General features: G+C 64.1%; 36 protein-coding genes, 1 CRISPR repeat array and 1 riboswitch. Of the genes, 23 read left to right on the top strand and 13 right to left on the bottom strand.

Annotated elements, in window-relative coordinates; translation table 11 throughout:
• The 3 genes from A39O_RS41735 to A39O_RS0113410 form a co-directional block, all read right to left on the bottom strand.
• Window positions 1-268: hypothetical protein (locus A39O_RS41735; RefSeq protein ID WP_040527811.1), on the bottom strand; the 268-nt coding region annotated here is incomplete at its 3' end.
• A gap of 337 nt (window positions 269-605) precedes the next feature.
• Complete coding sequence (locus A39O_RS0113405) at window positions 606-2,975, bottom strand: Tex family protein (protein ID WP_020505173.1); 2,370 nt, start codon at window positions 2,973-2,975, stop codon at window positions 606-608.
• Between the two features lie 343 nt (window positions 2,976-3,318).
• A complete protein-coding gene (locus A39O_RS0113410) occupies window positions 3,319-3,564 on the bottom strand; it encodes a hypothetical protein (protein WP_245561891.1) in 246 nt (81 codons plus the stop codon).
• 295 nt (window positions 3,565-3,859) lie between these two features.
• Here A39O_RS0113410 and A39O_RS0113415 point away from each other — a divergent pair, with 295 nt between their 5' ends.
• Window positions 3,860-4,606: a 4'-phosphopantetheinyl transferase family protein gene (locus A39O_RS0113415; RefSeq protein ID WP_020505175.1), complete on the top strand. Its 747-nt coding sequence runs from the start codon at window positions 3,860-3,862 to the stop codon at window positions 4,604-4,606.
• A gap of 15 nt (window positions 4,607-4,621) precedes the next feature.
• Here A39O_RS0113415 and A39O_RS0113420 read toward each other — a convergent pair whose 3' ends face one another.
• Window positions 4,622-6,307 (bottom strand): asparagine synthetase B family protein, encoded by a 1,686-nt coding sequence (locus A39O_RS0113420; protein ID WP_020505176.1) that lies wholly within the window; start codon window positions 6,305-6,307, stop codon window positions 4,622-4,624.
• Window positions 6,308-6,560: 253 nt separating this feature from the next.
• Here A39O_RS0113420 and A39O_RS0113425 point away from each other — a divergent pair, with 253 nt between their 5' ends.
• The 7 genes from A39O_RS0113425 (at window position 6,561) to A39O_RS0113445 (ending at window position 17,309) form a co-directional block, all read left to right on the top strand.
• Window positions 6,561-9,893, top strand: a complete 3,333-nt coding sequence (locus tag A39O_RS0113425) for a hypothetical protein (RefSeq protein ID WP_020505177.1) — start codon at window positions 6,561-6,563, stop codon at window positions 9,891-9,893.
• A gap of 223 nt (window positions 9,894-10,116) precedes the next feature.
• Window positions 10,117-10,195, top strand: a riboswitch (cyclic di-GMP riboswitch).
• 377 nt (window positions 10,196-10,572) lie between these two features.
• Window positions 10,573-12,870 (top strand): FHA domain-containing protein, encoded by a 2,298-nt coding sequence (locus A39O_RS0113430; RefSeq protein WP_026199388.1) that lies wholly within the window; start codon window positions 10,573-10,575, stop codon window positions 12,868-12,870.
• 19 nt (window positions 12,871-12,889) lie between these two features.
• Window positions 12,890-14,710, top strand: coding sequence for a serine/threonine-protein kinase (locus tag A39O_RS36595; RefSeq protein ID WP_020505179.1), 1,821 nt, complete (start codon window positions 12,890-12,892; stop codon window positions 14,708-14,710).
• 409 nt (window positions 14,711-15,119) lie between these two features.
• Window positions 15,120-15,536: a hypothetical protein gene (locus A39O_RS40775; RefSeq protein WP_157640060.1), complete on the top strand. Its 417-nt coding sequence runs from the start codon at window positions 15,120-15,122 to the stop codon at window positions 15,534-15,536.
• A 241-nt stretch (window positions 15,537-15,777) separates the two neighbouring features.
• The gene (locus A39O_RS40780) at window positions 15,778-16,362 is read left to right on the top strand and encodes an SH3 domain-containing protein (RefSeq protein ID WP_157640062.1); all 585 of its coding nucleotides are present in this window, start codon (window positions 15,778-15,780) and stop codon (window positions 16,360-16,362) included.
• A gap of 243 nt (window positions 16,363-16,605) precedes the next feature.
• A complete protein-coding gene (locus A39O_RS0113440) occupies window positions 16,606-16,860 on the top strand; it encodes a hypothetical protein (protein ID WP_157640064.1) in 255 nt (84 codons plus the stop codon).
• A 74-nt stretch (window positions 16,861-16,934) separates the two neighbouring features.
• A complete protein-coding gene (locus tag A39O_RS0113445; RefSeq protein ID WP_020505181.1) occupies window positions 16,935-17,309 on the top strand; it encodes a hypothetical protein in 375 nt (124 codons plus the stop codon).
• 28 nt (window positions 17,310-17,337) lie between these two features.
• Here the strand turns inward: A39O_RS0113445 and rimI are convergent, their stop codons facing one another.
• The 4 genes from rimI to A39O_RS0113465 all read right to left on the bottom strand — a co-directional run bounded on the left by rimI (window position 17,338) and on the right by A39O_RS0113465 (window position 22,481).
• Entirely contained in the window at window positions 17,338-17,802 is a 465-nt protein-coding gene (gene rimI / locus A39O_RS0113450) for a ribosomal protein S18-alanine N-acetyltransferase (RefSeq protein WP_020505182.1), read from the bottom strand.
• A 5-nt stretch (window positions 17,803-17,807) separates the two neighbouring features.
• The gene (locus tag A39O_RS0113455; RefSeq protein ID WP_020505183.1) at window positions 17,808-19,094 is read right to left on the bottom strand and encodes an MFS transporter; all 1,287 of its coding nucleotides are present in this window, start codon (window positions 19,092-19,094) and stop codon (window positions 17,808-17,810) included.
• A gap of 223 nt (window positions 19,095-19,317) precedes the next feature.
• Window positions 19,318-19,935 (bottom strand): response regulator transcription factor, encoded by a 618-nt coding sequence (locus tag A39O_RS0113460; protein ID WP_020505184.1) that lies wholly within the window; start codon window positions 19,933-19,935, stop codon window positions 19,318-19,320.
• Window positions 19,932-22,481: an ATP-binding protein gene (locus A39O_RS0113465; protein WP_051088814.1), complete on the bottom strand. Its 2,550-nt coding sequence runs from the start codon at window positions 22,479-22,481 to the stop codon at window positions 19,932-19,934. Before A39O_RS0113465 ends, A39O_RS0113460 begins: the two co-directional genes overlap by 4 nt.
• 487 nt (window positions 22,482-22,968) lie before the next feature.
• On the opposite strand from A39O_RS0113465, the gene A39O_RS0113470 reads away from it, so the two are divergent.
• From A39O_RS0113470 to A39O_RS36600, 4 genes are all read left to right on the top strand, one after another.
• Window positions 22,969-23,436, top strand: coding sequence for an Hsp20 family protein (locus tag A39O_RS0113470; protein WP_040527823.1), 468 nt, complete (start codon window positions 22,969-22,971; stop codon window positions 23,434-23,436).
• 152 nt (window positions 23,437-23,588) lie between these two features.
• Window positions 23,589-24,950, top strand: coding sequence for a DegQ family serine endoprotease (locus A39O_RS0113475; RefSeq protein ID WP_020505187.1), 1,362 nt, complete (start codon window positions 23,589-23,591; stop codon window positions 24,948-24,950).
• 72 nt (window positions 24,951-25,022) lie between these two features.
• Complete coding sequence (locus A39O_RS0113480; RefSeq protein WP_020505188.1) at window positions 25,023-26,696, top strand: glutamine--tRNA ligase/YqeY domain fusion protein; 1,674 nt, start codon at window positions 25,023-25,025, stop codon at window positions 26,694-26,696.
• A gap of 70 nt (window positions 26,697-26,766) precedes the next feature.
• Window positions 26,767-28,479 (top strand): OpgC family protein, encoded by a 1,713-nt coding sequence (locus tag A39O_RS36600; protein ID WP_020505189.1) that lies wholly within the window; start codon window positions 26,767-26,769, stop codon window positions 28,477-28,479.
• Window positions 28,480-28,490: 11 nt separating this feature from the next.
• Here A39O_RS36600 and otsB read toward each other — a convergent pair whose 3' ends face one another.
• Window positions 28,491-29,249: a trehalose-phosphatase gene (gene otsB / locus A39O_RS33405; protein WP_020505190.1), complete on the bottom strand. Its 759-nt coding sequence runs from the start codon at window positions 29,247-29,249 to the stop codon at window positions 28,491-28,493.
• Window positions 29,249-31,498, bottom strand: coding sequence for an alpha,alpha-trehalose-phosphate synthase (UDP-forming) (locus A39O_RS0113495; protein ID WP_020505191.1), 2,250 nt, complete (start codon window positions 31,496-31,498; stop codon window positions 29,249-29,251). The genes otsB and A39O_RS0113495 overlap by 1 nt, the downstream gene beginning before the upstream one ends.
• A gap of 515 nt (window positions 31,499-32,013) precedes the next feature.
• Here A39O_RS0113495 and A39O_RS0113500 point away from each other — a divergent pair.
• Window positions 32,014-32,208 carry a hypothetical protein gene (locus tag A39O_RS0113500; protein WP_020505192.1) on the top strand — a complete coding sequence of 65 codons (195 nt, stop codon included), beginning with the start codon at window positions 32,014-32,016 and terminating at the stop codon, window positions 32,206-32,208.
• A gap of 246 nt (window positions 32,209-32,454) precedes the next feature.
• Window positions 32,455-33,273, top strand: a complete 819-nt coding sequence (locus tag A39O_RS0113505) for a PD-(D/E)XK nuclease family protein (RefSeq protein WP_020505193.1) — start codon at window positions 32,455-32,457, stop codon at window positions 33,271-33,273.
• Between the two features lie 206 nt (window positions 33,274-33,479).
• Here the strand turns inward: A39O_RS0113505 and A39O_RS0113510 are convergent, their stop codons facing one another.
• Both A39O_RS0113510 and A39O_RS40785 read right to left on the bottom strand, forming a co-directional pair.
• Window positions 33,480-34,199: a pirin family protein gene (locus A39O_RS0113510; protein ID WP_020505194.1), complete on the bottom strand. Its 720-nt coding sequence runs from the start codon at window positions 34,197-34,199 to the stop codon at window positions 33,480-33,482.
• A gap of 85 nt (window positions 34,200-34,284) precedes the next feature.
• The gene (locus tag A39O_RS40785) at window positions 34,285-34,692 is read right to left on the bottom strand and encodes a hypothetical protein (protein ID WP_157640066.1); all 408 of its coding nucleotides are present in this window, start codon (window positions 34,690-34,692) and stop codon (window positions 34,285-34,287) included.
• Between A39O_RS40785 and A39O_RS0113515 the strand changes: the two genes are divergently transcribed.
• Window positions 34,691-35,434: a PD-(D/E)XK nuclease family protein gene (locus A39O_RS0113515; protein WP_020505195.1), complete on the top strand. Its 744-nt coding sequence runs from the start codon at window positions 34,691-34,693 to the stop codon at window positions 35,432-35,434. The genes A39O_RS40785 and A39O_RS0113515 overlap by 2 nt on opposite strands.
• 75 nt (window positions 35,435-35,509) lie before the next feature.
• Here the strand turns inward: A39O_RS0113515 and A39O_RS0113520 are convergent, their stop codons facing one another.
• Complete coding sequence (locus tag A39O_RS0113520; RefSeq protein WP_020505196.1) at window positions 35,510-36,325, bottom strand: WYL domain-containing protein; 816 nt, start codon at window positions 36,323-36,325, stop codon at window positions 35,510-35,512.
• Window positions 36,326-36,397: 72 nt separating this feature from the next.
• Between A39O_RS0113520 and A39O_RS0113525 the strand changes: the two genes are divergently transcribed.
• The 8 genes from A39O_RS0113525 to cas2 are packed head-to-tail and all read left to right on the top strand — an operon-like array spanning window position 36,398 to window position 45,325.
• A complete protein-coding gene (locus tag A39O_RS0113525) occupies window positions 36,398-37,126 on the top strand; it encodes a CRISPR-associated endoribonuclease Cas6 (protein WP_026199389.1) in 729 nt (242 codons plus the stop codon).
• Window positions 37,123-39,948 (top strand): hypothetical protein, encoded by a 2,826-nt coding sequence (locus A39O_RS0113530; protein WP_026199390.1) that lies wholly within the window; start codon window positions 37,123-37,125, stop codon window positions 39,946-39,948. The genes A39O_RS0113525 and A39O_RS0113530 overlap by 4 nt, the downstream gene beginning before the upstream one ends.
• A 13-nt stretch (window positions 39,949-39,961) precedes the next feature.
• Window positions 39,962-40,945: a CRISPR-associated protein Csc2 gene (locus A39O_RS0113535; protein ID WP_020505200.1), complete on the top strand. Its 984-nt coding sequence runs from the start codon at window positions 39,962-39,964 to the stop codon at window positions 40,943-40,945.
• The gene (locus A39O_RS0113540) at window positions 40,942-41,571 is read left to right on the top strand and encodes a hypothetical protein (protein WP_020505201.1); all 630 of its coding nucleotides are present in this window, start codon (window positions 40,942-40,944) and stop codon (window positions 41,569-41,571) included. The genes A39O_RS0113535 and A39O_RS0113540 overlap by 4 nt, the downstream gene beginning before the upstream one ends.
• Entirely contained in the window at window positions 41,562-43,547 is a 1,986-nt protein-coding gene (locus A39O_RS0113545; RefSeq protein ID WP_083924670.1) for a DEAD/DEAH box helicase, read from the top strand. Before A39O_RS0113540 ends, A39O_RS0113545 begins: the two co-directional genes overlap by 10 nt.
• Entirely contained in the window at window positions 43,504-44,052 is a 549-nt protein-coding gene (locus A39O_RS0113550; protein ID WP_020505203.1) for a CRISPR-associated protein Cas4, read from the top strand. The genes A39O_RS0113545 and A39O_RS0113550 overlap by 44 nt, the downstream gene beginning before the upstream one ends.
• Window positions 44,052-45,020 (top strand): CRISPR-associated endonuclease Cas1, encoded by a 969-nt coding sequence (gene cas1, locus A39O_RS0113555; protein ID WP_020505204.1) that lies wholly within the window; start codon window positions 44,052-44,054, stop codon window positions 45,018-45,020. The genes A39O_RS0113550 and cas1 overlap by 1 nt, the downstream gene beginning before the upstream one ends.
• Before the next feature lie 2 nt (window positions 45,021-45,022).
• A complete protein-coding gene (cas2, locus tag A39O_RS0113560) occupies window positions 45,023-45,325 on the top strand; it encodes a CRISPR-associated endonuclease Cas2 (RefSeq protein WP_020505205.1) in 303 nt (100 codons plus the stop codon).
• Between the two features lie 125 nt (window positions 45,326-45,450).
• Window positions 45,451-47,269: a CRISPR direct-repeat array (repeat unit 28 nt; unit sequence GTTCCGAATCCCCATGAGGGGTTATGAG).
• Window positions 47,270-47,549 lie beyond the last annotated feature (280 nt).

Consider the following 47,549-nt stretch of genomic DNA (forward strand, 5'->3'; position numbering starts at 1 on the left):
CGGCATCAGCCTGGCCGCCGTTGGCCTCGAAGGTGTAGGGCAACTTGCCGTAGTCGGCCTGAATCCGCGCCTGGGCCGGGGCGGCTGGAGCGGTCACCGCGCTGGCCGGCGGTGCGGCCGGTTGGATCAGCGGCACCGCGAGAGCGGTGATGCCCGCCCCGCCGCCAGCAGGCGCAATGGGGTCGGGTGCGGCAGCGGCGGCCAGCAGGCCGCTGCCAAGCGCCAGCACGGCGGGGAACAGGCGCCGTCGTCGAGGGATCTTGGACATACCGAGGCTCCTTGGGTAAACAGTCTGCATGGCGTTGCCGATGCGTGCAAAACTGTGATCAGCGTCACACTTTGAGAGAGCGGACGATAACATTCCAGCCAAAGGCGGGGAAATCCCCGTTGGTCGCGCATCAACCACCGTCCGGCGGAAGTATTCAGCCGGCCGTCCGCTGGCCCGTCGGCTCAACCGCCGGCTCAACCGCCGGATGCGGAAAACCGCATGCCCTGCGCTGCGCTATAGCTTTCGGACGTGATAACCGAACGATCGGGTCGGGTTCTAAACCCGGCCCTACACCAAGGGTCTGTCTGGATATCAGGTACGAAGGCTACATTGCCCCCTACCCCTTGCGCGCCTTCTCGAAGGCCGCGGCCAGCGCACCGCCCGCGGGAACCGGCTGCTCCGCGGGCTGGCGCTGGGGCGCCGGCCGGCGGTCGCCGCCCGCGCGTCGGGACTGGTCTTGCTGCCGCGGCGGCTGGCCGCGCGGGGCACCGCGCTCCCGGCGTTCGGTGCGTTCGCGACCGGGCTCGCCTGCCCGCGGCTGCGCCGGTTCACCCAGTCGCATGGTCAGGGCGATGCGCTTGCGCGGCAGATCCACTTCCAGCACCTTGACCTTCACCAGGTCACCGGACTTGACCACCTGATGGGGGTCCTTGACGAAATGGTCGGCGAGCATGGAGATGTGGACCAGACCATCCTGGTGCACGCCGATATCGACAAAGGCGCCGAAGTTGGTGACGTTGGTGACCGTGCCCTCCAGGATCATCTCGGGTTGCAGGTCTTTCAGCGTCTCGACCCCCTCCCGGAACACCGCCGCCTTGAACTCGGGACGCGGATCGCGTCCGGGCTTCTGCAGTTCGCTCAGGATGTCCTGTACCGTCGGCAGGCCGAAACGCTCGTCCGTGAATTCCCCGGCATCCAGCCGACGCAAGGTCGCGGTGTCGCCGATCAACTCGCGGATGCCCTTGCCTGCCCGCTCGCAGATGCGCCGCACCACCGGATAGGCCTCGGGATGAACAGCGGAGGCATCCAGCGGCTCGTCGCTGTCCGGCACGCGCAGGAAGCCGGCGCTCTGCTGGAAGGCTTTGTCGCCGAAGCGCGGCACGGCCATCAATTTCCTCCGGTTGGGAAAGGCGCCGTTGGCCTCGCGGAAGGCGACGATGTGCTCGGCCAGGCCCTTGTTGAGCCCGGAGACCTGTGCCAGCAGGGGGACCGAGGCGGTGTTGAGATCCACGCCAACCGCGTTCACGCAGTCCTCCACCACCGACTCCAGGGCGCGCGCCAGGCGGGGCTGATTGACGTCGTGCTGGTATTGGCCGACGCCAATGGCCTTGGGGTCGATCTTGACCAACTCGGCCAAGGGGTCCTGCAGACGCCGCGCGATGGAGACGGCACCGCGCAGCGACACGTCCATCCCCGGCAACTCCTTGGAGGCGAACTCCGAGGCCGAGTAGACCGAGGCACCGGCCTCGCTCACCACCAGCGAGCGTAGGCCCAGCTCGGGGTGCGCCTTGATCAGTTCGCGGGTGAGCTTGTCGGTCTCGCGCGAGGCGGTGCCGTTGCCGATGCTGATCAGTTTGACCTGATGCGCCCGGCACAGTGTGGCCAAGGTGGCGATCGAGGCATCCCACTGATTGCGGGGCTGATGTGGGTAAATGGTATCGGTGGCGGCAACCCGCCCGGTCCCATCGACGATGGCCACCTTGACCCCGGTCCGCAGCCCCGGGTCCAGGCCCAGGGTCGGCAGGCGCCCGGCCGGCGCGGCGAGCAGCAGGGCCTTGAGATTCAAGCCGAAGACGCGGATCGCCTCCTCCTCGGCGGCCTCCAGTACCCGGCCTTTGAGGTCCAGGTCGAGCCGGGTCAGCAGCTTGATGCGCCAGGTCTTGCGCACCGTCTCGACGAGCCAGTCGTCCGCCGCCCGGCCCTGGGAGCAAATGCCGAAGCGAGCGGCGACCATGGCACGGAAGTGGGCGTCCGGGTCCTCGTCCTCGCCGGGCACCAGATCGAGATTCAGCACCCCTTGATTGCGGCCGCGGAACAGGGCGAGCGCCCGGTGGGACGGGACCTTGGCGATGGCTTCCCGGTAATCGAAATAGTCGGAGAACTTGTTGCCCTCCTGCTCCTTGCCGACGACCACCTTCGACACCAGCACGCCCTCCTCCCAGAGGCGATCCCGCAGGCGACCGGTCAACTCGGGGTCCTCGGCGAAGCGCTCCATCAGGATCTGCCGCGCCCCTTCGAGTGCCGCGGCGCCATCGGCCACCCCTTTGCCGGCGTCTACATAGTGCTCGGCCTGCGTCGCCGGCTCCTGGGTGGGATCCGCCAGCAGGCCATCGGCCAACGGTTCCAGCCCCGCTTCACGGGCGATCTGGGCCTTGGTGCGGCGCTTGGGCTTATAGGGCAAGTAGAGGTCTTCCAGACGCTGCTTGGTGTCCGCGGCCTCGATATCGGCGCGTAGGGCGGCGGTAAGCTTGCCCTGCTCCTCGATACTGGCGATGATCGCGGCCCGCCGGTCGTTGAGCTCCCGCAGATAGCCCAGCCGTTCTTCCAGGTGACGGAGCTGCGTATCATCGAGACCGTCAGTGGCCTCCTTGCGGTAACGGGCAATGAAGGGCACGGTTGCACCCTCGTCCAGCAGCCGAATGGCCGCCTCCACCTGGGAAGCGCGGGCGTTGAGCTCTTGGCTGATGGTCTCGGTGATAGTCTGCATCGGTGAAGCGGTCCTGCTTGAGTGGGTATCGCGGGCTGTGGCGAGGGCGAAAAAGGGCGGGTTTCAGTTTATGTTAAACACGAACAAAATCGTTGTCGTTGTCGTAATCGGATAAGCGATTCAAGTCAGCCATGAGCAGCCAGCCGTCTGTCGGATTTCGATTCGCTACACAGTCTGACCGTACGAGGCCGCCAAGGGTTTGAAAGGCTTCGGTCGCCACGCATGGGACTAACGCATCCTCGCGGGGATCATCAACTCGATTACGACAACGACAACGACCGAGACGCCAGAGGCGTTTCCTAGTGAACTTGTTCAGCCTATTCGTGAACGGTTCCTGACCCAATCAATCGATCCGGCAAGTCTCACCGTAAACGGCCATGATCGCGCGCAATTCAGCGAGGACCTCCAGTCGCGCGGCGGCCGTCAGACCGCGGGTCTCGGGTACATCCTCGCCCTGTTCCAAACGCGCCATGCTCAAGCGGACCTGACGGCAGCCCTGGCGGCACAGGGCTTCGATGACCGCATCCAACGGGCCTTCGCCGCGCGTTGCCGCGCGCGTCTCGACTGAGGGTAACTCGACTCTCTGCACCGGCGTCTCTCCCGAGCAGTACCGAACGCCCCGGCGCCCGGTCTGGTGTTGGGCCTTGATTGTCAACGCACCGGTCCGCGGCGGGCCGACGCGTTGCGACTGACCATTCTACCGAAATCGTCGGGTTGACTCCGCGCTGTTCGTGCATGATGACGTAAACTATAAGTGTATTCCACGCGCCAAACAGGGGGCAGAGCAAGCCACACTGTTGACATTCAAACAGAAATCCTGATCGTAGCGCGTAACAAGCACCCGAGCCGGCAAAGGGCCCGGCAGGCGACCCGAGGCGATGGGGATGAATACGCTTAACCTCACTGACAGCAACCTGATCCAGTGGCAGTCGACCAACAGCGCCCCCGCGCTCGCCCCCGGCGGGCTGCACCTGTGGCATATCCGGACGGACTCCGGCGGCGACCGCGTCGCCACCTGCCTCGATGACCTGGGAGAACACCAGCGCAGCCGGGCCCACGGCATGCATCATGCGGGCTATCGGGAGCGTTACATCCGCGCCCAATCCGGTTTGCGCCGCATCCTCGGGCTGTATCTCGGCGTTCCTCCGCGCACCATCGACTTCGCCCACGGGCCGGCCGGCAAGCCGATGCTTGAGCGCAACCCGACTGGACTGGCCTTCAACCTGACCACCACCGCGGATCTGGCCCTGGTGGCGATCTCCGCCGCGCAGGAGGTGGGCATCGACTGCGAGCGGCTGCGCCCGCGCCGTGATCTCGATGCCATCGCCCGCCGGATGTTCAGCAGGGAACAGACGCAATTGCTCCTGGACACCCCGGCTGAAGAGCGCCTGGAGTGCTTCTACCGCGCCTGGACCGCCCTGGAGGCGGACGCCAAAGCGGACGGCCGCGGTCTGTTCCGCCCACGCGCACCCGGTGCGCACCCGCCCCAGGTCATGCATTGCATCCCGGCACCGGGGCATGTCGCCGCGGTGGCGCGGGCGGCATTGCCGCCGGTGGGACTGTGGGTGACATTGGAGCTTCAGCCGACCCGAGGTGGCGGCGATGGGGTGTCGTCTGATGGGCTTATTTAACTAATGGTGCACCCTTCATGACCGCTGCAGCCACCGCGCAAAGGCTTCAGCCCGTTGCAGACTGTAAATCCCCTCGCGCACATGCGCCGCGGTCAAGGCCAGCGTGATGACGAAACCCGTCCGGCGAAGCACCCCGGGCGGCACCGGCCACTCGCGCGCCAACTGCCAGGCGTGGCGCAGGGTCGCACGCCGCCGCGGGTCCTGTGCGAACCAACGCATCCGGCCCTTGACAGGAGACGGGATGGGCAGCGGGCACGGCAGTTGACCGGGTGAACTGCGCCAGGGAGTCGCCATCACTTCCGGGTAATGGCGCTCGAGCAGCAGTCGAAAGACGGTCCCTTCACTCAGATCCTCGATGGACAGGGCGAGCGCCGCCCGCGCCACCTGGGGCGAACTCAAAGGAACCTGAAGCTCGATACGGTGCCGGTCGATGTCCTCGCGCTGCAGCACCTGGTGGCGCCGCTGATGCTGGAGCGACAGCAGCAGCATCAGTGAGCGCGCCTGGGATAGCCCAGGGAAGGCGCCGATGGCGGCGATCAGGTTGGCCCGGAGGTTCGCTTCCAGAATCTCATAGTTCACAATGATCCGCGGCGGCAGGTGGATGTCCGCCCGCTGCATCCAGCGGTCGACGAGCTTGGCCGCGTCGCCCCACCGCGCCAAATCCGCATCGGCCGGACTGAGGGCCATGGTGCCCGTGCCGACACTCCCGCCCTTGCCGGTCCAGACCAGGTGGGGCCGCGGAGTCGGCAGGTCCGGCGGCGCGGCGGACTGGTCCCAATGGAGTCCCAGGCGCTTCTCCAGGCTCATGAACCCAGCCGCTGAACTCACCTTGATGAGCGGGATCGCATTCGCCTCGGCAAAGACCGCCGCACAATCGCCGCTGCGCCCATCCCCAGCGTCGGCGGCCACCCCGAACACGCGGACCCCGCGCCGCCGCAGAGCCGCGGCGATCAGATTCGAGTTCAACGACCCACTCAAACTCACCACGGCCGTGCCGTCGTTCCCGACCAGTTCAGCGGTCAGTGCCGACTCACAGGCACCGTGGATTGCCGCAATCCCCTCATCCCGCGCCACGACCTCGTCCAGGTCCTGCCAAACCAGATAGTCCGTGCGCTTCAGACCGGTCCGATCAAAGGTCCAACACGCGGCCGGCGGGGCGCCCGTGACCTCGGCGTAGGAGGTATGGTCGAGCAGAAAATAGCCGAGGGTCGCCACCTCCGCGACCCCGTTGAGATCCAGAGCCAGGTCGATCGAGAGCGATTGGAGCACCCGCAGGCTGGTGCTGAAGAGCCACCGACCCGGCAGCGCGTAGACGAAGAAGGGGCGCAGGCCCAGGGGATCGGTCAGCAACCGCAGTTGTCCGGCGGCCCGATCGTAGAGCAACGCACAGAATGCGCCATGGCAATCGCCGACAATGCGCGGTCCCGGGTCCCGGCAGTTCAGGGTTTCCAGGTCCGACTGACGATCCGGACCCCCAAGCAGGGGCCGCCCGATGAGGGTGGCGAACTCGGCCGCGGTTTCATGCCAGGCGGGCTGTCCATAGGCGCCGATGTCCACCTTGCAGACAAACAGGGTGTCATCGAAGAAAACCTGGCGCACATCGGTCGCGGCGCGCGAAATTTGGATCCGGATCTCATCCGCCAGACCCTGGTCTTGCGCGCTCCAGCGGTCAGGCGAGAAAATCCCGGCGAGAATGGTCATTGGGGATACCTTGGTTGAGTCGATACGCTGGGCGTCCTCCCGTGCGCCGCGGCACCACGCTCAAAACGGGGCGGCGTCGGCGGGGCTGTTCGGCTTAAGTCCCATGCGCCAAACCCATCCGCAAATCGGGTCGAAAGTGTACTCGCTTCGCAGGGTTTTTGTTAAGGTCGCGCAATTATTCGGTTGGTTTCGACGGCCACGCTCACCCGCTTGACTCCGCCCGAACCAACCGCTGATCGAGGAGACTCCCACCATGCGCCCTGCCCTGCCGGCACTCACGCTCGTCCTGTTGTTCTTCCTGTGCACGGCCGCCGCGGTCACCGCCGACACATTGATCGCGAATGGTGATTTCGAGCAACCGGCGCAGTCCGCAGACGCCCCCTTCACCGGCTGGACCTTCTATCGCTGGAGCGGCAGCACGCAGGCCGCCCTGGATCACGAGGCCCGGCCGGGAGGCGGCGCCGCGGCCCACCTGCACGCGCCCATCGCGGGCAAAGCCGCGCTGCATCAGCGGATTCACCTGGCGCCCGGACGCTATCGACTCGCTGCCCTGACCGCCGCCGCGGATCTGCGGCCCGGCAAGGATAACCTGACCGCCCGGCTGCACCTGGAGCTGGGGAGCGGGCGCCAGGCGGTCGCGAACCTGGGCCAGGGGAATCGGGACTGGACCCCCGTGGATCTGGTGTTCCAGGTGGATCAGGCGCTGGATGCGACGCTCTACTGCTTTCTCTACGGCACCGGGGACCTGTGGCTCGACGCGCTGCGGCTCGAACGACTCGGCGCGGATGACGCCACGCCCTTGGGGATGCAACTCGGCCAGGTGATCGCACCCCTGCGGTTCGACCCGCCGATCACCCGGACTGACCTGCTGCTCACCGGCTACTGCGCCGCCCCGGACCAGGCGCAACGGCCCCATTGTCGGCGCTTGAGCAAGGCCGATCCGACCGGCATGGCTCCCACGCGGCCCTTGGAACCGCGATCCATCGCCGACTTCAGCCCGCCACGCTCGGTCGGTGACCGCCCAGGGCCACTGGATCTCAGTCCCCGCAACGGGCTGCCCACGGACTGGAGCGGCTATGATTATCTCGACATTCAGATCCACAACCCCGGCCGCGCCATCCTGGAGGGTCTGATCGAAATCCGCGATGCGCAATCGAAGAATTACTGGTCGCGGGTCAACTGGTATACCCATTTTCCGCCGGGCGATCAGCAATTGCGCATCCCGCTCGCGCTCTTCGTCGGCGAAAAATCCGTTATCCGCGAGCGCCGCCGCCTGGACACCACCGCCATCAGCCGCCTGTTCGTCAGCGTGGTCGGTGCCGGTGAGGTCGCGGTGTCGCGGGTGCGCCTCACCGCGGAGCCCCCTTACCGTCACGATTTCCCGCAACTGCTGAAGCTCGATGCCGGTACCGATGTCAGCCCGGTCATGGCCGGCTTCAGTCCACTCACCGCCGCCCTGGGCTATCGGCCCGACCGAGGCTACGGCTTCGACGCGGCCGTGCGCATCCCCAAGAGCGAGGATCGCCGCCACCCGGATAACTTACTGCGCGACTGGATCTCGATCGCCTCCGGCGGTCTGCGGTTCGACCTGCCCAATGGCGAATACGGCGTCTGGCTGATGCTCGAAGATCCCGGCTACTGGGAATACGTACAGAACTACGACCGGCGCGCCGTGCTGGCCGAGGGCACGCCGGTCTATTCCGAGCAGATGACCGCGGACGGGCTGTTGGCACGCATCTTCGCCCATCAGACGACCGAGGACCTGCCCGGCGACGACATCTGGGCACGCTATATCAAGACCCGTTACCGCCCGATCGAGTTTCAGGCTCAGGTCAACGACGGCCAACTCAACCTGGAATTTTCCGCGGGGTCCGCCAAGACCTTCGCCAACACCCTGTCCGCGTTGTTGATTTGGCCCCTGGCGGACGATCGGCAGGCGCGGGCCTTCATCGACGAGGTCTGGGAGCGTTTGCGCGAGCAATACCGGATCGAATACGCGGAGAACGTGATCGACACCGCCCCCCGGACCGCGGCCCCGCTGGCCCCGGCGCCGGGCCCGATCCCGGAACTGCACGTCTTTCGGCGCCATTGGGATCAGGACGTCCAACCCACGGAGCGACCGCGCGCGGATGAATTGAGCGGACCATTCACACTCGCACTCGCCCGCGGTGAACAGGAACCACTGACCCTGGAGCTCCACGCCGTCAGCGACCTGACACTCACCGCGGCGGAACTCAGGCTGCCGGGCTTGAGCGCCGATGCCTACAAGGTCCGCAGCAAACTGACCCGCGCAACGGACGATGGCGCCCGCTATGTCAACGCACCACGCTTGCTGGACCCCCTGGAACTCCCGCTGCGCCTTTCCGCCGGCCAGACCCGCCGACTCTGGTTCAGCGTCAGCCCGGACGCGGACACCCCGCCGGGTGCCTACGCGGGCGAAGCGCGCCTGACCATCGACGGCGGCCGACAGCTCAGCCTGCCGGTGCAGGCAACCGTCCGGCCCTTCGTCCTGCCCACCGCCAACCTGCCCTTCGGCTATCTGGGCAGCGTTCCGGTCTATACCGAGAGCGCCTTTCCGCAGGCGTTGGCAGCCAAGCGGCGGGCCGACATCGGGCCGGCGTTCGACCTGGTCCGCCGCCAGGGCATGACCCAGTTCAGCGGCGGCATCGGCGGGGTGCTGCCGACCCGCGGGGCAGCGGGCCTGAACATCGACTTCTCCAGCCTCGACACGGTCCTGGAGCAGGCCCGGCGCTTTCCCTTCCCGCCCCACAGCTACGGCGGCCTGGCCCCACGTGGACTCGGGTTCGAACGCTACCGGGTCACCGACACCCAACGCGGCTTCGGCGCCCCCTACGCCGAGGTGCTGGGCCGCGTCCTCGGCGCCACCCGCGCGCACCTGCAGGGACTCGGCTGGCCTGAACCCATCTATAGTGTGGGCGACGAACCCACCGGCGACGCCGCCGGATTCACCGCCGCCCTGGCTGACGCCGTGCGTGCCGCGGGCTCGCAAAGCTCGGTGTTCACCAGCCTCACCGATGAAAAATCGCCCGCGCTGGCCCTGGTCGGCCGCGTGGATCACCTCTTTCTCACCCTGCATAACGCCTGGGGATTCGAGCGCATCCTGCAGGCCGGGGGCCAGTGCGGCACCTACAATCTGAGCGGACGCTATGCCCGCGGTCTCTACCAGTACCGCCTGCGCCGCCTGGGCTGCCGTTCCGGTTACTTCCAGTTCGCCTTCAACGCCACCCATGTCGATCCCTATTATGCCCTCGACGGCCGCGAAGACGACTTCGCCGCCGCCCTGCCGACCCGCCAGCCCGGCGTCCTGATCCCCACGCTGGACCTGTTCCGCTTCGGCGAGGCGATCGACGACTACCGCTACCTGCTCGCCCTCGAGCGGGCCATCGCGGGCGCGGGTGAAACGCGCGCGGCACAGCGCGCCGCCCGCTGGCTGGACGATTTGATGGATGAGGTCAAAATCGACCACCGCGCCTTGATGCCCCCGCCGCTGGACGATCAGGCGTTGGACCAGGTCCGCGCTCAGGCTGCCGCCTTTATCGACGCGATCCAACAACCAGGGCACTGATTGACCTGATTGCGTGGTGACGCCGAACACACCATGAAAATTACGCATTGCGCGCTGGACACGGTTTATAGCCTTCGAACGTGATAACCGGCCGTAGGGGCGGGTTTCAAACCCGCCCCTACACGAAGGTCTGTCTGGATATCAGGTGCGAGCGCTATGGCACGGAAAACCTGACCGTGATGCTCCGTTGACAATCGGTAGTTCGAGTGCCAGCATCTTCCCGCACAAAAAAAGCTAAACCTATCGTAAGGTAGGGGCGGAAAGTCGCGGATCCTGGAATCCAGGACAGCCGGATTGCCAAGAGTGACCATCGTCATGGTCGCGTGCGGCGTCCGGCTTTTCAGTTTCTGGAGAGGGGGGAAGCGCGATGACATCTTCGGCCGCGGGGAGAGGCGGCGCCGGATCGTTCAGGTCCGCGCAGACACAAAAAGTTTTCTGGTACTGGCGGCTCGCGCCCGGGCGCACCATCCTCACCGATCTTCGATCCGCCGCCGCGCGGTCGGTCGAAGCCCTCGCCACCCTGGCGCGGATCCTCCATTCATTCGGGCAAATGGCCCGGTCTCATTCCAAGCTCCAACCATTCCGGATCCGGTCTTTTCTGGCTCGCGTCGCTCCCTGACGGAATACACGGTGTCTGCCTCGCCGTTCGCGAAGAATAGCTTGTATTTAGAGGTCCCCGTTGCCAGAGTCACAAGATCTCATCCTTAAGACCTTCAGGCAAGTCGCAGGGCGCCACCGGCTCGATGACGGTTCGGACTGCTCTGTCGGTAGTGACGCCGCGCAGCACATTTGTGTGAGCGGCAGTGACGTCGCCCCTTGCCACGCGCGCTTCTTTTCAGTTCGCGGGGTCATCTACGTCGAACCCATCGACGCGGCCCCAATCCTGCTGAACAGCCAGCCGATATCCAAACGGGCGAAAGTCGAGGACGGCGATTGGCTGGTTCTAGGCTCCACCTCCGTTCAGGTCCAGATCCCCCATGGGGCTGGGCCCGCGAGCGGGGCTAGCGCGGGGAAGTCACCTGGTCTGCACTCGGCCGCGCAGCCCAAACCGGTTGTGGTGGGCCGCGACCGGCAGTGCGATCTCGTCATCGACTCCCCCTTGATGTCGCGTGAGCACGCGAGGCTGCTATTCACCCCGGAGGGGCTCCGCCTTCAGGATCTGCGCAGCACCAACGGCACCTTCGTTAACGGACAACGCATCGTTGGTGAGGCCTTGCTGCATCCCGGCGACCGGGTGTCGTTCGCGACCTTCGTCTATCGGTTTACGGGAGCGGCCCTTGAGCCAGCGGAGTCCGGTGGGCGTGTCAGGATCGAAGCACGAAGCCTAACCAAGACCGTGATCGATCGGACCTCGAAGCAGCCCCGCAATCTGCTGGACGCGATCGATCTGGCGATCGAGCCCGGGGAGTTTGTTGTCATCTTTGGGACCAGCGGATCGGGCAAGTCGACGCTGATGGACTCGCTGAACGGTCGGCGCCCGGCCACCTCGGGTCGGGTCCTCTATAACGGTGTAGACCTGTACGAGGGCTTCGCCGCCTTTCGAGCGGGCATCGGCTATGTGCCCCAACAGGACATCGTCCACCGCAAGATCAGCATCCGGCGGGCGCTGGAATACACGGCGAGGCTGCGGCTGCCCGGCGACACGCGCGCGGGCGAGATCGCCGTCTACATCGAGCGAGTCCTCCAGCGGGTGGGGCTGCTGGAGAAGCAAGACCTCGCCGTCGACACGCCGGAGCCCTTGAGCGGCGGGCAGCTCAAGCGTGTGAATCTGGCTGTAGAGCTGGTTGCGAATCCGAATATCCTGTTTCTCGATGAGGCGACCAGCGGCCTGGACGCCGGTACCGACAAGAAGATGATGCGCCTCTTCGCCGACTTGGCGGCGGATGGCAAGACGGTCATCTGCGTGACGCACAGCCTCGAGAACGTCGGCGTCTGTCATCTGGTGGCGCTCCTGCACTTTGGGTTCCTGGTGTATTTCGGGCCTCCGGAAGAGGCGGCGGCCTACTTCGGCGTGGATCGGCTCTCGGAGGTGTACGAGCGGCTCGAAGGGCAGGATGCGCGGGCCTGGGGGGATCGGTTTCGCCAGTCGGACCAGTACCGGCGCCACGTGCAGGCACGTTTATCCAAAGCTGCAACCGAGGCGCCCAGAACGCTCGTGGCCGATCGAGGCAAGGCGGGATCGGGCCGAGCCGGCTGGTTCAATCCGCGACAGGCTTGGACGCTGACGCGCCGCTATGTCGATTTGCTCTACTCGGATCGGCTCAACCTGGCGATGCTGCTCTTGCAGGCCCCGCTCATTGCCTTGGTGGTCGGGGCAATCTTCGACACCTCCGGAAGCCCCCTGGAGCGTGCTCAGGCCGAGAGCCAGATCGCGTTCGTCCTGGTGCTTTCCGCAGTTTGGTTTGGCTGCATCAACTCCGCCCGGGAGATTGTGAAGGAGCTACCGGTCTATCTCCGGGAACGGGCCGTGGTGCTGCGCATCCCCCCCTATTTGGTGAGCAAGCTGCTGCCGCTGGCGGTGCTGTGCGCGATCCAGTGCGCGAGCTTTCTTGCCATCGTCATGGGCATGCTGGATTTCCCGGGATCTTTCCTGGACCGCTTCCTGGTTCTGTTCGTCGCCGGATTCGCGGCGACCGGCATGGGTCTGGCGGTGAGCGCTTTCGTCACCAGCAACGACAAGGCCATCGCCACACTCCCCCTGCTCTTGATCCCTCAATTCATCCTTTCCAACGCGGTCGTCCAGCTTGACGGGCCTGCCGAAGCAGTCGCCAAGGTTTCGGTCATTTCCTATTGGGCCTTAGACGCGATGCGCGCGACCCTTGATGACGGGGTTCTGGCACTGCGCGGCGCTGATGGGTCTCCGATCGTTTCCGTAAACGCCGACTGGCAGACGGATCTGTGGGCCACCGCGGCACTCGCGTTGGGCTTTGTGATCATCACGGCGCTCGGTCTCAAGCTGCGCGACCGCAAGGTCTAGGCCCACCGGAGCGCATCTGATGTCCGCTACGCTTTCCAGGATCCCGATGATTGATCCAAAGACATGCCCGAAGTGCCAGACCCCGAACGAGCTGAGGGCCTTGATCAAGCGTGCATACCGCTGCGCCGTCTGCGGTCTGGAACTGGCCCACGTGGACACCGCGCCGAACGGAGCTCCGCGCGGCGTTTTCGGATGGCTGTTGGATCAGGGCGCGATCGTCAGCGAGCGCTATCGCGTCAGCGGCCTGCTGGGAAAAGGCGGCTTTGGGGTCACCTACCTCGTGGAGGACCTGCGGTTGGCGGGTAAGCGGCGGGCGTTGAAAGAGATCCCGGCGCTGCTCTTCGACGAGTACGAGACGAAGCTGCTCGGGCGCCTCAATCATCCCGCCATACCGGACATCACCGACCGCCTTGATCAGGGCGGCATGGTCTATCTGGTGCTGGAATTCGGCGGCACACGTACCCTGAAAACGGAACAGGATCGTCTCGGTGGGCGAATCCCCGCATTCATCCTGCTACCCTGGGTCGAGCAGGCCTGCGACGCGCTCATTTACTTGCATTCCCAAGAACCACCGATCATCCATCGGGATCTCAAACCAGAAAACATCCTCCTCGACGACAACGATCGGGTGATGCTGATCGACTTTGGCATCGCCAAGGAGGCAGGCGATGAGAACGTGACCCGTACCATCGGGCGCGCCGTCACCCACGGGTTCAGCCCACCCGAGCAGGTACTCGGCACGGGCACGGATGTGCGCTCGGATGTATATGCCCTGGGCGCTATCCTGTACTTCGGAACTACCGGCAAGCCGCCTCCACCGGCCCATGAGCGCGTGACGGGCACAGCCTTGGTGCCGCCGGCGAGTTTGGTTGCGGAAATGCCACTGCTGCTGGATGCGACAATCCGGCAAGCCCTGGAGTTGAACCTTAACGCCAGACAGCAAACCGTTGCGGAACTGGCTCAAACGCTCGCCCTTGTGCGTGGCAGTGGGACGAGCGAGCGGACGGTCTTTGTTTCCGATGCCAGTAGTCTTGCAGGGGGTCTAGGCAGCAATCGGGACGTGCGCCTGCCAAGCGTTAAATTGCCTTCCACACACGACTCAGGGCAAGAGTGTGCGATTCCGGCGCAGGCGCCTGCGCCGAAGCGCAGTGGGCTGGCGACAATCGGGTGGACCTTGGCGGGACTCGCGATGACGGGGTTGGCGGGGGTCGGAGCCTTCACCTACCTCCGAAATTCGAGTTCGGAGCAGCCTGCCAAACCAGAGACGGCAGCAGTGTCGGCACAGGCTGCGCCCGCGGCAACTCTCACGCCGGCGGTCACCAATCTGAACGCGTTGACTACTACGCCTGCAGCCAAGGAAAAGGACGGGGCTCACGTGGCCGATCAGGGCGTCGCCACCCCCCCTGCTCAAAGGGCCGCTTACCCGGCCGAGGGGCGGCCCCAGGGGCCTTCTTCAGAGCAACAACCGGCGGACGAGACAGTGACCTCCCAACCACTCGGCGCGCGCATGGACGCCGCTCAACAACCGAGGCCGCAGAGCCCGAGCGATGCAAGACCACCGGCGTCGGTGGCGGAACCCGTCCCGGCCACTCGGAGGCCGTCAACAGTGGAAGCAACGCCGATCCCTCCTGAGGTTCCTAAGAAGAAGAGCGGAGCCAGTGCCCGGAACAAACAGTCGAGTCAGCCGAAGGTCAAAAGCGCCGGGGCGGCTGGGTCGACGGGAAAAAAGGCGTCTGAGGCCCGGTCTCCGAAACAACCGTCACGCGATACCGGCAAATCCGGTTCAGGTGGATATAACGAGAGGCAATTGCGGGCAATTAAGGACTTCAACAACATGTAGGGAAAGTCGCTGCCGGTTCCGCAGGCAAGAAACCGCTCGGCAGCCCCGGTGCCTCAGTGACTATCCCACGGTAAAGCCGGGGGTTTCTTATGATAATACTTATCGATCGCTCGCGGATCCCAGAAACTGTTGATTGCGACAAGTTAAATGACTGGCCCACTCTTAATCAGTCGTTTACTAATGGGTGTGAACGTAATGTCATGGCTGGTTGGATGCTGAATGATGGCATTGGTAATAACGTATGAAGACGCGAATTTTTCTTGAGTGCCTAGCCGTTTCCCTTCTCGTTTTGTTTCTCGTTGGTTGCGTGACCGTACGCTTGAGCACCGGAAGCGGGAAGCCCATTGCGTCTCTAGGCCCCCGTCTAGGCGCAAGCGGCACTGCACCCTCTCGCGTCACCCACGCACAGGTGGGCATTCGCCATGATGTTGCCAAAGAACTGCCTAAAGATCAGGCATTGGCTTTCTTGCGCTCGCTTTACGTCCCTGAAGCGGCCAACACATGCCGGTTTGAGCCGGACGGAGTGGAGAGATGGTGGAAGGGAAAACTCCCGGGCAAGAACCCATACAGTTCTACATATTTGAGTCTTGAAGCGGTCAACGGCACGCCGATCGGTATAATGCTTTCAGTCAGAGGGACCAGGGAGCAGTGGTGCATGATCGTTCCATACGCGATCACCCAACTGCAGGGCGGTGACGCCAAGAAGTTAACAGACAAGATTTTTACTGCGTTGGTGAGCATGGGGGTGACGATCATACCGGATACTGAGCTTTCCAAAAAACTTCATTGTCGACAAGATTGGTGCCGGCCGATTAGGCGTGGATGACTGTGTTTTAGGGGAGTCAACTCACGAAACGGGAAAAAATCGCACTTTAAAGTTGCGTCAAGACCGGCAACCACCTGACAATCCATCTGTTCGCTTTGCCCATCCTGTGCCGCGGGCGCGAGCGGTGTTGGCCCGCCCAGAGCACCCCGATAGCGCCGCCTATCTACAGCATCATCCCGCCCACCTACTCGTTGGGTTTGGAGTAGAGAGCATGACATTCAGACCTAATAGGAGCAAGGCCATGAAAATTCGCGCTGTATTAGCGGCGGTCGGCATTCTTCTCGCTTCCGTGAGTTTCGGAGAGACGGTCTCGGTAAACACCCCCGGCGATGGCTTCTTGGCGTTACGCAGCGAGCCGAGCGCTAAACACGGAGTTCGGCTGTCGAAAATCCCTCACGGCGCATTAATAGATCTATCCGAGTGCACGTCAAGTGCTTCAAACGCCCGCTGGTGTAGGACCGCGTATCAAGGTAAAGGTGGCTGGGTTCTGGAAAAATATGTAACAAGACTGTCCAGCGGCCTCACCACCAGTCCTGTTGTCAGGCAAGCACGCCGGACTTCTAATGTGTCTGAAAACGACGCCATCTTAAGGGCTGTCGCGAACCAATGTACGCCTGACTGGTGCACTCCGAGGATCGGAACCGTACTCGGCGAATACGCCACTGTTGGCTTTGGATGCAAGAAGCAGGACTGCGAAAGTGCCATTGCCTATCTCAAGAAGACAGGCGGCAACTGGATAATCGTAGACCAAGGAACCGGAATCACCCCGGATGACCTTGTTGAGTATGGTTTCCCTGCGGACGTGGCCAACGAGCTGGCATATTAGGGGGAATGTCCCGGGCCGGGCTCGGACGGGTACCAAGCGCTCGCAAGGAGATCCGGCGCGCCAGAACCGCCTGAAGCCGATCTGGCCCTGCGGCGCCCGCGCAAAACGCCACGGCGAAAATGCCTCTTCCGTGCCCGCCACTCGAAACTCGCGCGCGAATCGGCGATGATGGTGTGAATGACCGGGCGCGCTAGGCGCCAGGTCATCAGCGCCCGCCACCCCACCTTGTAGGAGAGCTTGACGATGCGTCCCGCACTGCCTGTAGTCGCTGCCGCCTTCCTCACCCTTGGCCTGTCCGGTGCCGCCCTGGTTCAGGCGGAAACCCAGTCCGAGAAAATGCTGGATGCGGCGGCCTTCGCCGAATCCGAAGATCCGACCCAGGTCAAAGAAGAAGAAGCAATCGAAAAGAAGGACGGGATGGATGCCCCCGCGGACACCTCCAACGCGGCAGCGCCTGCCGCGAGCGATGCGGCCGAGGTGCCCGCCAAGACCAAGTAAGCGGCCCTCCGGCGGCGGGCGGGATCCGCCCGCCACTTCCTTGGCATCCGTCGCTTCCAATCGAAATACCAACAATGAATAACACCATTGCAACCTGCGCTTGGTCGGGCGTCGCGCACGCGCCCCGCTTCCTGCCCCGATTCGCGATCGGTGCGCTGGCAACGCTCGTGCTTGCGGCCTGTGCCTCATCACCGAACGACCCGACCGGTGTCATCTCGATCACCGTGAAACCCGGCGACACCGGCACCTGCGAGTCGACCCCCTGCCAGGTGAACCTGGTCATGCCGCCCGGCCAGGGGAGCTTCGAGGTCACCGGTAACGAAGTGCGGGTCGGCAGTTTTCCGGCCGGCCAGACGGTGAATCTGGGCGGCTATTGGCAGTCCCAGAAATTCGCCATCGTCGGCGCCGGGGTGCCGCCGGCCTACGTCTATATCACCGCGCCTCAGTGACCCAGGCGGCGCTGTCGCCGGGCCCGCGTCAGAGCGCCAGCGCCAACACCACCGCATCCTCCCGCCCATTGCGCGCCGGGTAATAGCCCCGGCGCGTGCCGATCTCACAGAAGCCCTCAGCGGCATAGAGTCGGCGCGCGAGTTGATTGGAAACCCGCACCTCCAGAAATGCCGTATCCGCGCCGCGTTCCCGCGCCTGCGCCAAAAGGCGTCGGAGCAGCCGTCGCCCGACACCCAGACCCTGCCACTGCGGATGGACGCAGATATTGAGCACATGACACTCGTCGGCCCCGATGGACATGACCGCGTGGGCCACCACCAGTCGGCCCAAGTCCGCCACCCAGCAGTTGTAGCCCACCCGCAGACATTCCCGAAAGACCTCCTCCTCCCACGGAAAGTCACAAGCCGCCGCCTCCGACTGCATGATCGCGTCGAGATCGGGCTCGCGCATGGGTCGAAAAGCAAAGTCCGGCCCCAGTGCCGCGGCTTTCATAGGAGTCAGGCCCGCGCCGCCGCCCGCCCCGCCGCCACATCGACCCGCGTCAGCAGCAAGGCGCCGATCAGAAACAGCGCCAGGATGGGCAGCAGCGACAGTCGGGGGTCGCCGGTCAGGGCCGCGGTGGTGCCGACCAGGAAGGGTCCGAGCACGGCGCCGAACTTGCCGACCATGTTGTAGAACCCGAACAATTCGGCGGTTTGGCCGGCCGGGATCAGGCCGGCGAAGAGCGCGCGCGAGAGTGCCTGCACACCGCCCTGAACCAGGCCGATGGCGACCGCCAGGGCGTAGAAATGCGCCAATTGCTGCATCTGCGAGGCGGCGGCCACGACCAGCAGGTAAACGCCGATGGCCAGCAGGATGCTGGGCTTGGGCCCCCAGCGCGTGCCGAGGTGACCGAACACCAGCGCCGCCGGGAACCCGACGAATTGGGTGATCAGCAGCGCCACCATCAAACTGGACGCCGGGAATCCCAGGGAAAGCCCGAAGTCCACGGCCATGAAGATGATGGTGTCCACCCCGTCGATATAGAACCAGTAGGCGATGAGAAACAGAAAGGTGTTGCGCAGCAAGCGGATCGTCCGGAAGGTCTGCGCCAGTTCGGCGAAGGCGCCGCGCAGCGCCGCGCCGAGGGTCTTGCCTCCCTGACCCCGTGACTCGGGAACCAGGAGCGCCAGCGGGAGGGTGAAGACCGCCCACCACAGGGCGACCCCGAGGAAGGCGACCTGCACCGCCTGCCCCTGATCCGCCAGACCGAAGGTCGTCGGGGTCAAAACCATGACGACATTGAGTGCGAACAGCAGGCCGCCCCCCAGGTAGCCGAGCGCGTACGCGAGCGAGGAGACCCGCTCGTAATCGCCGGGCGCGGCGATATCGGTGATGAGCGCGTCATTGAAGATGTTACTCGCCAGGAAGCCCAGGAGTCCCAGCAAATAGAGCGACAGGGCGGCGAGCCAATGCCCGGCAGCCAGCCAGAAGAGCCCGCCGGTCGCCAGCACCCCGAGCGCTGTAAAGAACAGCAGGAAGCGCTTCTTCGCTCCCAGTTGATCGGCCAGCGCACCGAGCAGGGGCGCCACGCACACCAGGATCAGGCTGGCGGTGCTGCTCGCGTAACCGAGCGCGCGGGTGCTCTCGGTGACGGCCAGATCCGCGGCCCAGAATTCCTTGAAGAAGACCGGGAAAAATCCGGCGATGACCACGGTGGCGAAGGCCGAATTAGCCCAGTCATAGCAGGCCCAGGCCAAAACCTGACGGCGCGGACCTGGGCGATCGATGGGATTCGATGTCATTAGGATCGCTCATTAAGGAACAGTTCACGAATACGTTTCTCGTTCCCACGCTTTTCTCGTTCCCACGCTCCAGCGTGGGAATGCCGTCCGGCCGCTCCAGCGGCCAGTGGTGCCACGCGACGCCGGAGCGTCGCGACTTGCTCCCACGCTGGAGCGTGGGAGCCAGATCCAATTCGATTACGACAACGACAACGACAGTGAATGGGCGCTGGGCCACCGACAATCACCCCTCCTCCCGCCCCGCGATCAGGACCATCCGCACCAGCTCGGCCAGCGATTCGGCGCGCATCTTCTCCATCACCCGCGCACGATGGGCCTCGACCGTTTTCGGCGTCACCCCCAGGGCGACGGCGATCTCCCGATTGGCCTTGCCGTCGGTGACCATGCCCATGACCTCATGCTCGCGCGGGGTCAGGTCCGCCACGCGCGCCAGGATGTCGGCACGGGCCGCGCGGCTCAGACGCTGCCGCTGATCGACTTCCAGCGCCCGTTGGATGCTGCGCAGCAGATCCTCGTCATGGAAGGGCTTTTCGATGAAGTCCATGGCCCCGGCGCGCATTGCCTTGACCGCCATGCCCACGTCGCCATGGCCGGTAATGATGATGACCGGGAGGTGATAACCCTCCCGCGCCAGATAGCTCTGGAGCTCCAGTCCGCTCATACCGGGCATGCGCACGTCGAGTAACAGACAGCCGGCGCGTTCCGGATAAAAGTTGCTCAGAAAGGCGTCGGCGGACTCGAAGGTCTTGACCTGCATCCCCGTGGATTCGATCAGCCATTGCAGCGAGGTGCGCATGGCCTGGTCGTCATCGACGACAAAGACAGTGGGATTGGTGCTCATCGGGTAGTTCCTATGGCAGTGGGCGGCTCCGGCTCGGGGTCCTCCGCGGCGGGGATCTCCGCAAGCGGCAGCGCGACATGAAAAACGGTGCCCTGACCCGGCTCGGACTCGGCCCAGATGCGCCCGTCATGGTTTTCCAGGATGGTCTGGCTGATCGGCAGACCCATACCCATGCCCCCGGATTTGGTGGTAAAAAAGGGATCGAACCACTGGGCCAGACGCTCGCCCTCCACGCCGGGACCGGTGTCCTGCACCGCGACCAAGGCCTGGGCCTTGCGGACCCTGGTATGAATGACCAGCCGCCGCGACGCCTCGGGGGTCTCTTCGAGTGCATCGAGCGCGTTGCGCAACAGGTTGAGCAAGACCTGTTCGATCTGCACCAGGTCCACATGCACCGGGATGCCCTCGGGAGCCAGATCCAATTCAATCTGGACGCCGAGCTTCGCGGTCTCGAACTCGACGAAGGTACAGACTTCACGGACCAGATGATTCAAATCCAGATCGGCGCGCAGCGGCGGCTGCTTGCCGACCAGGGCACGCAGCCGCCGGATAATCTCACTGGCACGCTTCGCCTGGCTGGTGATCTGCGCCAGAGCGCCCAGCAAATCCTCGGTCTGGCCCTGGCCGCTCTGCATCCGCCGGGTACAGCCATTGGCGTAATTGACGATCGCCGACAGGGGTTGATTCAGTTCATGGGCCATGCCGGTCGCCACCTCGCCCATGGTGCTCAATCGGCTCACGTGCACCAGTTCGGCCTGGTGTTGGCGGGACTCCTGCTCGGCGCGGCGCACGGCGGTGATGTCACGCGCATAGATGTTAACGTAGCCCAGATCCCGGATCGGGGCGAACAGCAAGGCATAGATCGTCCCCGAGAGGTCGGTCTCCCGCTCCCGTGGCGCACCCTGCTCCAGGACCTGGGTCACTTCCGCCGCCCACTCATCGGGCAGCGCCCCGCCCTGCTCGGTCCCCCAGGCGAGCAGCAGGGGGCGACTCGCGTTGTTGGCATAGGCGATCTGCCCGCCCGCGGTCACCCGCAGGATCGGGTTCGGGCTCTCGCTGGCCAGCCGCGCCAGGCTCTTGATCTCACGCTCCGCCTGCTTGCGGCTGCTGATGTCATGAATATAAACGGTGTAAAAGCGCTCGGCCTCCAGGTCGATCGGCACGATGGAGATCTCCACCGGGATCTCCGCGCCGTCGCCTTTGAGGGCAACCAACTCACCACGGCCCTTGGGTTCCAGCCCATCGTGGCGGGACCGATCGAGCAGCCGCCGGAAGGCGGTTCGCGCCACCTCGGGCAACAGCCGCTCGCCGAAAGGGCTGCCGATCACCTCCTGACGTTGCAGACCAAACATCCGCTCGGCGGCCGGATTGACCTCGCTGATGCAGCCCGCATGGTTGAGGGTCACGATGGCGTCCAGCGCCGCCTCCATCACCGCCGCCTTGAGCGCCTCGCTCTCGCGCATTTCCGCCTGATGGCGGAGGCTCATCTCCTCACGCGCCTTGAGCACCAGTTGGGTGAAGTGCGCGATCCACTCCTCCAGCAGCAGCAACTGATTGCCGGCCCGCTGAAAGCCGGGTTCCTTGATCCCCAGCGCCCGCTGCGAAAACCGGGTCATGCGCTTCAAGACCCGATTGAGCCGCGCCGAGACCAGATAGATCACCCAGGCGAACACCAGGATGAAGGCCGCGGCGGCGAAGAAGCGCTGCCGCCGCTCGAAGATGCGCACATGGCGGGACATGCGCTCCAGATTGCCCTGGGTGACCAGGGTGGCAAACAACAGGTTGGCGTCCGCCCCCTCATATTCCGGCAGCGACTGTGACGTGACCAGATAGCCGTCACGGAGCGTCGTGAGCGTCGTCCCGGGGGGCAACTCGGCCGAATCCACGCTCGCCAGGATGCGCTGATCGTCCCCGTCCACCAGCGCCACCGCCACCCGGCTCAGGTCCACACCCCGCTGGGAGGCGGTCAGAAAGGCGTCATCGATGGGGACCAGGACCACCAGATACCCCATATGGTAGCCGCCCGAATCTTCGACCGCGTCGCTGACCAGCAGGTACAGCACCTCACCGAGCTTGACCGGCACCGTCCGCACCGCGCTGGTATCCAGCGAGTGGGCCGGGAGACTGGCCGCCAGTTCGACCGGCAGCGGATCCGAGCCGGCCTGATAGACCTCCCGCACCCGGCCCTGGGGATCGGTCAGCAGCACATGGCTGGGCGGACGCAGTGCGTCCCGCGCGAAGAAATCGGGCAGCCAATACGGACGGAACTCCAGGTAGACCACCGGCCGCACGACATCGCTGTCGGACCAGAACAGCGGCTCCAGGTATTCCGCCAGACGCCGATGGTTGGCCAAGAGACGCGTGGTCATTCCATACCCGGCCAGGTAGCGGTCGAAGCGAATCAGGCTCTCGCGGGCCTGGACGTCGAGTTGATTGCGCAGTTCCTGACCGAAGATCTTGCCCACCTGGCGCGTCTGAATCTGATCGAGGATGCCCCATACGCCAAGTCCCGCGATCAACCCGACCAGGATCGCGATCAACGGCATGGGGACACGCCGTAACAAGCGCGTCAGGACCGGTTTGACTGGGATGCGGTGCACGTACCTGGGTTCGCCTGGGAGACCCGGCCGGCGGTCAGCCACCAGCCGTCAGATCGGAGTGGATTGGAACAATGTCCTGGGCGCGCGTCCAGGCCGCCGCGCGGTGACCTGACAAGCGGTACGCCCGGTACGGAAACCAGCCACAGCGCACGCCTGAACGCTGACGGCTGATCCTTGGCCGCGCCTTGCAGTGTCACCGAGTCGGCACTTGAGGCGCAAGAACTTCCGACGACACCGCCGATCACCCTGCTTGCCGGGCGCAGCGGGCCGCGGCGAGTCCGGGTTACGACTTCACATAATATTTTTCTCCGACCCCTTGACACCCGCGCTACCAGGATCTATTTTACATAACACAGGCGCTCAACCGAGGCTTGCAGGTGACGCGGTTCGTAAGAACGCATCGATCCATATTGCTCAACTTGAGGATATGTCCATGACGACGATTGACTTCTCTCCCCTGTTCCGGTCCATGATCGGGTTTGACCGGTTCTCCAACGCGTTGGAGACCGCCTATCGTTCCGAGCCCGGCGGCTATCCGCCCTACAACGTCGAGGTCAGCGGTGAGAATGACTACCGCGTGACCATGGCGGTGGCCGGCTTCGCCGACAAGGACCTGGCCATCGAGGTCAAGGAGAACATCCTGACCGTCTCCGGCGCCCGCGGCGATGAGGAGGAAACGGCTGAAACCCGTTATCTCTACCGCGGCATTGCCAACCGCAGCTTCGAGCGTAAGTTCCAGTTGGCGGACTATGTGCGGGTCGTGGATGCGCGGCTGGAGAATGGCCTGTTGCATGTCGATCTGCGGCGCGAAGTACCCGAGGCGATGAAGCCTCGCAAGGTCGAAATCCGCACCGATCAGAGCCGTCTGATCGAGTCCGAGAAGCTGCGCGCTGTTGCATAAGCGCGGGCTGACTGACGGGTAGAACGGAGGCCGGGCGCAAGCCCGGCCTTCTTTTTTTCAGAGCGGTCGGCCATTCTCCATGCCATCCCCGGATTGCCTCCCAGCCCTGGCGCCGCCATATCCGCCCCATGGTTATTTTGGAATCCAGACCCATGAGGCACACCTACCGAACCCTGCCCCGCTCACTGGTCCCGGCGCTGGCCGCGGCCCTGCTTGGCTGCGGACTCCCGGCACAGGCCGCCCTGCCAACGGGAGTTGACGGCCAGGCCCTGCCGACGCTGGCCCCGATGCTGGAGCGGGCCATGCCCGCGGTGGTCAACATCTCGACCGTCACCCGCATCGAGCAAGCGGATCATCCGCTGCTGCGCGACCCCTTCTTCCGGCACTTTTTCGACATCCCGCAACACCGTGAGCGGCAGGACAGCAGCCTGGGCTCCGGCGTCATCGTCGACGCGAAACAAGGTCTGGTCCTCACCAATCACCATGTCATCGCCAAGGCGGACGAGATCCGGGTGACCCTGGGCGACGGCCGCACCTTGAAAGCCGACCTGGTGGGCGCCGATCCGGAAACGGACGTGGCGGTACTGCGCGTGCCTTCCCAGGGGCTGACCGCCCTCGCGCTGGCGGACTCGGACCGGCTCAAGGTCGGCGATTTCGTGGTCGCCGTCGGCAACCCCTTCGGCCTGAGCCAGACGGTGACCTCCGGCATCATCAGCGGGCTGGGCCGCGCCGGGTTGGGAATCGAGGGTTATGAGAGCTTTATCCAGACCGACGCCTCGATCAACCCCGGCAACTCCGGCGGCCCCCTGGTCAACCTGCGCGGCGAACTGGTGGGCATCAACACCGCCATCCTGGCGCCCGGCGGCGGCAACATCGGCATCGGCTTCGCCATCCCGATCAATATGGCCCGTTCGATCATGGACCAAATCCTGGATCACGGAGCGGTGCGGCGCGGCCAGTTCGGGGTCGCCGTACAGGACCTGACCCCGGACCTGGCCAATGCCATGGGGGTGGAGCGCCGCGGCGTGCTGATCTCGGCCATCGAACCCGATTCGGCCGCCGCCGCGGCCGGCCTGCGCGAAGGGGATCTGATCCTGCGCCTGGATGGCCGCCCGGTGACCAGCGCGGCGGATGTCAGGAACCAGTTCGGACTGCTGCGGGTCGGCGCGCGCGTGCAGCTCGACATTCTGCGCGACGGCAAACCCCGGACCCTGACCGGCGAGATCGCCGATCCCTACCGCGACTTCACCCGCGGCGACAAGCTCGCCGCCACCCTGGCCGGTGCCCTGCTGGGCGAGGCCCCCGGACGCCCCGCCGGAGTCGCCGTGGGCACCGTCACCGTCGACAGCCCGGCCTGGCAATCCGGTCTGCGCGAAGGCGACCTGATCCGCCAGGCCAACGGGATACCGATCGTCGACGTGCGCGACCTGACCAAGGTCCTGCGCCAATCCGGCGGGGTGCGGAGCCTGCATGTGCAGCGGGGCGATCAGTTGATTCTGTTGGCGCGACGGTAGCTGCCGACAGGCTGCTAGAATGCGGTCTAGCGCCTTCCCCTGTCGTTTTTTCCCTTGTCGACCCCGAACACCATGACCGACCCCACAGATTCGCCCCGTTCCAATTTCATCCGTCAGATCATCGAGGACGACCTGGCAGCCGGGCGCCACCAGCGCATCGCCACGCGCTTCCCGCCGGAGCCCAACGGCTATCTGCATATCGGCCACGCCAAGTCGATCGTGCTCAACTTCGGGCTCGCCCTGGATTATCCGGGGACCTGCAACCTGCGCTTCGACGACACCAACCCGAACAAGGAGGATGTGGAGTTCGTCGACGCCATCCAGGCGGATGTGCGCTGGCTCGGGTTCGACTGGGCCGACCGGCTCTATTTCGCCTCGGATTATTTCGAGCAACTGTACGGCTTCGCCATCGAACTGATCGGTAAGGGCCTGGCCTATGTCTGTGATCTCAGTGCCGAGGAGGTCCGCGCCTATCGCGGCACCCTCACCGAGCCCGGCCGCGAGAGTCCCTACCGCAACCGTTCGGTGGAGGAGAATCTGGACCTCTTCGCCCGCATGCGGGCCGGCGAGTTCCCGGACGGCGCCCGCAGCCTGCGCGCCCGCATCGACATGGCTTCGCCGAACATCAACCTGCGCGATCCGGTGCTCTACCGCATCCGCCACGGCGTGATCCACCACCAGACCGGCACCGCCTGGTGTCTGTATCCGACCTACGACTACACCCATCCGCTCTCGGATGCACTGGAGTGCATCACCCACTCCATTTGTACTCTGGAGTTCGAGGACCATCGGCCCTTCTACGATTGGTGCGTCGCCAACGTCTCGGTGCCCTGCAAGCCGCGGCAGATCGAGTTCTCCCGGCTCAATCTGGAATACACGGTGATGAGCAAGCGGCTGCTCACCCAACTGGTTGCCGAGGGGCATGTCACGGGCTGGGACGACCCGCGGATGCCGACCATCGCCGGGCTGCGCCGTCGCGGCTACACACCCGCGGCCATCCGCGCCTTCTGCGAGCGCATCGGCGTCACCAAGTCGGACAACATGGTCGAGATGGCCATGCTGGAGAGCGCCATCCGCGAGGACCTGGACGCCACCGCCCCGCGGCGGATGGCGGTGCTGCGCCCGCTCAAAGTCGTCATCGAGAACATCCCGGCGGGTCAGGTGGAGCAACTGCCGGCCGGCAACCACCCCAAGGACACCGCGCTGGGTACCCGCACCCTGCCCTTCGACCGCGAGATCTATATCGACCGCAACGACTTTTCCGAACAGCCGCCCAAGGGGTTCAAGCGCCTGATGCCGGGCACCGAGGTCCGGCTGCGCAACGCCTATGTGATCCGCTGCGATCAGGTGATCAAGGATGCCGAGGGGACGGTCGTCGAATTGCGCGCCACCGCGGATCTCGACACCCTGGGCCGCAACCCGGAGGGCCGCAAGGTCGGCGGCGTCATCCACTGGGTCAGCGCCGCCCACGGACTGCGGGCCGAGCTGCGGCTCTATGACCGGCTGTTCCGCGTCCCGGTACCAGGCGCGGGCGGTGCCGGTTTCCTGGATGATATCAACCATGATTCACTCGTGGTGCTCACCGACAGCGTGGTGGAGCCGGCACTTGCGGGTGCCGCCCCCGGCGAGCGTTTCCAGTTCGAACGCGAGGGCTACTTCGTCACCGATCCGGACAGCACTGCGCAGCGCCCCGTGTTTAACCTGACCGTCGGACTCAAGGACACCTGGGGCAAGGGGCAGCGTTAGGGACAGCGCGCCTGTGGTTTCTATAGGGTACACTTAAGCGGCGATCATCCAGTTGTATCAGGGTCCGTCCATGAGCCGTACCACGCAGGCCCCCGAATCACCCGCCGCCGCGGCGACCCTGGATCTGGGACCCGGCGGCGGCGTCAATCCGGTGCGCCAAACCGCACCGCCGACGCTGCCCTCACCTGGACGCAATCTGCTGCTCGACTTTTTTCGGGGTTGGGCACTGCTGGTCATTTTCGTCAACCACATCCCGGTCAACGGACTGTCCTTGTTCACGCCATCGCGGTTCGGACTCAGCGATGCCTCCGAGATCTTCGTGTTCCTCTCCGGCTTCGCCGCGGCCCTGGCGTATGGCCGCAGCTTCCGATCCGCCGGGCTCGTGGTCGGCAGCGCGCCGGTCTTGGTGCGCGGCGGGCAGATCTATGCGGCCCACCTGGGACTGTTCTTCGCGCTGGCCGCCATCTGCGTCATCGGCGACGCCTGGCTGGCCGGGCCGGACTATGTCAGCCGCCTGAATCTGGGCTATTTCTTCGATCACACGCCCGCCGCCCTGCTGGGTCTCGTGACCCTGACCTATGTTCCCAATTATTTCGACATCCTGCCGATGTACCTGGTGGTCTTGCTCTGGCTGCCGCTGTTTTGGGCGCTGTCGCGGCTGCATGTCGGCGCGGCCCTGGGAGCCTCGCTCGGCGTCTACCTGGCCATGTGGTGGTTGCACATCGAACTCCCGGCGGACCCGCTCGGTGATCGCCCCTGGTTCTTCAATCCGTTCGGCTGGCAGTTCCTCTTTTTTCTCGGATTCGCGTTCGGCAGCGGCTGGATCAAAGCCCCTGCGAGCAGGGGTTGGCTGATTGCGCTGGCGCTTGGTTGTGTCGTCATCGCCATCCCCATCGGCTACCCGCCGATCTATCAGGCCGACGCTTTCTGGGGCGATTTGCGTGCAACCCTGGAGCCCTGGTTCGATAAGACGCGCCTGGGGCCATTGCGCATACTCCATTTCATCTGTCTGGCGTATCTGGCCGTCTGCCTGCTGCGGACCCGTCAGCACTGGCTCACGCGGGCCCTGCCCAGCCTGATCGCCACCGCGGGACAGCAATCGTTATCGATCTTCCTGTTCGGCATGGCCCTCTCGTTCCTCGCCGGGATGGCACTCGATCAGGCCGGGCGAACCCTGATCACGACCGCACTGGTCAATCTGGGCGGGATCGCACTCCTGCTGCTGGCGGCCCAGGCGCTGGCCTGGCTGGGGCAGAAGCCCTGGAAGCAGGCAGCGCGGGCGCTGGCCCACGCCGCGACCGACTCCGGTGGTGCACCCGCACCGACCGGCGCCCTTGGTTTACCCTGGGTGTGGCTCAGGCATGGCACCCTCGCGGCAGCACTGGTGTTCATGGCAGTCTCACCCACGCTGCTCGTCCGGCAAGTGCATGGACTGCGCGGTCCCGCCGCGGCGGTCGCGGCTGAACTGAACGTGCCGACCCCGGCGCTGCCGGTGCACCGGATGAGTCCTTTAGCGCAGGGAACCGACTCACTCAGCGCGCAGATCCTGCGGGCGAAGCGATCGAGCGCAGCGGATCATCCAGTCGATCGGCAACCAGGCATTGCGGGCACCGATCCCGCCTTGGTCCCGGTTAGCCTGAAGCCCAAACAAGCCAAGAAGCCACGTCGCGACCAGGCGGGGGCGAGCCGTTCGAAATTGCGTAAACCGACGGTTCAGACCGGAACGAAAAAGACCGCCGTGCGGCGTTCGACCGTACCGACGCCGCCCAGGATCTCGCCCTAACCGAAGCGCCGTCAGGGCAGCGCCGCGACCAACTGCACCAGCCAGTCGCGTAACTCGGCCGGGCCGGGCAGTCCATAGCAGGCCTGGCTCCCGGCGCCCGTGCCCACCCGAATCGACAGCCCGCCCAGCGCGTTGACCGCGGCGAATCCGTCCTCGTCCGTCAGGTCGTCGCCGACGAAGACGGGGGTGCGCCCGACGTAGGGTGGATGCTCCATGAAACGCCGGATGGCGCTGCCTTTGCCGGCCCCGGCCGGCAGGATCTCCACGACCGCCTTGCCGGCCTGAAGGCGATACGCCGGTCCGAGCGTCTGCGCCGCCTGCGCCGCGAGGGCCTGGGTCGCGACCTCCCACTGCGGGGCCGCACGGTAGTGCAGGGCCAGGGCCAGGGGCTTGTGCTCTAGGCGCACACCGGGCAGACGGTTCAGACCGTCGCGTAGCATCGCCGTCACCAAGGCCAGATCTGCCGTGCCGGGCAACTCCGCCCCTTGCTTGCTGCCGCCGAGCCGCCACTCGGCCCCATGGGTCCCGGCCGCATCGAAGCGATCAGGAAACAGCCGGTCGATATCGCCCAGCGGGCGGCCGCTCACCAAGGCCAGCGCTCCACCCAGACCCAGTGTCAGCGCACGCAGTGACGCCGGGAGCGCGGGCGGTACCCGAACCCCCTCGGGCGTGGGAGCCAGATCGAGCAGAGTCCCGTCGATATCCAGAAAGAGCGCGGCCTGGCGCAACCAGGCGCGGCTATCCGGCGGTGCAGGTCGCGGCGGGCACATCAGGCAGTCCCCCGCGGGCGCCGGCCGAAGGGGGCCGTGACCCGATCGATCTGCTCCTCGATATGCCGGCGTTTACGCAAGCGGGCGGCCTCCAGGAGCATCCGCCCGGCCCAGAAATAGACATTGTTCTCGCTGACCATGGCGCGCATCAGGTGCATCCGCTCGCGGCGCTGCTCGGGTGCCATCAGGAGTCCGCGGTGAATGGCCTCGCCCATCGCACCATGATCGTAGGGATTGACGATCAGGGCTTCGCTCAGCTCCCGCGAGACCCCGGCGAAACTGCTCAACACCAGCACGCCGTCCTCGTCATCGCGGGCGGCAACGAACTCCTTCGCCACCAGATTCATCCCGTCGTGCAGACTGGAAACCAGACAGAGATCCGCGGCACGGAACAGCGTGAACACCTGTTCCGGCTCATGATGCCGGGCAACCAGCACGATGGGGCGCCAATCGCCGCGGCCGAAGCGCTCATTGATCGCGTTCGCGGCCGCCTCGGCCTCGGCCTGGGTTTGACGATAGATCGGCAATTTGCTGCGAGTCGGCGCGGCGATCTGCAACAGGCTGAAGCGCCCGATCCACTCGGGATGCCGATCGAGCAGGTGTTCGACGGCGCGGAACCGATCGACGATCCCTTTGGTGTAGTCGAAACGCTCGACCCCCACGGCCAGCAGCGCCGCGGGCGGCACGCCGTAGCCCCGGCGCACCGCCACCCGGCACTCGGGCACCGGAGCCTGACCGACCAACGCGGACGGCGGCCATTCGATCGAGATGGGATAGGGGCGTACCAGGGTTTCCCGACCGCCGGTCCGGGCTGTCCCATGCTCCCGATCGATGCGGCATTCCAGCAAGCGATCGACCGAGTCCAGGAAATTCAGACAGTGCAACTGCGTGTGGAATCCCAGGATGCTGCTGCCCAGGAGGCCTTGGAGAATCTCCTCCCGCCAGGGGCAGATACCAAAGACCTCCGGATTGGGCCAGGGGATATGCCAGAAGGTGATGACGGTGGCCCCCGGTAAGCGTTCGCGCACCATCTTGGGCAACAGCGCAAAGTGATAATCCTGGACCAGCACCACGGGATCGGGCGATTGCGCCTCGGCCACCACCGCGTCCGCGAACTTACGGTTCACCGCAACATACTGTGCCCAATCGGCGGCGCGGAAGGTGGGGCGCACGAAAACGATATGACACAAGGGCCAGAGGCCCTCATTGGCGAGGCCATAATAGTAGCCATCCTGCTCCTCATCGGAGAGCCAGACCCGGCGCAGCGTGTAGGCGGGCGACTCCGGGGGGACCTGGATATGGTCCTTGCGGTCGACGGTGGCGGCATCGGCCGAGCCGCTCCCGTGCGCGATCCAGGTTCCGCCGCAGGCGCGGACAATGGGTTCCAGGGCGGTGACCAGCCCGCTCGCCGGGCGCTGGACCCGGATGTCGGCGCCCTCCTGGTTGTGGATATAGGGCTCCCGGTTGGAGACCACCAGCACTTCGGCCCCCGGCAGCTCCGACTTGAGCAAACTCCTGAGTGTATCCGGCGTCCACTCGACCCGGATGGCATCGGAAATCCCGCGCGGGACGTCCAGATTGCGGAGCATCTCCCGCATTTCCCGGACCAGCGGGGCAATATCCGCGGGCAGACTGCGATCCGCCGTGCCCCCACGCGCAGTCGGCGCCAACCCCCGGCGCACCGCGCGCACCCAGTCGCGGCGGGCCAGTCGGGCAACGACCACCGTCGTCGCCGCAACCACCAGACCGAGCCCGGCGAGAAAAACCGTCAGATAACGCTCAAGCTTCGCACTGCGCCGCTCGATAAAGCTGAGATCGTGAACGATCACCAGATCGCCAATCCGGGCGCCTTCTTCCTGGAGCGCAAAGGCCGCGCTGAGGACAGTCCCGCCGTTCAGCGGCTCGACCTGGAAGGCCGCCCCATTCGCCGCTCCAGGCGGGCATTTCAAGGTCAGGGGCCAAGTGGCCGAACGGTGGATCAAGCGACCCTCGGGCGAACACAGACCCACCGCCAACAGCCGCTCGTCGCGGGCGACACGCTGGAAGAGTCCGTCGATCCGTCGGCTGTCGGACGCCGTCGCGTTGCGGATCACCGTATCCTGGATTGATTCGAAAACCAGTTGGGACCGCATCTCCACGTCGGCACGCAGCCACTGTGCGATCAGTTCGCCCAAGAGCGGCGTGGTGGCCCAGGCGATGCCCCCCAACAGCAGGAGCAGCGGAACGAGAAAGCGGAGTGCCATACGCATCGTCGGTACCTCTCGCGGATGTGGAAGCCAGGAATGAACAGTACCTTATCCCGACCCCCCGGCATCCTTGACTCTTCGACCCTGAACCCCGAGGCGCGTTCGACCGTGGTGGAGGTCGAATGGCATGCTGTTGCTCATGGAGTTGAAGGCATCCATCGACAAGGGCGGCATGGACACACGCTGATATAGCGTTCGCACCTGCTATCCAGACAGACCTTCGTGTAGGGGCGGGTTTGAAACCCGCCCCTACGTCCGGTTATCACGTCCGAAGGCGATACATCTCTGACCGAAGCCGGGAGGTGCCCCCTCGCCGATGTTCGGGCAGTGTGTGCCAGAAGACAGACGGAGGTCCAGATTATCCGTACCGTCGCACTATCTGAGTCAATGTACCGACAATGGCCGCATGGCGGCACCCCCGCGATGCTCGACGGTCGCGCGGTCTTGGCCCAGGGAACCTTGTGCCGACACGGGTTGCCGGTGCATCCCCTAATCCTGTATCACTGAAGGTAGTTATTATGAAATTCGTTGAGATCGTCAGCACAGCGTTGGTGATGGGTACGTTGTTTGTCGCGCTTCCCGGTTGCGAGCAGCAGAAAGGCCCCGCAGAGAATGCCGGCCAGGCCGTTGACAATACGGTACAAAGCGCGGGTCAGAAGATTGAAAATGCCGGTGACAAGGTCCAGAACGCGACCACACCGGGCAGAAACTAACGCGTAACAGGGAAAAGCCACCGCCTTTGGCGGTGGAATCCTTAAGGCGCCCCGTACCGACGTGCTGAGGAGAAGTCGATGATCTCCCTCCCGTTGGCCCGGCGTTCCCGAATGATCCGGACGGCCCTCGTCCGGCTAGCGTCGCGAGTGCTTTTTTCCTCCGCGGCACCGGCCAATTGAGAAAGGGTTTATGATTCTGGGCAAGCGGGCACCCGTCGCCCGTAACCCTCCCGCGCGAGGCCATTCATGGACATCACAGTCGAGACCATCAAACGCGAACTCCCGCGCCTGCTGCGGGAAGACCCGGAGCTGCGCCACTACCTCCTGGAGATCGCCCGCGGACACTTCGCCGACCGGGTGCAGACCGATGACCGCTTCGACCGCGTCCTCGACGAGCTGCGCCGCGACCGCGAGGAGCAGGCCCGCAAGTGGGATGAGCAAACCCAACTGTGGCGCGAGCAGAACCGCAAGTGGGACGAGCAGAACCGCGAGCAGAGGCTCAACTGGGACGAGCAGAACCGCAAGTGGGAGGAGCAAAACCGCAAGTGGGACGAGCAAAACCGCGAGCAGAAGCTCAACCGGGACGAGCAGAACCGAAAGTGGGAAGAGTCCCGCCGGGAGTTCGATCGGGTTCACGAGGAAATCATGGCCCAGGCGAAGAAGCACGACCGCTCCATCGGCGCCCTTGGCGCCCGCTGGGGCCTGCAATCCGAGGCCGCCTTCCGCAATGCCCTGGCCGGCATTCTGGAGACGAGCTTCGGCGTCAGCGTGCGCAACGTCTGTGAATTCGACGACGCCGGCGAGGTCTTCGGGCGGCCGGATCAGGTGGAGATCGACATCATTGTCAAGAATGGCATGCTGTTGCTCATGGAGCTGAAGTCATCCATCGACAAGAGCGGCATGTACATCTTCGAGCGCAAGGCCCGNTTCTACGAGCGCCATCACAACCGCAAGGCCGACCGGCTCATCGTCATCTCGCCGATGATCGACCCCCGGGCAATCCCCGTAGCGCAGGCGCTGGGCATCGAGACCTACGGCGATTCCTTGGACGTGCCGGTCGAGTGAGCCCGATCCGCCGTCGCACCGCTGGGCGGCGCGGCTTAAGGCGATTTCCGGGAAAGATTCTACCAACAGGTAGGGGTGACATGTAGGTGCGACTTCAGTCGCACCGATTCGTACTCAGGTGCGACTAAAGTCGCACCTACACTGACCGGTATCCAAATTGTCGGAAATCACCTAAGACCCGAATGCGCAAGCAAACTGGGGTCCGCTCAGTGATAGTGCAGCTCATGCGCACGCAGGTCGAACAACAGCACTTCGGCGTTGTCGCCCTCGCCAAACTCCAGTTCCCGCACATTGCGCAGGCGTGCGCCGTCACCCTCCGCCAGACGCTCGCCGTTCACGGTGAGCGCACCGCGCGCGACCTGCACATAGGCATAGCGGTCGGCAGGCAACGCAAAGTGTTGTTGTTCCGCGCCATTGAAGCATCCGGCGTAGACACGCGCATCCTGATACACCGACAGAGCGCCGTCGGCACCGTCGGGCGCGATGATCAGGCGCAGGCGGCCCCGTTTATCGGCCTCGGCGATGTGCTGCTGCTGGTAGCGCGGTGTGACGCCTTCACGATCCGGGACGATCCAAATCTGCAGGAAATGCACCGGCTCCTCGCCTGAAGCGTTGAACTCGCTGTGTCGGATGCCGGTGCCGGCACTCATCACCTGAACGTCGCCGGGGCGGATGATCGAGCCGTTCCCCATCGAGTCCTTATGCTCCAGCGCGCCTTCGAGCACGTAGGAGATGATCTCCATGTCGCAGTGACCGTGGGTGTCGAAGCCGCGGCCCGGACGCACGCGATCGTCGTTGATCACCAGCAAGTCCGAAAAGCCGGATTGCTCCGGGTCGTAGTAACTGCCGAACGAAAAGGTGTGCCGGGAATGCAGCCACCCATGATCGGCAAGACCGCGATCGGCCGAGTGTCTCAGTTCCAACATGGTGATCTCCTGAATATCTTTGAAGAGGAGCCGGTGTCGCGGGCGGCACCGGACCCGGTGAAGTCAGGCTCAGCCCCTCACCGCCTCAAGCGAGACGGTGATGCTGACCTAGTCGCCGACATAAGGTGTTCATGGACGATTTCCTGTTGAGGTTGGGGAGATGGGACTTTGACTGCCGCGGTCGTTTACGCGCGGCAGGTATCGGCCATGGGTCCATTTTAGTCGATAGAAACAGTCGGAAATAGAGCGCAACGGCGAATGATCTGTTGCCGGAATTGCAACAATGCGGTGACAACCAAGGCCGGTTGACCTGTCCGATGACCCCTGATTTCCCGGCAAGGGTCCAGACGATCTCCACCGCCTCCGGCCGGCGGAGCGCCGCAAGTCCAGCGCGCGCGGTCTCCTTGTCGTAGAACGGCTTCACCAGAAAGAGTTTATGATTCGACACAAGCGGGCAGCCGTCGCCCGCGATCCTGCGCGCGAGGCCGTTCATGGACATCACCGTCGAGACCATCAAACGCGAACTACCGCGCCTGCTGCGGGAAGACCCGGAGCTGCGCCGCTACGTCCTGGAGATTGCCCGCGGACACTTCGCCGACCGGGTGCAGACCGATGACCGCTTCGACCGCGTCCTCGACGAGCTGCGCCGCGACCGCGAGGAGCAGGCACGCAAGTGGGACGAGCAAAACCGCAAGTGGGATGAGCAGAGCCGCGAGCAGAGGCTCAACTGGGACGAGCAAAACCGCAAGTGGGACGAGCAGAACCGCAAGTGGGAGGAGTCCCGCCGGGAGTTCGATCGGGTTCACGAGGAGATCATGGCGCAGGCGAAGAAGCACGACCGCTCTATCGGCGCCCTGGGCGCCCGCTGGGGCCTGCAATCCGAGGCCGCCTTCCGCAATGCCCTGGCCGGCATCCTCGAGACCAGCTTCGGCGTCAGCGTGCGCAACGTCTGTGAATGCGACGACGCCGGCGAGGTCTTCGGGCGGCCGGATCAGGTGGAGATCGACATCATCGTCAAGAATGGCATGCTGTTGCTCATGGAACTGAAGTCATCCATCGACAAGGGCGGCATGTACATCTTCGAGCGCAAGGCCCGCTTCTACGAACGCCATCACAACCGCAAGGCCGACCGGCTGATCGTCATCTCGCCGATGATCGACCCCCGGGCAGCCCCCGTGGCGCAGGCGCTGGGCATCGAGACCTACGGCGATTCCCTGGACGTGCCGGTGGAGTGAGCCCGGCCCGCCGTCGCATCGCTGGGCGGCGCGGCTTAGGACCTCAAAGCGCTGCTGTTCCGCGCCATTGAAGCCTCAGGCGGCCCCTGGGTTCTCGGCAACGATCCAGAGCGGTACCCCAAACCGCCAGTCCAGACGGCAAAGACGCCGTTGGATGTACATGGTCAGTGCCTTACGGACGCCACGGACCAATAAACGCTCTGCCCCTTGAGGAAGATAGTCGAGCCGCACCGCCGCCTGGGCGCTCTCCGGCAGGTCGGGGTTGACGAAGAAGCTCAGGTCTTCGCGCTGGTGCCAGTCGGTATCGCCGTCGCCGGACACCCAGGGATCGTCCGCATGCTGCGCGGCGATGATCCGCGGCAGCACCAAATCGAACCAATTGAGCAAGTCGTGACAGTACGCACGCACGTGATAACGCCCATCAGCAAACACGAGGTGATGCGGCGAGATGCGGCGGACCCGAGTCGCGGACTTCGACCAGTATTCGATCTCCACCACCTCCTGTCGGCGGAGCGCCGCAAGCACAGCGCGCGCTGCCTCCTTATCGTAGAAGGGCTTCACCAGATCATCGACATCGGTGAACGGCAAGTCCACCCAGGTCGGATCATCGAGATACAGGGCGGTATGAGCAGCGGCCCGTTGATACTCCAAGAAGCGACCAACGTCGTCGCGAACATAGTTGGCCCTGAAGTCCTCGGTGCGAACCTGTCGGCGGCATCGCCGATCGTATGCCATCTGTCGCGGATGCTTGCGGCAGTAGCTGGCGATGGTCAACTGGGCGTTCTGGCGTGCGATCCCGAAGGCCGCCGCCAGCTCGGAGGCGGTGAAGCCGCCGCCCCACAACAGCCTGGTCTCGATGAAGGCGAATCGCCTCATCATGTCATGATTCATGTCATGTTAAAAAATTATAGGTGAGCAATAGCTGCTAGACTACCCCAATCGTCAACGAAGAGGGACGGCGCAATGTTCAGGGTTCGGTTAGGTCTCCCGAAGGGCCGCCATGCGGTTTATCGTCATCTTGATCTTGTCCACGACGCGCTGGTCAATGCACTGACCGCCGCAGGAGCTGCTTCGGACCAAGTCGTCGGCCACGGGGCTCTGCCTTGGAACTTCGCGGCCCTCGGTCATCACCGGAAGCACGAGGGCGTGGTTCACAGTCTGGTTGTCTCGACCCCAAGCACAACCCTCGCCCAAGTGCTGGGGCGGATCGATCCCGCCACCCTGCGCTATGCCCGAGCGGCAACCGGCGAGCTGGTCGACTTCGCAGACGCCGAACTGATCCCGGAGCCGCCGCCCCTGCTCACGGAGCAGGCAGTCCTGGGCGTGCTCACCCTCTCACCCATCGCCATCAGCGACCCCAGCAAGCCAGGCAAGCGTTGGCACACGCGTCTCGATGCCTGCGATCTGTCGGCCGCCGTCAACGCGCGTCTGAGTCGGCTCGCCGGGCGGCGTGTCACGCTCAACATCCAGCCTGACAGCCTCTATCTGCGCGCCAATCCGCGACACTCCGTCCTCGTCAGTACCAAGAGCGATAAAGCTGGCCGATCCGCCTTCGTCATCGGGATGGAGGCGCCCCTGGTGCTGGCCGGCAGTCGTGAAGACGTGCTGTTCGCCTGGTATGCGGGCATCGGCGAGAAAACCCGCAATGGATTCGGCTGTATCGGTCTTGCCGAGGCGGGGGTTGGCCGATGAGTACGCCGATCGTGCACGCCATGGCCTTGGCGGCAGAGGTTTACGGGGCGTTCTTGACCGAAGTCGTCGAGGTTGGTGTCCTGCGACACCGCACCGGGCCAGTCCTCGACCAGAAGAAGCAGCGGGACCTGGATGCCGGCCGCGCGATCGACAGCCGGCCGATGCACCTGATGACCCTCAGCGGCAAGGGCGGCTGGCACCCAGACCCGGTACAGCGCGCGCGCCGCGCCGACAGCGCCAACATCACCCTGCTCGATCACCTGCTGTCGGTGGTGCGCGGCGCACTGACCTTTGCCGCCATTGATGTGCTGGCAACCAATCCCGAGGCCAATCGCGACCTGCTGGCCGCGGACCTGCGCGTACTCGCGGCCATCGCCTTCATGCACGACCTGGACAAAGACCTGGAACTGAACCGCGATACCGTCCTGTCGCTGGAGTCGGTTTCCGAGCGCTGGACCGCCTATGGGCTTGACCGCTTCGTCGGTGAACGCGGCGCCCTGGCACCCGATCAGGTCCGTTCACTCATCGAGCAGGCCGAGGCTACCCAGTCCCATCGCAGCCCGCCCGCCGAAGATCCGCCGCGACGGATCGTCAATCTGATCGGCTATGTGGCCCTGGCCGACAAGCTCGACGGGTTGTGGTTGAAAGAAGGTATCGATGCGGTCCTCGCGCGCCTGCGTGCAGACCGCCAACTACGCACCGATCTGTTTCGCGACTGGGCGGTCATCGACCTGTTCGATCCCCATCACCCGTTTCTGGTCGATGAGCTGCAGCGCGCCATCTCGGCCTGCTGCCGTCCCATTCCACCCCTGCTTGAGATTCACCATGATGGTCGCTTGATCTCGCTCGTACCGGCCGATCGCGCCCCGAAGATTCTTGACGCTGCGATCAAGCGGGTAAGCGGGTTTCTCAGCCGCGAGCTGTTTGGATTGCGCATCAATGTATCGAATCGTGGCATACCGGAGTTACTGGACGCCCAACCGGACCACGAAGAACTGATGCTGTTCATGGCCCACAACCTGCCCGCCTCCGAATTGGCTAATCTGTTCCGCGTGAAGAAGGATCTCGCCGATCGGGCAATCACCCGTGAAATGGATACTTTGCTCCAAGGCATTGGTCTTGCCCCCAATTGGCCGAAATCCCCCGGACAGACCATCACGCCCTACCCGAGCCCGGCGACGCTGTCGGAGAATGCACAGGCACACCTGCGCCACGCGGCCCATCTCGCCCTATTAGTCAATCACAAACAGGTCAGAGACCTGCCTGACTATGCAGAACGCGAGCGGACCATCATGAGCAGCATCGACGCAGCGCGCCCCGCTTGGATTGCCGCGATGCCCGACGACGCCTCCCGGCGCACCATCACCTGCCTCTGGGCTACCCGGTTGGCCGTGGACGACCCTGATCTCTATGAGCGCATCTGGGGCGGCGACGGCATTCTGGCCCGCTGGCTGGAAGGGCCTGAGAACGGACGCGGTCTGCGCGACACGGTACAAGGCAAGGGCGGCGACATCATGAGTGCCGTGATTCATCACCTTCGAGAGCGACTGAACGCCAAGGCGATGACCGGCAACCGCAGTACGGACAAGCATTGCCTGTTTACCGACTCGCCGGTGCCGAAGGATGCGACCTTCAAAGAGTCTGACGGGCTTTATGAAATCAAGAAGTCGGCCTTCTCCGGCCGCGACGGTCGCCTGGAGAGCATCGAGTCGGACCTTGGCGAGACCCACATCTCGCCAGTCTCTTACGCCGAGCACCGGCTGCGCGCCCAGGTTCATCAGGCGGTCGGCGGCAGGACGGACGGTATTCCGACCCTGCTCTCCTCGCCCTGCGCAACCGGCCTGTTCGGCGGGCTGGCACTGAATAACGATCAGGACTTCCGGACGTTATCGGTCTACGACCTCGCGCGCGAGCAAGTGGCCAAGGGACAGGTCTATCGCGGGCTGGATGTCTATCGCCACCGTTATCGTGTCGCGCGTTTCGAGCGGATGCCCGAGCGGCTTGAGGATCAAGCAGTCCTGCTGCGCCTGCTGTTGCGAGCCAGCCTGCGCATCGGCCGCCCCCTGCACCTGTTCCGCGGACTGCCGGTCGCCGAGAAGGCGTTTTTCTTCTTCGATGCCATGCCGGGACGCCTCGCTGATGTGATCGGCGGAAATCGACTCCGCCTGGAGCAGATTCCCAGCGCGGTGGATCGGCTGGACACCGCCCTGCTGATCCTGGAGACCAACGGACTCGGTTTGGATGTTTTCGACCGCTATGCCCGGCCGGAAACGCGTCTGGGCGCTGTCTGTCTGACGTGGGCGCACCTACACGACGCGGCACGCGATGGCAAGCCGGACCGCAGCAAACGGTTCCGGCAGGAATTCGAGCAACTGCTGACGGAGAATACGATGAGCGATACCGAAGGCCCACTGGTCGCACTCGGCCGGGCGGCCGCCCGCATCCAACGACGCCCCTTCCATGGTGCATCGGCCAATGAAGAGATGTTGAGCTTCAACTGCGGCCTGGAGGCTGCAATCCAGGCGTGGCGGCTAGGTCAGCGCGATCGGGAATCGCTGGCGATGGCCATCGCCGGAGAGCTGGATACCAATCTGGCGCGCAAAGACAAGGGCGCTGCCCGCACCCATCGCGACGGGCAGTCCTTCCAGGACGGCTGCCTCGACTTCGCGCGCCAGTTCGTAAACGACGTCTGGCTGGGCGTGCTCAACGGCCGTCCTCCGTCCCAGGCCAACCGCCGCATCCTCGCGAGCATTTACCGCATGTCCTTCTTGACCGCGCCGCGCGCCAAAAGCGACGACGTGGACCAGCAGCCCAACGACTAATCGGAGCCGACCCATGGAACGCCTCAACGACTATCTGCCGCAATTGTCCGCACTGATGGAACAAAGCCAGGGAAAAGATGCCGCGTACATGCACCCCAAGCGCAAGAACCTCGGCAGTGTCTCCCTGGTCCTGCTGCGCGAAGCCATCGCGCCGGTCGTCTTTCGCAACGCCGAGCAGGAGATCACCGATATCGAGTTCAATAACGAAACCTATGTCCGCGCCGTCCCGAACAAATTCAAATACCCGGAGCGGGGGCGCGCCTTGCAGATCCTGCGCGCGATGCAGGCGGGCGGGCGCTACCCACAGAACCGCACCGCCATCCCCAAGGGCAGCCGGCCGTCGGAGTCGTTCGACCTGAACACCCTGGTCTTCGGTGACTCCGCCAATCGGGACAACAAGGTCCTGCCGGTACGGGCCGCCGTCAACTATTCCGACGGTCTCAGTCTCAAGCCGAAGTACTTCTGTGTCGAGGAGAGCTTCCACAACCGCGGCATGGAGGACGGCACCCTCTGGGATGCGGAGGCGAAGAAAAATACCGACAATCTGTTCAGCCGCCATTTCGTGCGGCCCGGAACACTGCTGGTCCAGGTCCTGTCCACCCGCGGCAAGCTGCTGCCGCTGATCGGACTTAAGCACCTGTTGTTGTCGGTCGGACTCGCGGGGAGCTACGGCGGTCAGACCTCGGTCACCGGCATCAATCTGCGGACCCACTTCGTTGGTCTTTACGCCGATTGGTTCGAGCGTGCCGAGACCTCCCCCTACGAGCTGATCAAACACATCCCGGCCGATGCCAACCAGGACATTACCGCTGCATCCGCGGCCTTGCATGATCTGCTGGAGCCATTGCACCGAACCGCGATTCCCGGCAGCGATGTCCAAACCTGGGTCACCGGGCTGATCGCGGACTTCAACCAACTTGGCGGTCCCTTGGAGGCCGAATACCGCGCGGCCGCGACGGCCGTCGGCCAACTGTTTGATGGCTGGTTCGGGCAATGAAATCCTGGATCGGGCTGCGTGCCGAAACCTTGACCCCCTTTGCCTACCATTCGCTGGCGGTCCAGGGGGGAACGGCCACCTTACCCGAGTTGATCGGCGATAATGCGCTGATCTTCGGGCTGGCGACCGCGCTGGGCCATGCCCGGGCCAGCGTCGCCTTGCCCAGCAAAGACTATCGGCGCGATCTGCTGGCAATGCCCTGGCGTGCATCGGTACTCACCGCCGACGATCCCCGACTCTTACCGCCTCTATCCAGGCGGCTGAATCTGGAGGAGGAAGGCGGCTTCCCGAAGAAACTCCAGGACGTGGTCGCGAAAGGCAACATGAAGCAGTTCTGGACCATCCAAGAAGTGCCGCCTGGCCAGGTGTTTCGCGGCGCGATCTTCGGTCCGGACCCCTTCGCCGAGACCGGCCGGGAGACCCTCGTCATCCGTATCGGGCTGCACCGCAACGGGATGGTCAGACTGCAACGAGCGGCGGACCCGGCGCCGGTGCGGTTGAACGCCGCCACCGCGGCCCTGTTCGGACGCGACTTGCCGGTGGATCGCTTTCTGCTGTACGGCCTGCAACTCACACCGAAAATGTCGCCGGCAGAAGCTGCCGAGGAGGTTGCGCAATGGAAGTGACGATCGCCAGGCATTGCGTTCCACAGGACGCCGATGGGTTGTCGCCATTGCAGCGGGCGTTGCTTGAGCACCCCAGCCGGGTCCGCATCGCCTCGGCCCCCACTGGTGCCGGTAAGAGCTATGCGTTTCAGGTGGCCATGCGCCGACACGGCCGGCGGATTCTGTTCATCGTACCCACCCGGCGGCTGACCCAGAACCTGGCCACCAGTCTCATCAAGGACCTGACCCAGGACGCCGGTTGGAGCGAGGCGCGGGCACGTGACAGCGTGGCCATCTGGAGCAGCGAACAGACCGCCGCGCTCAAGGCCGCGGGCGAGATCAGCGTCAGCGGTGTGCGCGTGCGCCAAATGCAGGCGTTGAAGCTCGGGAGCACGGACGGCGAGATGATCTTCTCCGTACCCGAGGTGGTCAGCGCCCTCTTGGTGAGACGCCGCTTGGAGGCAGGGCACGCCGACGAGGGTGTCTTCGACCTCCTCGACCACTTCGATCACATCGTCTTCGATGAATTCCACAGCATCGAGTCGCGTGGGTTCGGGCTGGCCGCACTCTTGGCCCGGCTGGCCACGGCGCCATTGGAGCATCGCTCCGGCTTCGGAAGTGCCCGGATCAGCTTCCTCTCCGCAACCCCGTTGGACCTGCGGCCGACGCTGCTGGAGGTTGGCGTTCCCGAGGAACGGATGATCGTGCTGCAGGAAACCTTGGCCCCGGAGGGACGGGCACTCCATGGCGATGTCCGGTTGTCCCTGGTCGAGACACCCAACCTCTACGACATGATCCTCGACAATCTACCGCGGATCGGCACCGAATTGGCGGCCGGGCGGCAGGTCGTCGTCATCTACAACGCGCTGGTTACCCTGGAAAGGGACCTGCCCGCCCTGGCCCGGGTGCTGCCCGAGCACGGCATCCAACCCGACCGGGTACTGGTCATCAACAGCGTACGCGACAGCGTCGCCGAATGTCTGCATCGCGGCGGTTTTTCCTTCGGGCGTCGGCGTGATCCGCTAGCCTATGACCTGATCCTCGCCACCGCCAGTGTCGAGATGGGCGTGACCTTCCGCAACGCCGATTTCATGCTCATGGAACCCGGCTTCGAGGCCATGAATTTCCTGCAACGTTACGGCCGTGCCGCCCGCCGTGGCGCGAACGGCCAAGTCATCGTCCGGCTGGATACAGACCAAGAGAACCGTGACTCCTGGTTGCGTGAACTGACCGATTGGGTGCGACAGCATGACGGCGAACACGCAAGAATCGACGCACTGACCGAGGTTTTGAGTCGCTCGGTGCGCGCCCAGTTGGCCGAAACATCGGGCGGCCCGCTGGCCGTCGGCACCTTCGGGCGTCTCTCCAGCCGCGCCATCTGGTGCAGCGGCCTGTATTGGTCTGTGCTGTTGGCGCATCCCAGCAACCGCGGTCATCGCGGCCGACACCTGTTGGAGCATCAACCGACCAGTGCGCGAGCCCTGTATCGACTGGAACAGGATGTGCGTGCATTGGCCAGCGAACAGGGGTTGGCCGAGCCCGTGGAGCAGTGGCTCAAGCTATTTCGCGCTCAGGCCTTCGACCTGCGCGGTATCGAGCCCAAAGTGCGGGTCGTCAGCGACACCGGCGAATCGTTCGACTACCCACGGGTCTGGCTGCAACGAGAGACCACGGTCTTTGAGCGGTTCACTCAAGTGGGCGACGAAGTCCACATCCGCGGCAGCGTGGACGACTATTGGCGTGACCAGCGGGATGCACAAGCCAAACGTGCCTGGGTTTGTCACTTTCCGCATACCGGTGAGGTCACCACCCTGGCCCATGACGCCGGCCTGGTCGAGCAATGGTGCCGACGCCTGGAAACGATCGACCCTTATGGTGTCGATTGGGACGCCTACCCGCAGGCACTCGCTGCCGCCAAGAAGCTCATCCGTCTGACTGGCCTGGTACCCGGACATGACCCAGACATTCCACTGGAATCGATCCACGGCATTCTCTGAGCGCGTCGACCGGCTGGAACTGCACGGCCTGCACTTCCAGCATATCAACCTCTGTCGGCGGCGCGCCTGGATGTACCTGCACCGAATCAATTTCGCGCAATGGAACAGCCGGGTCGCGAGCGGTATCGCTCATCAGGTAACTCACCATAAACGTGACCGCTCTGTCGTTGGACTCTTCGGGCTCGCGCCGGATCGACTCGATTGGGAACAGGCGATCGTCTTCGAACACAAGGGCACCGGAGGCGCCGCCGGGGCGGTGGATCGGCAGGTCGGTTTTTATGCCGTGATGCTCTCCATCGCCACCCAACGCGAATGGCGCGGACAGGTGCAGGTGTTGACCAGCCGGCGCGGGCGGGAGGTGTTGTTGGATGGCCCACTGCTGACTGGGCTCTGGGAAGACAGTATTGCATTGGAAGAACTCATCGCCACCCCACAAGTGCCGGCAGCCCCGCGCATCGGACTCTGTGCGAGTTGCTCTTTCGCCTCATTTTGCGGACACGATTAATGGAAACCCTGTTCGTTACCCGAAATGCCGTTCTCAAACAGCGAGAGAACACCCTTTCCATTCAAATCGACGGTATCACCCGCTCGTTGCCGGTGGAATCAGTCGAACACCTCGTGCTGCTAGGCGAGAGCCGACTCAATACGCGCCTCCTGACCCTGTGCGGCAAGCATGGGGTACGCGTCTCGGTCTTCGATTACTACGGAAATTGGAAAGGCAGCTTCGAGCCCATCGACCGCAATCCGGCCGGGGTGGTCAAGCTCAAGCAGGCGGCATTATTGCTTAACGAGGACAAGCGACTCGCGGTTGCCCGGGAGATCGTGCGTGGTGCCGCACATAACATGCTCTCGAATCTGAGATATTATCGCTACCGCGGCGCGGTCGCGTTGACCGAGATCATCGTCGCTATGGAACGGCTGACCGACAAGCTCGGAAAAACCACGAGCACAGAATCCCTGATGGGAATTGAAGGCAACCTGCATGAGTGGTACTACAGCGGCTGGAAGCACATTGATGCAGATCTGGACTTCACCCCGCGCGTCAAGCGCCCACCGAACAATCCGGTCAACTGCCTCATCTCTTTTCTGAATCAGTTGACCTACACGGTGGCCCGTCACGAGGCGAGTAAGACGCACCTTGAGGAGACGTTCAGCGTATTGCATAGCCCAGGTCAGGGACGGGCGTCGCTGAGCCTGGATCTGGCCGAACCGTTCAAGCCGGTCCTGACCGATATGCTCATCTTCCGCATGGTCCGCCGTCGCATGCTGTCCGACAATGCGTTCAACATTCGGGACGGTGTCTGTCTACTCACTGAAGCAGGGCGCCGCCTTGTAGCCGAGCAGTTTTCGCAACGCCTTGAAGAACAGTATGCCGAGCGCACCCTGCGTGAGTGGGTCTACCGCGAGGCGCTTGGGCTTGAGCGCCACGTCATGGAGGTGGCCGAGTACGAATCCTTCAAGCGTCGCGCCTGATCATGTTCATGCTGATGACTTACGACGTGGAAGCCAAACGGACCCTCATCTTCCGCAAGATCTTACGTCGCTATCTCAACCATGAGCAGTATTCCGTGTTCACGGGAGACATCACTGAGGCTGTCGCCATCCGCTTGCGCCGCGAACTCAGCGAGGTCATGATCCCCGGCGACCGCCTCACTGAAATCACGGCGGCCAACCGCAAGAATGTCCAGATCACTCACTTGGTCAAGTCAGACTCGGGCAAGGGCGAGGTTGCAAGGCAGCCAGACACACGCCATCAGACAGACTTTTCTGTCCTTTGACGACTTACGTCGACCTTCGCTGAAGTCACCGGCAGCCAGCTCAGACGATGGCTTTGCTGGTCCGGAGGGGCGTCAAGCACCACCGGAGCAAGGGCGGAGATGGGCATTTGCTCTACACTACGAGGGTTCCGAATCCCCATGAGGGGTTATGAGTTGCTGCTCGCCAGTTCCCACACGGGGGCATCGGGGAGTTCCGAATCCCCATGAGGGGTTATGAGATCAGCGTCAAGCGCGCCCCCGCTGGTTGGGAGAAGTTCCGAATCCCCATGAGGGGTTATGAGCGTTGGCGCCCCGCCGCCCTAGTGTCCTACGTGTGGGTTCCGAATCCCCATGAGGGGTTATGAGCTGACATGGGCAGACGGCAGCCCCGCGCGCCCCAAGTTCCGAATCCCCATGAGGGGTTATGAGGCCGCCCATTTGCCCGACGTTGAAGCGCAGCCCGCGTTCCGAATCCCCATGAGGGGTTATGAGTGGAGCAGGTCGTTCAGGGCCTGCGGTTCCTGCGCAGTTCCGAATCCCCATGAGGGGTTATGAGGGCGCTGTTTTCGGCGCCGGAGCAACCGCAACCGGGTTCCGAATCCCCATGAGGGGTTATGAGTTTGTCGCGGAGGCCGTGGATAAGATGCGGCAGAAGGTTCCGAATCCCCATGAGGGGTTATGAGGGGTTCACGCAGATTTCCGCGAACTCCGGATCATCCGTTCCGAATCCCCATGAGGGGTTATGAGGCGACCTGTTGACGCAGATGTTTCCGGGCCAGGCCAGTTCCGAATCCCCATGAGGGGTTATGAGGCGCGTGGCGGTTCCGCCCGTGGTAAACGCGGAGAAGTTCCGAATCCCCATGAGGGGTTATGAGGCGGCAGATAGTCCGCCTCGGCCGTCGCGTCCGGCGGTTCCGAATCCCCATGAGGGGTTATGAGAGCGCCCGGCATCGTGATGACATTCTGAGGATGCAAGTTCCGAATCCCCATGAGGGGTTATGAGTTATCGGGAGATACAGGCGGATGCAATAGAGCAAAAGGTTCCGAATCCCCATGAGGGGTTATGAGTTGTTGGTTTATGTCGATGATGTGCAACTGCGGGGTTCCGAATCCCCATGAGGGGTTATGAGATCGGCGGGGCGGTGTGGGTGCGCGGGGGCGTGGTGGTTCCGAATCCCCATGAGGGGTTATGAGGATGTAGGCATCCCAGGGGGCGATCGTCACGCTCGAGTTCCGAATCCCCATGAGGGGTTATGAGCTGGCCATTCGCCGCGCCTACAGCAACGGCGGCGCCGTTCCGAATCCCCATGAGGGGTTATGAGACGCGGTCGCGGAACGGCAGTGCGGCCACCAGGCGCGTGTTCCGAATCCCCATGAGGGGTTATGAGGGTACTACTGGGTCCCGGCCTGGCTGATGCAGACCGGTTCCGAATCCCCATGAGGGGTTATGAGCTGGCCTATCCTCCGCCCGGCGGCGGCGCGACCAGGTTCCGAATCCCCATGAGGGGTTATGAGCCCACCCCCTGGACCCCCGTCACCGAGCGCCTGCCCGTTCCGAATCCCCATGAGGGGTTATGAGACGATCCCGGCATACAACAGCGCCACCAACCGCCGCGTTCCGAATCCCCATGAGGGGTTATGAGGAAGATGGCGTTTATTGGGCGGTAGTGTCATGAGTTGTTCCGAATCCCCATGAGGGGTTATGAGGCTGAGATCGCGCGCGCTACTGCCGATAAGGATTCGGGTTCCGAATCCCCATGAGGGGTTATGAGCTTGCACGACGCTCCACATGAGGTACGCGCTGAGGGGTTCCGAATCCCCATGAGGGGTTATGAGGTCATCTCATCCGTAGCAGTGAAGTCAATCGAGTTCGGTTCCGAATCCCCATGAGGGGTTATGAGGCCGTAACGGGAGTCGTGCCTGCACTGTCTTGATACGTTCCGAATCCCCATGAGGGGTTATGAGTTCGACTCATGAGGCCAAGTGTGTGAGCCTTTATTAATTTAGAATGATAGACGATAATGAAATACCGCACAGCACATAATTATCTTTTTGGACTGATATGCTCATTTTTTCCGTCATCGAGTTAATGGACGAACAGAAATGCTATGATTTCTTGGTTAATATACTTCATCCGACTGGTCTAGGGTGCCCTGTTTGTCAATGCCCAGTTGAAGATTCGAAAATTCACAGAAGAGATCGCGCGCCAGTTCTATACTACAAATGTGCTAACGGACATATTTAT

Source organism: Lamprocystis purpurea DSM 4197, assembly GCF_000379525.1.
In the GTDB taxonomy this organism is placed as follows: Bacteria; Pseudomonadota; Gammaproteobacteria; order Chromatiales; family Chromatiaceae; genus Thiodictyon; species Thiodictyon purpureum.

Bases quoted from the DNA above. Each gene is read 5' to 3' on its own strand.
- A39O_RS0113405 (WP_020505173.1), bottom strand. From the start codon at position 2,975: ATGCAGACTATCACCGAGACCATCAGCCAAGAGCTCAACGCCCGCGCT.
- A39O_RS0113415 (WP_020505175.1), top strand. From the start codon at position 3,860: ATGAATACGCTTAACCTCACTGACAGCAACCTGATCCAGTGGCAGTCG.
- A39O_RS0113420 (WP_020505176.1), bottom strand. From the start codon at position 6,307: ATGACCATTCTCGCCGGGATTTTCTCGCCTGACCGCTGGAGCGCGCAA.
- A39O_RS0113425 (WP_020505177.1), top strand. From the start codon at position 6,561: ATGCGCCCTGCCCTGCCGGCACTCACGCTCGTCCTGTTGTTCTTCCTG.
- A39O_RS36595 (WP_020505179.1), top strand. From the start codon at position 12,890: ATGTCCGCTACGCTTTCCAGGATCCCGATGATTGATCCAAAGACATGC.
- A39O_RS40780 (WP_157640062.1), top strand. From the start codon at position 15,778: ATGAAAATTCGCGCTGTATTAGCGGCGGTCGGCATTCTTCTCGCTTCC.
- A39O_RS0113440 (WP_157640064.1), top strand. From the start codon at position 16,606: ATGCGTCCCGCACTGCCTGTAGTCGCTGCCGCCTTCCTCACCCTTGGC.
- A39O_RS0113445 (WP_020505181.1), top strand. From the start codon at position 16,935: ATGAATAACACCATTGCAACCTGCGCTTGGTCGGGCGTCGCGCACGCG.
- rimI (WP_020505182.1), bottom strand. From the start codon at position 17,802: ATGAAAGCCGCGGCACTGGGGCCGGACTTTGCTTTTCGACCCATGCGC.
- A39O_RS0113455 (WP_020505183.1), bottom strand. From the start codon at position 19,094: ATGACATCGAATCCCATCGATCGCCCAGGTCCGCGCCGTCAGGTTTTG.
- A39O_RS0113460 (WP_020505184.1), bottom strand. From the start codon at position 19,935: ATGAGCACCAATCCCACTGTCTTTGTCGTCGATGACGACCAGGCCATG.
- A39O_RS0113465 (WP_051088814.1), bottom strand. From the start codon at position 22,481: ATGCCGTTGATCGCGATCCTGGTCGGGTTGATCGCGGGACTTGGCGTA.
- A39O_RS0113470 (WP_040527823.1), top strand. From the start codon at position 22,969: ATGACGACGATTGACTTCTCTCCCCTGTTCCGGTCCATGATCGGGTTT.
- A39O_RS0113475 (WP_020505187.1), top strand. From the start codon at position 23,589: ATGAGGCACACCTACCGAACCCTGCCCCGCTCACTGGTCCCGGCGCTG.
- A39O_RS0113480 (WP_020505188.1), top strand. From the start codon at position 25,023: ATGACCGACCCCACAGATTCGCCCCGTTCCAATTTCATCCGTCAGATC.
- A39O_RS36600 (WP_020505189.1), top strand. From the start codon at position 26,767: ATGAGCCGTACCACGCAGGCCCCCGAATCACCCGCCGCCGCGGCGACC.
- otsB (WP_020505190.1), bottom strand. From the start codon at position 29,249: ATGTGCCCGCCGCGACCTGCACCGCCGGATAGCCGCGCCTGGTTGCGC.
- A39O_RS0113495 (WP_020505191.1), bottom strand. From the start codon at position 31,498: ATGCGTATGGCACTCCGCTTTCTCGTTCCGCTGCTCCTGCTGTTGGGG.
- A39O_RS0113500 (WP_020505192.1), top strand. From the start codon at position 32,014: ATGAAATTCGTTGAGATCGTCAGCACAGCGTTGGTGATGGGTACGTTG.
- A39O_RS0113510 (WP_020505194.1), bottom strand. From the start codon at position 34,199: ATGTTGGAACTGAGACACTCGGCCGATCGCGGTCTTGCCGATCATGGG.
- A39O_RS0113515 (WP_020505195.1), top strand. From the start codon at position 34,691: ATGGACATCACCGTCGAGACCATCAAACGCGAACTACCGCGCCTGCTG.
- A39O_RS40785 (WP_157640066.1), bottom strand. From the start codon at position 34,692: ATGAACGGCCTCGCGCGCAGGATCGCGGGCGACGGCTGCCCGCTTGTG.
- A39O_RS0113520 (WP_020505196.1), bottom strand. From the start codon at position 36,325: ATGAATCATGACATGATGAGGCGATTCGCCTTCATCGAGACCAGGCTG.
- A39O_RS0113525 (WP_026199389.1), top strand. From the start codon at position 36,398: ATGTTCAGGGTTCGGTTAGGTCTCCCGAAGGGCCGCCATGCGGTTTAT.
- A39O_RS0113530 (WP_026199390.1), top strand. From the start codon at position 37,123: ATGAGTACGCCGATCGTGCACGCCATGGCCTTGGCGGCAGAGGTTTAC.
- A39O_RS0113535 (WP_020505200.1), top strand. From the start codon at position 39,962: ATGGAACGCCTCAACGACTATCTGCCGCAATTGTCCGCACTGATGGAA.
- A39O_RS0113540 (WP_020505201.1), top strand. From the start codon at position 40,942: ATGAAATCCTGGATCGGGCTGCGTGCCGAAACCTTGACCCCCTTTGCC.
- A39O_RS0113545 (WP_083924670.1), top strand. From the start codon at position 41,562: ATGGAAGTGACGATCGCCAGGCATTGCGTTCCACAGGACGCCGATGGG.
- A39O_RS0113550 (WP_020505203.1), top strand. From the start codon at position 43,504: ATGACCCAGACATTCCACTGGAATCGATCCACGGCATTCTCTGAGCGC.
- cas1 (WP_020505204.1), top strand. From the start codon at position 44,052: ATGGAAACCCTGTTCGTTACCCGAAATGCCGTTCTCAAACAGCGAGAG.
- cas2 (WP_020505205.1), top strand. From the start codon at position 45,023: ATGTTCATGCTGATGACTTACGACGTGGAAGCCAAACGGACCCTCATC.